At 45.6% G+C, this 49088-nt stretch carries 39 protein-coding genes (1 of these 39 only partly in view); 4 read left to right on the forward strand and 35 right to left on the reverse strand.

The features are described from left to right. From MHN31_RS18845 to MHN31_RS18885, 9 genes are all read right to left on the reverse strand, one after another. On the reverse strand, positions 1-217 hold the 5' end (the start) of the coding sequence (locus MHN31_RS18845; protein WP_239445054.1) for an AraC family transcriptional regulator. The gene continues 839 nt to the left of window position 1, outside the view; only the first 217 of its 1056 coding nucleotides appear in the window; its start codon is at positions 215-217; its stop codon lies off the left edge, out of view. 37 nt (positions 218-254) lie between these two features. Then, positions 255-797 (reverse strand): hypothetical protein, encoded by a 543-nt coding sequence (locus tag MHN31_RS18850; RefSeq protein ID WP_239445055.1) that lies wholly within the window; start codon positions 795-797, stop codon positions 255-257. Between the two features lie 107 nt (positions 798-904). Next, positions 905-4051 (reverse strand): lantibiotic dehydratase, encoded by a 3147-nt coding sequence (locus tag MHN31_RS18855; protein WP_239445056.1) that lies wholly within the window; start codon positions 4049-4051, stop codon positions 905-907. A gap of 10 nt (positions 4052-4061) precedes the next feature. Further along, positions 4062-5276 carry a lanthionine synthetase C family protein gene (locus MHN31_RS18860; RefSeq protein ID WP_239445057.1) on the reverse strand — a complete coding sequence of 405 codons (1215 nt, stop codon included), beginning with the start codon at positions 5274-5276 and terminating at the stop codon, positions 4062-4064. Positions 5277-5459: 183 nt separating this feature from the next. Beyond that, positions 5460-7604, reverse strand: a complete 2145-nt coding sequence (locus MHN31_RS18865; protein WP_194868564.1) for a peptidase domain-containing ABC transporter — start codon at positions 7602-7604, stop codon at positions 5460-5462. A 30-nt stretch (positions 7605-7634) separates the two neighbouring features. Next, positions 7635-8879 carry an HlyD family efflux transporter periplasmic adaptor subunit gene (locus MHN31_RS18870; RefSeq protein WP_138538116.1) on the reverse strand — a complete coding sequence of 415 codons (1245 nt, stop codon included), beginning with the start codon at positions 8877-8879 and terminating at the stop codon, positions 7635-7637. 156 nt (positions 8880-9035) lie between these two features. After that, entirely contained in the window at positions 9036-10397 is a 1362-nt protein-coding gene (gene glmU / locus MHN31_RS18875) for a bifunctional UDP-N-acetylglucosamine diphosphorylase/glucosamine-1-phosphate N-acetyltransferase GlmU (RefSeq protein ID WP_239445058.1), read from the reverse strand. 155 nt (positions 10398-10552) lie between these two features. Further along, complete coding sequence (locus tag MHN31_RS18880) at positions 10553-11857, reverse strand: ATP-binding protein (RefSeq protein ID WP_194868563.1); 1305 nt, start codon at positions 11855-11857, stop codon at positions 10553-10555. Continuing rightward, positions 11850-13211: a sigma-54 dependent transcriptional regulator gene (locus MHN31_RS18885; RefSeq protein ID WP_239445059.1), complete on the reverse strand. Its 1362-nt coding sequence runs from the start codon at positions 13209-13211 to the stop codon at positions 11850-11852. Before MHN31_RS18885 ends, MHN31_RS18880 begins: the two co-directional genes overlap by 8 nt. A 118-nt stretch (positions 13212-13329) precedes the next feature. On the opposite strand from MHN31_RS18885, the gene MHN31_RS18890 reads away from it, so the two are divergent. Beyond that, on the forward strand, positions 13330-13572 hold the full coding sequence (locus tag MHN31_RS18890; RefSeq protein ID WP_239445060.1) for a hypothetical protein: 243 nt from the start codon (positions 13330-13332) through the stop codon (positions 13570-13572). 1099 nt (positions 13573-14671) lie between these two features. Beyond that, positions 14672-15160, forward strand: a complete 489-nt coding sequence (locus MHN31_RS18895; protein WP_239445061.1) for a winged helix-turn-helix domain-containing protein — start codon at positions 14672-14674, stop codon at positions 15158-15160. Between the two features lie 60 nt (positions 15161-15220). Here MHN31_RS18895 and MHN31_RS18900 read toward each other — a convergent pair whose 3' ends face one another. The 22 genes from MHN31_RS18900 to mioC all read right to left on the reverse strand — a co-directional run bounded on the left by MHN31_RS18900 (position 15221) and on the right by mioC (position 41093). Continuing rightward, the gene (locus MHN31_RS18900) at positions 15221-17650 is read right to left on the reverse strand and encodes an ABC transporter permease (RefSeq protein WP_239445062.1); all 2430 of its coding nucleotides are present in this window, start codon (positions 17648-17650) and stop codon (positions 15221-15223) included. Continuing rightward, entirely contained in the window at positions 17647-18354 is a 708-nt protein-coding gene (locus MHN31_RS18905) for an ABC transporter ATP-binding protein (RefSeq protein ID WP_125561137.1), read from the reverse strand. Before MHN31_RS18905 ends, MHN31_RS18900 begins: the two co-directional genes overlap by 4 nt. A gap of 14 nt (positions 18355-18368) precedes the next feature. After that, entirely contained in the window at positions 18369-19619 is a 1251-nt protein-coding gene (locus tag MHN31_RS18910) for an efflux RND transporter periplasmic adaptor subunit (protein ID WP_125561139.1), read from the reverse strand. Positions 19620-20028: 409 nt separating this feature from the next. Beyond that, positions 20029-21957 (reverse strand): asparagine synthase (glutamine-hydrolyzing), encoded by a 1929-nt coding sequence (gene asnB, locus MHN31_RS18915; RefSeq protein WP_138538121.1) that lies wholly within the window; start codon positions 21955-21957, stop codon positions 20029-20031. Positions 21958-21967: 10 nt separating this feature from the next. Further along, on the reverse strand, positions 21968-23764 hold the full coding sequence (locus tag MHN31_RS18920) for an ABC transporter ATP-binding protein (RefSeq protein WP_125561143.1): 1797 nt from the start codon (positions 23762-23764) through the stop codon (positions 21968-21970). A gap of 70 nt (positions 23765-23834) precedes the next feature. Then, positions 23835-24677, reverse strand: coding sequence for a DUF692 domain-containing protein (locus MHN31_RS18925; RefSeq protein WP_125561145.1), 843 nt, complete (start codon positions 24675-24677; stop codon positions 23835-23837). A gap of 12 nt (positions 24678-24689) precedes the next feature. Further along, positions 24690-26834, reverse strand: a complete 2145-nt coding sequence (locus MHN31_RS18930) for a glycosyltransferase (protein WP_125561147.1) — start codon at positions 26832-26834, stop codon at positions 24690-24692. A gap of 104 nt (positions 26835-26938) precedes the next feature. Next, positions 26939-27181 (reverse strand): hypothetical protein, encoded by a 243-nt coding sequence (locus tag MHN31_RS18935; protein ID WP_138538123.1) that lies wholly within the window; start codon positions 27179-27181, stop codon positions 26939-26941. A 1654-nt stretch (positions 27182-28835) separates the two neighbouring features. After that, positions 28836-29252: a F0F1 ATP synthase subunit epsilon gene (locus MHN31_RS18940; RefSeq protein ID WP_125561149.1), complete on the reverse strand. Its 417-nt coding sequence runs from the start codon at positions 29250-29252 to the stop codon at positions 28836-28838. Between the two features lie 13 nt (positions 29253-29265). Beyond that, a complete protein-coding gene (gene atpD, locus MHN31_RS18945; RefSeq protein WP_010384876.1) occupies positions 29266-30651 on the reverse strand; it encodes a F0F1 ATP synthase subunit beta in 1386 nt (461 codons plus the stop codon). A gap of 32 nt (positions 30652-30683) precedes the next feature. Beyond that, the gene (gene atpG, locus MHN31_RS18950; RefSeq protein WP_010384875.1) at positions 30684-31544 is read right to left on the reverse strand and encodes a F0F1 ATP synthase subunit gamma; all 861 of its coding nucleotides are present in this window, start codon (positions 31542-31544) and stop codon (positions 30684-30686) included. Between the two features lie 52 nt (positions 31545-31596). After that, positions 31597-33138, reverse strand: a complete 1542-nt coding sequence (gene atpA, locus MHN31_RS18955) for a F0F1 ATP synthase subunit alpha (protein WP_010384874.1) — start codon at positions 33136-33138, stop codon at positions 31597-31599. 14 nt (positions 33139-33152) lie between these two features. Next, positions 33153-33686: a F0F1 ATP synthase subunit delta gene (gene atpH / locus MHN31_RS18960; protein WP_010384873.1), complete on the reverse strand. Its 534-nt coding sequence runs from the start codon at positions 33684-33686 to the stop codon at positions 33153-33155. 15 nt (positions 33687-33701) lie between these two features. Beyond that, complete coding sequence (gene atpF, locus MHN31_RS18965; protein ID WP_010384872.1) at positions 33702-34172, reverse strand: F0F1 ATP synthase subunit B; 471 nt, start codon at positions 34170-34172, stop codon at positions 33702-33704. 49 nt (positions 34173-34221) lie between these two features. Then, positions 34222-34455: a F0F1 ATP synthase subunit C gene (atpE, locus tag MHN31_RS18970; protein ID WP_008222392.1), complete on the reverse strand. Its 234-nt coding sequence runs from the start codon at positions 34453-34455 to the stop codon at positions 34222-34224. Positions 34456-34521: 66 nt separating this feature from the next. Then, entirely contained in the window at positions 34522-35379 is an 858-nt protein-coding gene (atpB, locus tag MHN31_RS18975) for a F0F1 ATP synthase subunit A (protein WP_010384870.1), read from the reverse strand. Between the two features lie 16 nt (positions 35380-35395). Beyond that, a complete protein-coding gene (locus tag MHN31_RS18980) occupies positions 35396-35776 on the reverse strand; it encodes an ATP synthase subunit I (RefSeq protein ID WP_010384869.1) in 381 nt (126 codons plus the stop codon). A 138-nt stretch (positions 35777-35914) separates the two neighbouring features. Then, complete coding sequence (locus MHN31_RS18985) at positions 35915-36868, reverse strand: ParB/RepB/Spo0J family partition protein (protein ID WP_125561153.1); 954 nt, start codon at positions 36866-36868, stop codon at positions 35915-35917. Between the two features lie 15 nt (positions 36869-36883). After that, the gene (locus MHN31_RS18990; protein ID WP_010384867.1) at positions 36884-37669 is read right to left on the reverse strand and encodes a ParA family protein; all 786 of its coding nucleotides are present in this window, start codon (positions 37667-37669) and stop codon (positions 36884-36886) included. A 14-nt stretch (positions 37670-37683) separates the two neighbouring features. Beyond that, positions 37684-38304, reverse strand: coding sequence for a 16S rRNA (guanine(527)-N(7))-methyltransferase RsmG (rsmG, locus tag MHN31_RS18995; RefSeq protein ID WP_125561155.1), 621 nt, complete (start codon positions 38302-38304; stop codon positions 37684-37686). Positions 38305-38320: 16 nt separating this feature from the next. Continuing rightward, entirely contained in the window at positions 38321-40210 is a 1890-nt protein-coding gene (gene mnmG, locus MHN31_RS19000) for a tRNA uridine-5-carboxymethylaminomethyl(34) synthesis enzyme MnmG (protein ID WP_239445063.1), read from the reverse strand. A 436-nt stretch (positions 40211-40646) separates the two neighbouring features. Next, positions 40647-41093, reverse strand: coding sequence for an FMN-binding protein MioC (gene mioC, locus MHN31_RS19005; RefSeq protein ID WP_125561159.1), 447 nt, complete (start codon positions 41091-41093; stop codon positions 40647-40649). A 630-nt stretch (positions 41094-41723) separates the two neighbouring features. Between mioC and MHN31_RS19010 the strand changes: the two genes are divergently transcribed. Beyond that, complete coding sequence (locus MHN31_RS19010; RefSeq protein ID WP_239445064.1) at positions 41724-43286, forward strand: serine hydrolase domain-containing protein; 1563 nt, start codon at positions 41724-41726, stop codon at positions 43284-43286. A gap of 43 nt (positions 43287-43329) precedes the next feature. Here MHN31_RS19010 and mnmE read toward each other — a convergent pair whose 3' ends face one another. Next, the gene (gene mnmE / locus MHN31_RS19015; RefSeq protein ID WP_125561163.1) at positions 43330-44694 is read right to left on the reverse strand and encodes a tRNA uridine-5-carboxymethylaminomethyl(34) synthesis GTPase MnmE; all 1365 of its coding nucleotides are present in this window, start codon (positions 44692-44694) and stop codon (positions 43330-43332) included. Between the two features lie 97 nt (positions 44695-44791). On the opposite strand from mnmE, the gene MHN31_RS19020 reads away from it, so the two are divergent. Next, complete coding sequence (locus tag MHN31_RS19020) at positions 44792-46942, forward strand: winged helix-turn-helix domain-containing protein (protein ID WP_239445065.1); 2151 nt, start codon at positions 44792-44794, stop codon at positions 46940-46942. On the opposite strand, the gene MHN31_RS19025 is transcribed toward MHN31_RS19020, so the two are convergent. From MHN31_RS19025 to MHN31_RS19035, 3 genes are read right to left on the reverse strand one after another with little or no spacing between them, the layout of a single operon-like run. Beyond that, entirely contained in the window at positions 46937-47698 is a 762-nt protein-coding gene (locus MHN31_RS19025) for a hypothetical protein (protein ID WP_239445066.1), read from the reverse strand. The genes MHN31_RS19020 and MHN31_RS19025 overlap by 6 nt on opposite strands. Then, positions 47695-48156, reverse strand: a complete 462-nt coding sequence (locus tag MHN31_RS19030; RefSeq protein ID WP_239445067.1) for a TlpA disulfide reductase family protein — start codon at positions 48154-48156, stop codon at positions 47695-47697. The genes MHN31_RS19025 and MHN31_RS19030 overlap by 4 nt, the downstream gene beginning before the upstream one ends. Before the next feature lie 27 nt (positions 48157-48183). Beyond that, positions 48184-48855, reverse strand: coding sequence for a cytochrome c biogenesis protein CcdA (locus MHN31_RS19035; RefSeq protein ID WP_239445068.1), 672 nt, complete (start codon positions 48853-48855; stop codon positions 48184-48186). Positions 48856-49088: the final 233 nt, after the last annotated feature.

Raw genomic sequence — 49088 nt, forward strand, 5'->3', positions numbered from 1 at the left:
TGGCCACAGTAAAAGCCGGGGTAATGACATACCCTGCCAACGAATAACCAGCACTTTCAAGCACGTTGGCAACACAGAGTAAGGCCTGAAATACAAAAAAGAGCACCAGGCAACGGCTTTTCGGGTTTTGCCACACGAGTATGGCGGCAAAGCACATTTGCCAGGCAAAGATCACCTGAAACAAAGTCAGCCCTGAAATACTAAGCGGGGTGAGCATGTTTAACTCTTTATTATTGTTATGATTTACTTCACAGTTATTTAAACTGTACTGTCTCGTTGCTGCGCACATAGGTACGCTGCTCCGGCTCAGTCCAGGTGCCCTGCTTGAGATACTGGGTGGATACCGTAAAGCGACCCTCTTTAAACCGACTAATGGATTTTACCTGAGTAATGCCGTCTTTGCTGCCGGTCACGTCCTCAACGGCCACAAACTCAGTAGGACTGAGTACGTCTATCGTCCCCTGCGTATAAAACCCGGCGGTGGTGAAATAGTAAAAAACCAGGGCGCTTTTACTCTTATCCCAGAAAATCAGAGACTCCCCACCATACATACCCGCATTAATAGAATGCAAAGTACGCACAGCCGTACCATTCAGCGCGCGCTCCCAGCGACTGATATCACGCATCGGCGGCTGGCCTGCCGGCACCGCGAAATCGGCCTGCCAGGTCCCAAGGAAAGGCTGAAAGACCGCCAGCTCTTGAGCGAGCAGCTTGGGGGGATCGTCTGCTGCCAGTCCAGATAGGCTGCACAAGCCCAGTGCCAGGGTATAGATCCAGTACTTTATGATACGCGTCATGAGGTCGTCCTTTGTTGTGATTTTACTAAAAAGTAGCCAATGGACCCTGAAAACACAAAAAGCGCCCCTAAAGTGGCCCTCAAGGTGCGCTTTTGTCTCTTAATTGCTTAATCGGCTTTTTTATCGGCAGAAAAGTACTTACGACGCAGCATATCGTGGATCACCAGCTCTTGCTCACGACCATAGGCCTTGAACATCCGGTTATTGTGCATATGCAGTAACGACCCCAGTAACGTATCTTTAGTGCAATTGAGCTTGCCTTCATCGATCATACGATTCAAGACCGTCACTACTGGCTCTGCTGCCAGCGCCCATTGCGACAAGATAGTAAACAACGCCTGTTGCGCTTCATCCGCTTGTGCCTCAACCTGCAAAGTCAGCAGCGCAAAATCTTTATCCAGTTGTGCTTCATAATCACGATATCGATTCCCCAGCTGCTTACGCAGTGCACTGGTTTCATTAAACTCTCTGCCAAAACCGTCGCGTAACTGGCTGATCAGCGCAAACCGACCCGCTTCATCGTATTCAAACAAATCCAGCAGTTTATGGGTGTGTGCCAACGCCATACGCCAGCGCACATCCTCACCGTACTCATCAATCAAGGCACAGGTTTTAGCGATCAGCTCACTGTCATACATAAACAGCGACTCTACCAACGCCATGGATTCAGGTCCGCCGTAACGCTCCACTTCGCGCTCGTAGGTCATCAGTTCGACTTTATGTAGCTCGCCGCTCTCAACTTTGGGATCCAGCAGGGCATTTAGTTTAGGCAACAGCTGACCGCATAACAGCCCAGGGTCACCATGGAAACGCAAACGCAGATGCCAGTCCGGATCGCCATAACGAATAAAGAACCACTTGTCGTAGAGGTCACCACTTTGCTCAATCATGGGTAACAATTCTTCCGTGAGCAATTGTTCAACCAGCGAATTACCCGAGTATATCTTCAGGCTTAACCACTCAGATCCCGCACTAAAGCGACGCTTTAACGGGGCTGCGGTAATGTTGCCTAATGGATCATCGCTGAAATGACGATGTGGTGGCGCATACTCGTTGGAAAAAGGAATGATGACTTCATTGCTGTAATGATTGCCTTGTGCATCGACCACTCTGGAGGGAAAATGCTGACTGATCACTTCTTTGAGCTCAACCCGACGATGGCCTTTTGTCTCAGCCAATAAAATCGCAAACATATCCGGGTTACGTAAATCCAGCTGTAACACATTGTCAGACATCGCAAAGCTGACCTGCGGATCAAGCTGATAAGTTGCCAGTAAGGCATCCAGCTTAGCACGATCGAACTGACCTTTTTTACTGATGGCTTCCAGTTCAGTTCTGTCGATCCGCCAGGTTTTTTCGCTCAGGATCAGGTTATCCAGCATCAGGCGTGGCACGAACGATGCCCGCTCCAGACTGGCTGGCAACTTAAACTGCGGTGGTCTGCCATCCTGATGTTGTAACATACACAGGAACTTATAAGCACTCAGGCTACGAGCAGAGTAGTTATGTGCGCTCGACAATCGAGGCACCACCTGTTTGTTAAGTCGTTTACTCCAGAGCTTGACTTGCTGCCCCTCTACCCAGACATATAGATCACTGAGAGGGATCTGATATTCATCATCCAGTGCACTGTCGGCCAGGAACACAATTTCATACTGGCGCAGGTGCGGACGCGCGATGACATTACCGGGACGCCCTTCCGGCATGTGCACGACTTCAGCAAAGATCACCCCGTCGCTGTGCGCCTGTTCGGCTGCCAGGTGTGCCACCACATTGTTTTTAAGGCCCTCATCCAGATGACAAAAACGGCCCAGCAAATTGGCCGCAGAAGGACCATAACAGCCGTTAAACTTGTTGACCGGATTGCCACGTTCATCCTGATACAGACTCACCATAATAGCGAATGAATACGGGAACTTAGCGACAGCTTCTTTGTTGGTGATTTTTTGCTTCAGTTCTTTGCCACGCAATACCACACAATCTTTACCGCGATTTTGAGGCTGACTCAGGGCATCTTCAACAATGCCATCCAGCACGCTGACTTCCGGCATAGTCTGCTGAGCAGAGCCGCCTCGGGCCAGATTTAGTCCAGCCACCAAAGGGGCCTCGTAACCGGTTTCAGTAGAGATGCCTATCCCGGACTCGTCGTCGAGGATTTTATCAAGCGGGACAAACTGACCTTCAAAACGGGCATTAAACTGGGTCATAAACTGACTCAACGAGTTGCCCTGCTCAGAAACACTCAGACCGGCGATCAGTTCCAGTTGTTTTTGCAAGCGCAAGACTTCCTGCTCTGCAAGCTGGCAGTCATTAAAACTCCGATATATATCACTCTGGAAGAGCTTATTTTCCTGTACCTTCACCGGCAGACTTTGCAGATGAGTCAGCAATTGCTTATAGGGCGCGATGTCCCCGGTTTTTTGTGCATCCAGCGTATCGATTTGTGCCAGTGCCGTGGCGAGCTTATCCGCCGTGTCGAGTTCTTTTATTGCGGTGATGGATTTTAATAGTGCGCGATCCGGTGATTCACCAGTCAGCGGCAGTGGGATATCAGCCAGTAACACGCCCTCATCAATCAGGTCCTGGATGTAGGCTTCCACTTCTTCCTGATCGGCTTCATCGTATTCGGCACAAAACTGCGCCACCAGGGCATTGAAGCTTTTGCCATCGCGTGCGACGTCCAGCACAAAACGGAAGTACTCGTCACTTTCAACCGCGCTCAGTCGATACTGCATGGTCTCTTCAGACAGGTAAGTTTCTATGTAGCGACACTGCTCAGCAATAAAATAGTGAGAAGAGTTCGGCTTATACGTCAGCGTATCTGAGCGTGAGGCATGCTTGATAAAGTGATCTTTCAGCGCAGTGAGATAAAACATGTCGAGCCGGGTTTTACGGCTGTCCTGCGTTAACTCAGCAACGTTCAGTTCGGTTTGCGGCGCAATGCTGCCCTGATGGATCCCGGAAAACAGGCCAAATGGGGTGGGCCGGGAGCACATGCGAACCATATATTTGATTAGCGCATGCGCCACTTTTTTTCCCTGCTTCGAGTCGGGTTTGGTACGCCACTGCTCAATCCGCTCAAGCAGAGACGGACTGGCCAGGTAAATGGCTTCTTCGACCCCGGGCGTGGCCAGCCAGGCTGCCAGCAGCACATTGGTGTCGGTATTGTCCTGCCCAAACTGTGCCAGTTGTTCCAGCCCCAGGCGAGGCGTACGAATTACAAAAAAATTATCACTTTTTAGTTGTTTAGACATCACTCACTCCCTATGCCATTAACAAACAATCAACCCAACCTGTGTCGTCATCAAACAAAGTGGTTAAAGCCAGGCCTATGCCGGCATATCCCATCAGAAAACCAAAATCTTCGTTGTATGCTTTATCTAAGCCGTTGTACGAATACAGAGATTCGACACCCCGCTCGGTGTATTGCCTAAGAGAATAATCAACCCAGTATTGCATTGCCTGAACGAAACGTGGGTGCGGCATGAGTTGATTCAGGATCTGGTAAATCACCGCCATACCATAAAAACCATGACAAAGGCCGGCGTCGGTAATATGACCGGACTGCTCATCGCGCCCGGCAGCATGTAAGCCGATTTCGAGAGCTCGCTCAACATAGCTCGGGCGATCCAGCTGCTGGCCAACCCGCGCCAGTGTCATGGCAATGGTCAGGTCACCATAACACCAACCCAGGCGTGAATGATGCTCGCCCCCTGCGCTGGAGCCAAAACACGAATGCGAGGTACAGTCTGTACTTTGCTGCTCTAACAGCCAATCACAGGCGCCCAGCAACAGGTTTGTCACTCGCTCTTTTAACGCCGGGATCTGCACCGCGGGCAACAGCGCCGCGATGATCCCGGGCACACCATGTGCCAGGCCGAGGTTATATTCGGGCTCGGTGGGCTCATCTTTATTAAAGCGATACACTGACTCTTGTGGTTGTGACCAGGTAATATGGCCATTATCAAACCGGGTGGCTGTGCTTTCTAACCCGCTGACAATCACATCATACAGGGCCGTTTGATCAGACTGCTTAGTACGACGGGAGGCATAGGGTGCAAACCCGGACAGTCCGAGTACCATTTCAATTTCACCCTGCCAAGGTTGATGATCCAGTGATTCACGAAATAGTTCGTCGACTTCTTCCAGCAGCTCTGGATCGTAATTTTCTGGATCGGCCTGATTCAAGTATTCCAGCAGCCAGGCTTGCCCCGCCAGACCATTACTCAACTCAAAACTCTGCTGATCCAACCCTTCCTGGAGCGCTTCCAGCTTCTCAGTAAACAGTGCTTCGTCGACCAGGTTTGCATCGTACTCATAGGCTTTATATAAAAACAGCAATTGACCAGCTAACCCACTCAGCAAGCCATGAGGTAAATTGGCGTCTCGTACGCTGGTACTGACTTTGTCTGTGATAATTGCAAGAAGGGTGTTGATGGTGTCGCGCTGCTGCGTCGACAGTGAAAATTGCTCAGCCATGTTCATCCTTAATCTATTCGTCTTTCGTTATTGTTATCGTGCCCGCGCCGATAAGCATGCACCCGTAATGCATGCTTACTCGTTTGTACCTGTGGAACCTTCTTTGACGTTAACCTAAAATATCCGCCTGCTCAACTGCAAGCACTCATAATTTTTACATATTGAAAACAATACCGCGGGGCGTTATTCACACACAGATTCTTCCTCCTGTGCATAGGGATCCGGTATATCTGGCTTCTTCAGCCTGACTTCCCGATCAGCTGACGCAATGGTTTCTTTACGATGCGCAATAATCACCCGGGTGATATCCAGGCGCGACACCGCTTCATTGATGTCTGACTCCAGGTTTGTATCCAGGTGACTGGTTGCTTCGTCCATAAACAGAATTTTGGGCTGTTTATACAAAGCACGCGCCAGAATAATACGCTGCTTCTGACCCCCTGACAGACTTGACCCCATGTCTCCAATCAGACTGTCGTAGTTCATTGGCATCTGGCTGATATCATCATGGATCGCGGCAAGTTGGGCACAATATACAACCCGTTCCATATCGATCGGTGTATCAAAAAAGGCGATGTTATCCGCCACAGAGCCAGACAGAAGTTCATCGTCCTGCATCACCGCCGCAATTTGCTGACGATACTGACGCGCACCGATCTGTTCCATAGGCACACCGTCAATCAGTATCTCACCACTTTTTGGCAGATTCAGGCCCAGCATAATTTTCAGCAAGGTCGATTTACCACAACCAGAAGGGCCGGTGATCGCCACGGACTCACCCGCTTCGATGGTCAGGTTAAGATCGTTCAGTACATTCGGGGTCGCATCGGAATAAGAAAAGCTGATATCACGTAACTCTATCTGACCCTTTACCTGATGCTGTTTGACTTGATCAGGTTGGAGGATCTCCTTGTCGGTCAATGCGATATCAGCAATACGGTCAAAGTGCAGCCCGACCATTTTAAATTCAATGAGCTTCTCAATCAGGTTCGCTGTTTTGTCCATAAACTGGCGCTTATACGACATAAACGCAAACAACATCCCGGTACTGAAACCGCCATCCAGCACTAAGTGCGCCGCCAGATACACCACCAGTATGTTCTCAATTCCAAACAGCGCCCGGTTGATGGCGTCGTAGCCAATCTGAAAGTTACCCAGACGAATGCTCTGGTTAATGGCATTGGCATAGCGGTTTTGCCACTGGCCTTCGCGTTTTACTTCTGAGCCAAACAGTTTGATCGTCTGAATGCCCCGCACGGTTTCCATGAAATTGGAGTTTTCTTCCGCACGCGCCATGATTTCTTGCTCACTGATATTGCGAAACGGTCGGTACATGGCAATGCGCACAATGGCATAGGCCACCACCGCTGCTAAGACCACAGCCGACAAAGTGGGGCTGTAAAAGAAGATCATGGCCAGTGTGATGATGGCCATCAGCCCGTCAATTATGGCTTCGATCACCCCAGTGGTGAGGATTTGCTTCACCTGCTGCAAGGAGCCAAAACGGGACACTACGTCACCCATATGGCGTTTTTCAAAATACGAAATCGGCAGCCGCACCAAATGATGGAAGAGGTTTGCACCGAGCTGAATATTCATCTGGTTACCAAAGTGCAGCAAGGTAAAACCCCGCAGCGCATTGGTGGCGATTTCAAATACCAGCACCAGGAAAAAACCGGTGGCCAAGACAGTTAATAAGTTCGTATCCCCGGTTAACACCACATCATCGATCACCAGCTGAATATAATATGGGGCAGCGAGGGTGAAAATTTGCAGTAAAATAGACAATAAAAAGATCAGCGTCAGTGACCGTTTCAGGCCGGTGATGCGGCTCCAGAAATCCGAAAACTGCAAACTCGGTTTCTTTTCTTTCTTTTCAAAACTCTTGGTCGGAGTCAATTCAAGTGCCACGCCGGTAAAATGCTTGGACGCCTCCGCCATAGTATACGTTTTCTCGCCCGACGCAGGGTCATGGATCACGATGCGTTTTTCGTTGGCCTTTTTCAGCACCACAAAGTGATTCATATCCCAGTGCAGGATACAGGGTGTTTGCAGTGCATCAAGATCTTCGAGTTCTATACGCAGCGGACGCGAACTCATTTCCAACTTTTCAGCAAAATGCATAATATCCAGTAAGGTTGCGCCCTCGATGGAAATACTGAACTTTTGCCTCAGTGAGGTGAGGTCGCTGTGATAGCCATGATACGCGGCCACCATAGCGAGACTGGCAAGGCCACATTCGGCGGCCTCAGATTGCAAAATGACAGGCAGTGACTTCCTTGACCAGAACTGTAACTGCTGTACCGGTGATTCGTCTTCAACGTGCATAAAAAGCCTTTTTATTCTTTTAGTTGCAGCCTACAGCTGTCCTTTAATACTAAACACGGGATCAAATAACCAACGCAATAAAGAGCGTTCTTCGACAATGATATCGGCATCGAGCATCATCCCGGCCCGCAGCGGCGTCTCCTTGCCATAAGCGGTGATCTGCTGCGCTTCCAGCGCCACCACAACCCGGTAGGCGGGTTGCTGTATCACACCTGGTGTGCTGGTTTCATCTGGCAGGATCACACTGTTACTGACTTGCTCAACGGTGCCGTTATAAATGCCAAACTTCTCATATGGAAAGGCGTGGTAACGCAGTTTGGTTTCCTGACCGAGGTTGATAAATCCAAATGACGATGTCGGCACATAAATGATCGCCTGCATCTGGCTGCCTTGCGGCAAAATACTCAGCAGGTTTTGCCCTGCATTGACACTCTTACCCACCTTACCCAGCAAGCCTGTGACCACTCCGGCTTTCGGTGCTCGCAGCTCTCCAAGACGTTGCTGTTCAACGGATGATAACTGGATCTGCAGATCTGCCTGTTGAGATTCCAGCTGGCTGAGACGCTCATTGTGCTGCAATGGCAGTTTTTCCAAATCAGTATCGTATTGCTGGATTTGCGATGCCAATGTCAGCCGCTCCGACTGAATGCTGGATGCCTGCTGTTGTAATGACAACAAAGTGTCTTTTTGTCGCTGTAATTCCAGTTCAGAAATATAACCGGTGCCTTTGAGTGTGCTGATCTGGCGCACCATCTGCTGATTCAACTGGAGTCGCTTTTCGAACGTACTCGCCTGGCTATCCAGTTCTTTCAAACGCGCTTCTGCAGTGGCTTTTTGTTGCCTGAGCTCAGTCAGTTCAAGCGCTTGTTGACGTTTTTGCTGCATGATCTGCTGCTGCAAGTTGCGCAACTGAAAATTATATTGATTGAGCAGTGCCTGATTAAGCTCCAGTGACTGAGTGCTGTGCTTCGCTGACGCAACCCGTAATAAGGGTTGATCCGCTTCCACATGGTCCCCTTCAGACACCAATACTTCAGCAATAATGCCGGTTTGTGGGGCAACCAGCTTAAGTACGCCGGTATTGGGCTCGATGACTCCAGAGACCCGCTCTTTGCGCGCATAACTGCCACTGGCAAGAAAGATGATGCTAATAACAACGACGATCAGGATAAGTAAAGCCAGTGTCTTGAACACGGGTGGTTGAACTAAACTTACAGCTCCTTCTAGCCGGTGTCTTTTACTCTCTAAGACTTCTTTTCTAAAGAGATTTTCCATAATTAACTAACACCCGATTGTTTAAGTTTTTTATTGTTAAATTTTAATTAACTCTCCGTAATGTACCACTTTGACCTGCAGAAAGGAAACTACGAAAGCACGTCGGAAAAATCCCCCACCCCAGAATCAAAAACGGGAGCCTCAGCCCCCGTTTTCTCAGCTTTTTTTAACTGGTCTTTGCCAGTTACCAATATTACGCTGCTTGCTTCTGGCTACCGCTAGTTCCTCATCGGCGACTTTTGCGGTGATCACCGAGCCTGCGCCGATTGTTGCTGTCTTGCCAATCTCAACCGGTGCGACCAGCGAAGAATTTGAGCCAATAAATGCACCGTCACCAATGAGGGTCTTTGACTTATTTACCCCATCATAGTTACAAGTGATGGTACCGGCACCGATATTCACTTTTTCTCCAATCTCTGCATCGCCCAGATAGGTTAAGTGGTTTGCTTTGGAGCCTTTACCAAGACGCGATTTTTTCATCTCAACAAAGTTGCCAATGTGCGAATCCGTTTCCATCACGGCGCCCGGACGTAGTCGCGCAAATGGCCCTAAAGTACACGAGTCGCCAACCTTTGCATCTTCGATCAGCGTGTTCGCTTTAATGACAACACCATTACCGATCTGACAGTTTTTTAGCACACAGTTGGGTCCGATAACGACATCATCACCGAGTTCAACCTGTCCTTCAAAAACAACATTCACATCAATCTGAACGTCCTGACCAGTTTTCACCTCACCACGCACATCAATACGGTTTGGATCTGCCAGGCTGGCACCATTTAACATCAGGATTTCAGCTTGCCCACTCTGATACGCACGCTCTAGTCCGGCAAGCTGCACACGGTTATTCGCCCCTTCCACTTCCATCGCATCATCAGGTTGTGCAGAGGTAATCTCAACGCCATCCTGATGCGCCATCGCCACGATATCAGTCAGGTAATATTCGCCTTGGGCATTGTTCTGTGACAACTGACCCAGCCACTTTTTCAGTAATTCACCATTGGCAGCCATAATACCGGTGTTGATCTCCTGAATTGCAAGTTGCTCTGGTGTTGCATCTTTTTGCTCAACGATCCCAACCAACTTACCATTTTCACGCAACATACGGCCATAACCCATTGGATTATCAAGGTTCACCGTCAACACAGCTAATCCCTTTGCTGGCGTCACTTCAAGTAGGCGTTGTAATGTAGACAGGCGTGTTAGCGGTACGTCGCCATATAAAATCAGCACAGTGTCATCGTCAGCAATATGTTCTTTTGCCACCGCAACCGCATGGCCAGTACCCAGTTGCTCTGCCTGATGTACCCAGTTTACTTCATTGTGGCTCAACGCCTGTTTTAACTGCTGCGCACCATGACCATACACCAGATTAGTCGTACTCGCGCCCAACGCAATCGCATTATCAATTACGTGTTGTACCATCGGCCGACCTGCGACAGGATGAAGTACTTTGGGTAACTTTGAACGCATGCGAGTACCTTTGCCCGCGGCTAATATTACTGTTGTCAGTGCCATTGAACAGAATCCTTAATTATTTATTACCACTTATCCGCCCCTGGGTACGGAGTTATACGATAGCAACTTTCTAATGCCTGCAATTGTAACCACCTTTTTGCTCTATTATAAGAACCAAAGCATCATAACTAGCAAATTGAAATGACTGTATGTGTCTAACTGGAGAGGTTCATGACTGTGCTTGGACGGTTCAAAGGTAATACGATCCTTGCAATAGCACCTTTTTCATTCTTTCTATTTTTGACATGTAGCTCTCCTTGCTGGCTTTCCACCAATGAGCGACATAGCTCTAAGCCCAGTCCCTGGCCATTTTCTTTTGTACTGTAAAATGGCGTTTGGATATTGTCGAGGTTTTGAATACCACACCCTCTATCTATCACTTCAATAAATACCTGGTTAGATTTCGTAAAACAATTTAGCACCACAGACTGACCCGGCTCACTTGCTTCAAATGCATTTTTGATTAGGTTGATAAGCGTTTGTTCGAGCAAGTCAGGATCTGACACAAATTCTATCGGATCACAGTGCAGCTCCAGCTTACCCTCAGGAAAAAGTAACTTAACTCGTTGGTATATGCTTTCAATGCTGGTTATCTGATAGTTCGGTTCAGGCCTTTTACTACAATGAACATATGCATTTATAAATGACAATAACCCAACCGCTCTATTGTGAATGATATGTAGGATCTTCTCACCTTCTGGCGTTAGCGCCTCATTGTCGATAAGAGATAGGCTCAACGATTGAATTGGTGTGAGAGAGTTACCAACCTCATGTTTAATCACACGGATCAGCTTTTGCCATGCTTCAGCCTGTGTCTTTCTGATGGTAGATTGTTGATCAATAAAGATTAATAGTTCGAGAGCCGTACCATCATGATAAAGCTTGCTATGTCGGATCTGCCAGCGTCGGTTGATATCCGCATCGACGAATTCCCATACACCCTCGACTTGGTGCAAGCCAAAACGGTCCGCGAGTTTCTTTTTCTGTAACTGCCATGCATAACCAGAAAAATTAGAAAATGCGCCATTTGCTCTAATTAGCTGGCTCTTGTCATTGAGTATGAGCATTGGCAGATCCAGCTCTTCCAGCAAATCGTAAATGATCAACTTACTCTGATCGTAGCGAGTATGCGCTAGATGAATCTCTTTGCTAAGTTCAGCCAGCTTGTCTTGAATATCAAGCCCGACGCCATTTTGAAATCGTTGCCTTACCCGACGACGATGATCACCATTAATGAGTGCGTCCAGGTGCCCATTAATGCCGATATAAAACCCCAGTAACCGATTGTACTGAGCCATCGCTAGATAACCAAATAAGATACTAAAAGGCAACGCCATAGCGATACTTAGCACCGCCTGAGAGGTCGTTAGCCAGACAATAGTCACGCAAGCGAGCGTAAGCAGAGTCCCCCAGCAGCCTAGTATCATTAAGACGATGCGTTCCAAAGACGTTTTAGCCATATTTTATTTGATACTTTTCCATTCTGCGATACAGAGCACTGGTACTTAGCCCCAAAATTTTAGCCGCTTCAGCCGTACAACCATCCGTTTTTTCTAGCGATTTGATAATTAGCGAAGATTCAGCTTCCGCCAAAGTTGTCAGCGGATGGTTCGAAGTCTGACTTGGCACAGGCGTTATATTCAGCACTTCTCTGTCAATAGTCTCCGACGAACAAAGCAATACGGCACGTTCCATCACATGACTCAGCTCTCGAACGTTGCCCGACCAACGATAGCCTTCCAAAGCACTGACAGCACTAGGTTTAATTTTAGGTGCTGGTCGGTTATATTTTTTACTATGCAAGTTTACAAAGTGTGTCGCCAATAAACTGATGTCTTCTCGTCGTTCTCTGAGCGGCGGCATCGTTACTTCAAATGTATTAATACGATAATACAAATCTTCACGAAATATTTTCTGTTCGATGAGGGTTCTCAACTCGGCGTTGGTTGCGCATATAAGACGAACATTTGCATGCTGCGTGGTGCTACTTCCTACCGCCTCATACTCCCCGCTTTCCAGCACACGTAGCAACTTACTTTGCTGCATCATTGACATATTTGCAATTTCATCAAGCAATAAGGTCCCTTCATGTGCAATTGAGAATCGACCTATGCGATCTGATTTCGCATCTGTAAACGCACCTTTAATATGCCCAAACATTTCGCTCTCAAATAAGTCATCCGGGATCGCGCCCATATTGACAGACACCAGGTTTTTATCACGCCTGGGTGACAGGTTATATATGTACTTTGCCAGAGAGCTTTTCCCAGTCCCATTCTCACCCAGGATGAGTACAGAGGCATCCGTTTCGCTGACCCGCTCTACTTGCTGCATCACTTTTTTCATTGCAGGGGAGTGCCAAAGTATTTCTGTACTAGACTGCTCGGCAAGCTGCTGAGCTAAACCTTGTTTTGACTTTTCCAAGTTTTGTAGTTTTATTTGTTGCTCTAAAATTTGAAAAAGGCGCTGGTTTTGCCAAGGCTTTTCAATAAAGTCTGCCGCTCCAAGTTTCATTGACTGAACAATTAATTCTGTATTCGACCACGCGGTCATCACGACAATAGCCCGGTCAGGGTTACGTTCACGTAACTTTTTGAGCAACGCTAGACCGTCACTACCTGAAGTTGTGTCAGACGTATAATTCATATCCATTAACACCAGGTCGGGATTACCATTACGATCTTCGAGCAAGCCCTGCTCTATCGTCTGCGCATAGCTGACTCGAAAACCTTTTTTGCTCAAAATGTATTCAAGTGAAAGGCAAATATCTAGTTTATCATCCAGTACTAAAATATGAGGAGGAGTAGACGGCATATAAAAATCCTTGTATTTCACAGAGCTTAAAAAGCTACTGATAAAAACAACATTATACTTACATTTTAACCCAACACTGTGCCCACTTAAAGATCATTCATACTATGCTAGATAGCTGATGAGTAAAAAACGCCATACCAGAAATCATTCCCGCCACGACCTCCAGACACGCAACCCAGTCGTTGCAATCACCACTGTGACAGCAGCGCAAACAACACATACAACTGAATTTAATAAAGAAACTGCTCAGTTAGTTGCAAAAATTGGGATTCAGGGTGCCGCCAGAGGTTTAAGTATTAATGAGTCGAAAATCAATAACAGGCGAAATAAACTCCAGCAAAAACAGCGCAACCCAGCCTGAGGCCGAAGCCGGCCCACAGGTAATATCGTTCATAGCGACCGTATCGGCACATATTGCTCAAGCGACATTCGAGAACTAAGAATAAAGAATTAGTTAAGGCATGACATAAACAGGAAAGGGGATTGTTGGCATAGAAGTAGACTAAGTCATACTCACTGTGGTGAGCTGATCTTTAATGGGATTGATCAAGTGTCTCTATGTTGATCTGTCGTTCGTCATTAGTCAGCATTTTCTAACAATCAGCGTCAGTAACCTACTAGGATCATGGTGTTTCATCATCAGTGTCCAGTCCTATAACTGAAATAGTGAGGGCTGAGAGTACGTGCTAAAAAATGGCCAGCAGTGAAATAAAAAGCAAAAATTTTCAAATGCTTAAGTAATACAGTATAGGAAATTATGTTGCAACTTACGGTGGAGTCATACCAATTTTCTCAATTAAGTGTTCTATTTTGAGGCGAGAAAATAGGGTCGATAACACCGCTCCCACGGCCTGCTATCGCTGAGGCACCTACATCCATATAGGCGAGGCTAAAGCTTGCGAACTTATACCTTAGGTAAAGGTTCTAAATGAGAAAACCTCAACGCCGTTAACATTAAATTTACCCACTTTCAATTGAACAGATATTAAGTGAAATAAGTATACGCTCCCTATACATATTTTCAGGCAAAAAACCGTGATACAGACCGAACAGATTTGAGGCAAGCGTTGCTATTAGTGCACTTAGACTGTCCCTTTTTGTTGTTCAATCAATTGCAGTCATTACTCTGAGGTCATTCGCTTAGATATGTTCAACTTCGAATTAAGTTCAGAGCATATTATATGAACTGGACGTACTCAGAAACCAGGAAATATTTAAGCGAAATTTATTATAGATTAACTATATAGGTGCTTTAAAAAAACAGCTGGTGTAAAATACCCTAAGCATAAGGAAATTGGTAGCCTGTCACCAGCAGCCTGTCGAGTTAAATGCGCAAACGACAGTTTAGAAATGCCTTACACCGGAGTTGAATTAAGGCTAAGTAAAAACTACAATAATTAGTAAAAATTACAATAATTAAATTAATTAAACAACCAAGGAAAACAGGGTTGGAAACTTCTATGTCAATAAAAAAAATAAATGATGTAACTTTCTTCGATTTAAGAAACGTACAAAAAAACCATATCGAAAGTGGCCCATTCGAAAGCGGAGTTTATGTAGTCAATGATATTATAGTTGACTTTAGCACCAACCAATTAACAGATCCTTACGGCAGGAAAACCAGACTCGAGCCTTTGATTATGGAATTACTGGCTTTTATGATAAAAAATACAGGTTCTTATCTTAGCTGCAATGATCTCATGCAGCATGTTTGGTCAGGTAAGATTGTTTCAGATAATACAATCAGAGTAGCAATGAAAAAACTTAGGGATGCAATGGGCGATAATCCAAAACTGCCTAAGTTTATAAAAACAACACCGAGTAAAGGCTATATACTAATTGCCCAGGTATCCAAAAAAGAGTTTAATCATAACAACATACTGCCAATTTCAAATAAACTGATAATGTCTAGAGTTGGCAAGCTTTTTTCAAACTTTTTCATTAGATAAATAACTCTTCAACTCTAGTTTTGGCTAGCTCTGATAAGTTCCATCAGAGCTAGCATTCTCTTAATCATCATTGCGCAATGAGTAAACTGGACTCCTATTCGCTACGCCATTCAGTGAAATTATTGATATCATGATGGACAGTAATAACGTCAGAGCAATTGCTGACAGAGAAGGAAACAAGTCTACATTAAAGTTTGTAAAATCCACTTTCCTTTTTGCCACTTCAAAAAGCAGCATTGCCATCACACTAATAACCACACCCCAAATTATTGCTTTACTGTTGTCTTTTAAGACGTCTTTAACGATATGCATAGGGTTAGCGCCAATCGCCATCCTAACTCCCAGTTCATACTGACGCATTTTAACGTTATAACTTAGAATGCCATAAAGGCCAATTGCAGCTAATAGTAAAGTTAAGATAGATAGTGAGATTGTAATTACAGCCGTAGCCACATCTCTCTTTAATATTCTATAGTGCAAATCTTCCATACTATAATATAGAAAAACTCTAAAATTATTATCATAATCACTAACTAGGTTTTGCAAAGACTGTTTATTTAATGGGGCTTCTCCTTGCCTTTTTACAACAAAGCTAAGTTTTTCTACCTCAGATGGCAGGTATAGCATTTCGTCAAAGGCTCTGCCAGAGGGGTTATTAACATCTTCGACAACTGAAATGATTTTGTAAGTCACTCCGCTATACATGAGAGGCTGATTTATTGCGGAAAACTCATCCCCATATAATGCCTTTGCCAAAGTCTGGCTTACCATAACCACTTTACTATTATTTCTGACTTCCATCTCTGTAAATTGACGACCTGTAATTGTTTTTTGTGAGAAAACCTTCTGAAGATCGTTGTCAGAAATTAATACATTTGTTCGGATATAATCATTCGGTCTATCGGGGTGTAGTACTGAACGTGTCATACGAGGAGATAAAGGAGTAGCACTTATAATTGAAACAGCCTCAACTTCAGGCATAGCTTCAATCAAGTTCTTTAACTCTTTTCCTTGCTGACTCATTGAAAGTTCGCTTAAGTCTTTATTACCAGTACTCACAGTAATATAATAAGTGTCTTCCGTATCAATACCTAATGACTGTGTAATTTTAGTCGATGCCTCAAACATCAAAGAGAAATTAGTTGAAAGTAGTATAATTGCTAACGTAATTTGGCTTGCGGCTAGCACAACACGTAGTCCCGACGAAATTTGCAGACCCGAACCTTTCCCGCTTGATTGCAACATACCATTTAACCCTCGGTAGTTGACAGCAAGGGAAGCTGTACCTGCGAAAATAAAAGAAAGTATGATGCCGCATATGAGCATAAATACGATAGATGGCAGATCCAGGCTCATTTCATCTAATCTAGGCAGCTGCCCTGCTGCATTTTGTTGCAACAAGTAAATACCACATAGAGCAATGGCTATTGACAATAATAAAGCACCAAATGTTAAACACATCGACTCTGCTAACATTGCCCGAAAAATATGCTGCTTTTGAGCCCCCAGCGCGGCTTGAATGGCCAGTTGACGACGCTTCTCAACAATTCGTGACAAAAATAGATTCGTCGCGTTCGCTACCGCTATAAGTAATAAAGCTAACACCCCGGCAAAAAATAGCGCACTTGTTGTTTCACTATCTCCAATGATAGCTTCTTCAAAAGTTAATAGCCTTGCTTGCAAACTAACGCCTTTCCAATATTCAGAGCCTTGAGTGTTTCTTCTGAAACCAGCATCAGAGAGACTAGTAAGTTCATGCTGCGCTTGTTGTAATTCTAGGGATGCCTTTACTTTTCCAACAAACTGGATATGTGGTAAAAAGTCATCCCAGCTAGTGCGCAGTTCCGCGTGAATGGAATTGTAGTCCCAGGGTAAGTAAACAAGACTTTCTGACTTAAACTCAGTTAACTGCGGCTGTTGAAAATCTGCGGAAAGTACGCCTACCACAACAAATTGAATATCCTCCACCGCAACCGTTTTCCCTAAAACATCAGGTTCACGATTAAAAATTGTCTGCCATGCTTTATCGGTGAGAATGACCGACGGTTTATATTGATTAAGCCCTTCAGACTCATTAAACGCACGACCCAATTGCATTGACGCCGTCGTGATTTCGAAGTAATCCGGCGTAACATAGCTAGCATTGACCCGGGGCATACTACTAATACTGGTTATTTGCGTTATATCACTTGAGATCAGCGCCTTTTCATCAAAGGCCTTACTTTTTCTGTACCACTCCAACAGGCTTGGGTAACTTTGAAAGCCTTCTCCACTTGATTCATAGCTTTTAATTCGTACGTGGTTTGCAACCACTAAACGCTCATGATCGTTATAAACAAGCGGTTTAACAAATATTAGGTAGTTTAAATTAAAAGCAGTTATTAATGCGCCCAGCGTGATCCCTAACGTCAGAATAATCGTGAAACAAAATGCTGGAACTTTTAGTAGACTGAAAAAGCTTAATTTTAGTTCGTGCAAGAAGTAGTTCACACAGCCTCCATCACATTTTGTTTTTGCTCTACAATTTCACCATCCAATAGATGCAGTTGACGGTGGGCCATATCTGCGTATCGAGCATCGTGAGTTACCATGCAAATAGTGACGCCTTCTTTATTTAATTGCTCAAGCATCTCCATCACAATATCACCATTTTTGCTGTCCAAGTTTCCTGTTGGCTCATCCACCAAGAGAATTGCAGGCTCAGCAATCAAAGCTCGGGCAATAGCCACCCTTTGTTGTTGACCACCAGATAGTTGATTCGGTTTATGGTCAACCCTATGACCTAGATCGACCCTGGTAAGGCACTTTATTGCGCGCTCACGTGCCTCATTAAGAGGTACTGGTGGGTTTTGGTATTTAAGTGGTAGTGCAACATTATCAATTACACTTAGCTCATCGATTAAGTTAAACTGCTGAAATACAAAACCTATTTTTCTATTTCGAATTGTTGCTGCATCAGTAAGCGTTAAGTTACTGACATCTTCGCCTTCAATCAGATATTGCCCACTTGATGGAGGAGCCAGCAACCCTAGTAGTGATAGCAGTGTAGATTTACCGCAGCCTGAAGGCCCAGAAATAGAGATATAATCACCTTCATATATGTCAAAGCTAATATCTCTCAAGGCATGCGTTTCCATCTCTCCTGTATAAAATACCTTTGAGATTTTTTTTATTTCTATTTTTAATTTTTTCATTTTTTGGCGGCTCTTTATTGTTTGATTACGATAGATTCCGCACTTGCGAGCGCAGAAGTGTCAGAAATAATGTATGTCTCACCAATATTTACATTTGAGAGTATTTGAATGTATTGGCCACTTTCTACACCAAAGGTGACTTCTTTCGCTGAGGCTTGATTTAGCCCTTCTGCAACCAGGTATAACTTTGCTACAGAATTTGGCTGAATATTTGCGGGTCGTTTTATGAAGAATGTATCAGGTATCGATTCTATTTCGATGGTGCCATCAATACTGAGCTCAGGGCGAATATTGCTAGGCAGCTCCCCCTCCATTTTTATTTCTACACTCACGGTACCTTCAGTAACCACTGGGTCAATTCGCGCTACATTGCCCTCAATGATCTCTTTGCGAGTGTTGATCTTTGCCTTTTGTCCTAGTTTGATCATATCAGCTTGGGTTTGAGGAACCTTGATAATTCCCACTAGGTTTTCAGTGCCAGAGATAAGCGCTAGTTGTGCACCTGATGAAACGGTTTGGCCTAACGTAACAAAAGATTGTTGAAGCACACCGCTCATACCCGCTTTGATTGTAAGGCGGTCTAGTTTATCTTTAGCAATCCGTAAGTTGCTTTCCGCTTGTTTAATGATCTCTTTTTGCATATTTATAGACTCAGTATGAATTAGCTTCAACTGTTCAATTTGATCTCTATAAATCGCAAGTACTTTGCTCATTTGCTGAGTCTTAATATCACTTTCAGCAAAATTTAATTTAGATACGATGCCTTTCGTTGAGAGATCGGATTGGGCCTGAAAGTTCAAATTCGATATCTCATAACTAGCTTCCAGCTCAGCGTACTTCACTTTCTCTGTCATAATTTCTCGTTTTTGCGACAGTTCAATTTGTTTTAAAGTGGCATATTCCTTTGTGAGCTCTTGACTTGCTATCAAGACATTTTCTTCTATTTCTGGATTGCTTAATTTTAGAATGACACTATCTGGCTGCACACTCGCGCCAGGCTTAAGCAGCACTTCCTCGACCGTCGCTTGAGAGCGGGACGTGATGAGTTTTTGATCGTTTGATTTAAACTCTCCGTACCCATCAACACTCACTATAAACTCCCCTTGCTGTACGTTCGAAAATAGACTTTCTTTGCGGAGAACTTCGACGCGGTCATCAGTTGTAATAAGTAACCAGCATAGTGCTAAGATCACGAAGAAAACCATCGCGATAGCCCGCTTATATGCTACGTTCTTCTTTTTTGAACTACTTTTGATTACATCCATTTTTAACTTCTCATGCTATTTACAGAAAAACTCACCTAACAAAGCACAATTTGTGCCAAAATATAAACTGCTGTTTTCATTTGGTTTTTTCGGTTCTTCTCATTGGTTTTTGCGATTTTAAGCTACAAAATCGAAATGCTTTGTGATTTTGAAGCGTCTGTATATATCTGAAGGTTCAACAGGTAACTCCAGAGTCAGGACGGAGCATTGCGTGGTATGACAAACGTCAACGAATCGGAGTAGCTAGAGTAGGCAGGGGCGTTCACCATGTTACTTTGAAACAGCTGAGTTTTTGCGAAAGTCAAACACTGGTAACAACATCATCTTGCCAGTCAACTTAATGAAGGTTACGAAGCCTCATAACCTTCATTAATACTCAAAGAATAAGCCTGTTTAACTCAACAAACGACTAAGCGATGAGAGCGGCCTTACGCTTAAAGCCAACCTCTTCTGCAGGCTTAGTCGCTGTAATGTTATTCGAATGCACAGAGCGCTGTTGAGCACTGTAGCTTTCAGTCAAATGAACCAACCGGGCCATTTTCATCACAATGCTGAAATGCGCAGGGTTTGATGATTTGCCACTGGCTAACTGGTCGACAATAGATAAGGCTTCTTTATGATCCCAAATGTTTGAGTTACGGGACTCAATGGAATCCAGTTTATCTCTTGCCCAAGCAAGTGTGTTGGGATTGTAGAAGTAGCTTTTCATATCAATGAATCCAATCTTGCTTTTTTTCAATCGCACACTGTCTGGCAATTTCCCAGCCATAGCATGACGCAACAAGCGCTTAGTAAATCCATGTTTTAGTTTGCTTTCTGACGGCAGTGAGAATAAAAATGTAACCAGTCGCCAATCCAAAAATGGCGTTCTGGCTTCTACACCATGCGCCATTGAAGCATAGTCAAATGAACGCAATATATTTTGTAAAAAACCATAATGCACATCGTGATATAGCATGGTATTTAAGTGATCAAAGTGCTCAGGATAGTGCTCTTGGTCATTTGTATAACTCTGCGGCTGATACTTGGCCGAAAAGCGCCCCTTAAATGCATCCGCAAAGAGCCTTTTAGAGTGCCCCCAGCCTTCCCAAGGTTTCAGAGAGTCAATATTTAAGCTGATACTGCGACCCAGCATAGTCAAATCAAAGATCTTGGCTAAATTAGGCATCCCGGCAAATGCATCATGCATTGCGGGCGTAAAGTGATAGCCATACCCTGCCATTAACTCATCCATTCCATGACCATCCAATGACACCACTCGAGATTGTTGCCGCATGCTCTTATAGAGTAAATACGGCCCCTCTGATGCAGCCTCGATATCTTCGTAGCAGCTAGTGAGGCTCTCTAACATATCGACATCCTGATATAAATTAGAGTGTACTTCTGTTAACTCAGCACCAGCTTTTTGGCAGACTTCCCGGGCTAGGTGCGTTTCATCTAACCAACCTTGTTTTCCAATAACGAACCCACTTAAAGGCTCTTTATCATCCCCAAGAACATCCCTGGCTGTTAGCATGATACTGCTTGAGTCCATTCCACCACTTATCGGAATACCATATTTGGTATCTGTACTTAAGCGCAGACGCACAGAATCTTCCATGAGTTCTTGTAATTTCGCCACTTGTTCTTCAAAAGTACTTGGTGGTTGAGGCAAGTGCAGTAACGTATTCCACCAGCGTTTCATGCTTATTTCGCCTGTACTTTCCACTTCTAAATAGTGTCCTGCCGGTATCCGTTGTACCTTACTCAGTATCGTTTTTCTTAACTCTCCTGATTGACCTAAAAACTGACGTTTTATCAGGTCAGTATTGTGCTGTAAATCCGCACCTGGCAGTAACGCAAACGCTTTTAATTCAGACGCAAAAGCAAACTGATTATCATCCTTGTAATACACGCAAGATTTGATAGCAAATCGGTCAATACAAATGCGTAACTTGCCTTCAAAGCTATCCCAAAGTGCCATAGCCCACATGCCATTGAATCGAGTAAAACACTCAACGCCCCAATGGGCATAGGCATACAACGCAACCTCAGTATCTGAGTCAGAGAAGAAGTGAAAACCAGCTTGCTGCAACTCAGTTCGGAGCTCTCGATAGTTATAGATTTCTCCATTGAAACTGATTGCGTAGCGGTCTTGTAAAGTCATTGGTTGAGCACCATTTTGACTTAAATCGTGGATTGATAACCGACGATGACCTAACCCTAGATTATGTTTTCCATCGATGAAAATATCTCCACTGTCGGGCCCTCTGTGCTCTAACGCATCGTTAAACTTCGTTAAACTTACAGGGTCGACAGGCTGTCCATCAAAGCGCCAAATACCAGTAATACCACACATCAGCTTCTCCTTACACTTCTTCGGCTAATTCTTGTTTTATATTAAAAATTTTCCTAAATTCAGGGCTGCTTTTTATGAGGTAATCTAAGCTACCTTCTTTAACAACCTTACCTTGGTCAATCATAAATATTCTATTAGCCTTACTAATGGTCTCTAGGCTGTGAGTTATTATTATCACCGTATTACTTTCTGATATTTCGTCTATTGATTTGAGAATTTCATGCTCAGACTCAACGTCTAAGTTAGACGTCACTTCATCAAGAATAAAAATTGGTGAATTTTTCAAAAATAAACGTGCAACGGATAGTCGCTGTCTTTGACCAGAGCTCAGTTGATAGCCGTCCTGCCCGATAAGCGTGTCGACACCTTGTGGTAACTTACTGATAAAAGAAGTGCAATTGGCTTTCTCTAATGCATGATAAACGGCTTCATCAGTTGCGTTTGGGTAAACCATCCGAACATTTTCAAAGATAGAGGCGTTAAAGAAAAATGCATTCGCGACGGCAGTATTAACATATTCACTAATTTGATCTGCTGATGCATCATTAACTTTTAAATCTCCAATTCTTATTTCACCTTGTTGCACTGGAAGCATCCCAGATAACAGCAATGCCAGAGTCGATTTGCCTGCCCCATTCCCTCCGACAAAAGCAACCCTCTCTCCTTTTGCAATAGACATAGATAAACCTTTTAACACCGGCTTCTTCTCGCTCTCGGTGTAGCAAAAGCTAACGTTATCCAAACAAATATAATCTGTATTCGAGCGGCTGGGTGCTTCCGTCTTATCACTCGCTTGGTGATTCGGAAGTCGGCTTTCCGGGGCCATATCAAGAATTTTGTAAAGTCGTCTTAAACTAACGACGCCGCTAGATATATCCAGAACGGTATGTGAAAGAAAACCTATAGGCTGATACAGACGCTGAGTGAATACAGTGAAAGCGACTAAGGTACCTATTGTTAGTTCTTCCTGTATCAAATGCTTACCAGCGAAGTAGTATACGAAAACAATGCCCAGTCCAGATAACGCAGAGAAGGAAACTCGATTCGCCTGAAATAACATAGCGATTGTGACTCGTGTTTTACGGATGCCAGTTGCAATCGTAGAGAACTTTTGAAATTGATTGTCTCCAATGCCATTTAACCTTGAAAACATAAAGCCATTGACTGAAAAGTCTTCCGCAATTTTGGAGTTCAATTGATCGCCAAAGTTAAATGAGTCTTTTGATTTTTCATTAATTGCTTTAGTAACGAAGTAAAGAATCAAAAAATATACCGGCACTGTTACGATTGAAATTAGCGTGAGCTGCCAGTTCATATAAAGCATAAAAGATGCGGCAAGAATCAAGGTAATGACATTGGTGATAATAGATGGAATGGTTCGAGCTAACGCTACCTGAATATTTATCAAGTCAGTGTTAAACCTAGAGAGTAACTCTCCCCTTTCAACTTTTGAGAAAAAAGACAGAGGTAGTCGCTGTATGTGTTGATACATGTGACACCTAATATCAAAACAAAAACCTGAGCCAAATCGACTAATAAAAAGCTCTTCAGCTAATCCAGACAATGTTGACAGCACCAGGATACCAATAGAAATCAATATTAAGTTTGTTAGCTCCTGGAGATCTTTATTTGGGATAGCTGAATCAATAATCTCCTTATAAATAAGAGGAGGTGAAAGGTTAAGTAAGACAGATAATGCCACAAAAAATATAGCCATCATCACGGAATATTTATACGGGTAAAGGAAGGTGCTGAGTCGCTTGAACAAAGACAAGTTACTTTCTTGTTGATTTTGGGCTGCTTTCATGGGATCTGCTTGCTGAATTAAGTTTCATTAGGACAAGCAATGACTGCTTGTCCTACGGTGTGCTTGTGAATTATTTTGAAGAAGTATTGCTTAGGAGCTTCTTTCCTTTCTTAACTTCAGCTAGTAATTCATCAAAATCAGGGTAATTATCATCTCTCTCAACTAATGCGCCTTTAATAGGCATTAATGGAATGAGTTCTTCAAACAGTTGCCATACTTGATTAGGTATAGATTCAGAATGAGAGTCAATAAGTTTACCGTTGTGCCAAACCCCACCAGCAAGGTGCGCCTGAACGACAGCATCAAGTGGTAGTTGTTTAGCTCGCTCAATCGCATCGAAGCCAAAATTTACGCTATTAGTGTAAAGATTCGTCACATCGAGCAACATGCCACAGCCCGTTTTATCAACAAGCTGGTGCAAGAAATCTTCTTCACTCATTGTCGAACCCGGAATTTCCAATGTCTTAGTAATGTTTTCGATGACAAACGGAATTCCCAGAGTATCTTGAACCATATTTATATTATCGACGGTATATTTTAGCGTGACGTCATTGTATTGAATCGGTGATAAGTGACCTAAATCAATACCTGGGCACTCCGTTGTTGCCAAGTGGTCGCTGTAATAAGGCGCATTCAAGATATCTACAACATCTTTAACATTAGATAAAAACGTTTTTGATACTTTGCGTGCAGACCCCACCGATAAAGAAACACCATGAGGAATAATGGTGAATTTCTCTGCCATTTCCGTTAATGCGTCGATAGACCGTGGAGAAGTACCAATATACTTTTCAGTAATAATTTCCAAAAAGTCAATTTCATCTTCATTTGCTAAAATATCATTATGGATCTGGTATCTATAACCTAAGCCAGCGCCTAAAAAAGGTAGCAAGTCTATTGATTTACTGATCATGAATGACCCCTTTTATTGCGATATGAGCAGCAACTCATTAGAGTGGAAGAATTCCAACGCTTGCTTAAGATCTTCACTACAACCACTGATACCAGTCTGAGTCTCAAAATGATCCAATAATTGTGCAAATGTAAGCTCACCTTTGATCATGCTTATTAGCGAGCCGGCAGCTGGATTAAGAGACAATAGTTTCGCTTTAGGAGAAGTTGGTACAAAATACATGACCATAGCCGTTTCTTTCTCTTCGACGTTTGCAGGGATCTCGTCCTCATCAAGCAATTCGATCAGTTGTGCTAAGTCATAGTCAAGTTTCAACAACGTCGCTGAGTCAACAAGCTTTATTTTGGTGTCATTCTCAATTGTCGTGCTTGCGTTTTTGGTGTTGATGTATTCAAAATCATCTTGATTTGTCGTGGTTAGATTCAACTGATTTCGAATATTTTCGAAACGGATCAACTCAGCGGTATAATTTGGAATATCGTCTTGCGAACCGTTAATGCTGTCCTCTAAGAACTGACCAAATTTAGATACAAACGCAAGTTTACTTTCCCCTGGATATGCAGGGTTGACGTTATAGAAACGGTCAAACAGCTTAAATAGTGCAGGCTCGCCAAGCACCTTTAATGTATATTCATAGCTTGCTGTGTTTCGCTTGAAGTTTTTCATCTTCAGGCTTGATGCATACTGTTCCAGAGCTTTTTTCTCAATATTTCTGATTGCCTGCTTTTCTTCATCCGTTAGCTGATATAAAGCCTCAGTAACATCTGGTGCAACATCATTTAGTTTTCGAAATACGTCATCTGTGTACAAGCGATTGACGAAAGATTGTAATTCCAGTGCGCTCATCTCTAATTCTCTTCTTTTTATATTTTCAAATGCTTCGGTAAACTTATCGCTAATCGATTCTGCTATCTCATCAAAAGAGGGATAAAAATCCTTTGCGACTTCATAGCAATTTGCACCAATTTGTTTAGCTTTATCAGGAAAATCGAGTACAAAACTGATCTTTTCAGCCAGTGCATCTGTGTCTTGAGGATCTACCACAAGTAAGTTCTCGCCCGGCTCAAGCTTGTCCTTCACACGCTGCTTTTCATAAATTTCATCAGATACAATCAGACATTTACCACAACGCATAACTTCAACAGCAACGCCTGGCATATGGATAGGGATTGCGAAATCACGTTCTAAGAAACAAACCGCATCGCATAAATTGATAAATTCTGGCACTTGCCAATGCGGCATGAATGGTAACCAAATGGTATTTTCTTCAATGCCAGCTTCTTTTACTTTATTGACAAACTCTTTTAGCTGGTGCGCATGACCATTAGTGAGGGCTAAGAAGTTGAACTTTTTACCGCGTTTCTTTAACTTGCCCAAAGACTCGATGAGATCGTAACTGCCTTTGCTAATACCGACCTTACCGTAGATACCGATACTACTGGCTTCACTATCATAGTTTTCATAACCAAACTGTTCTCTAAGCATTGAATATATCGGCTTGCTCAATGCATCTTTTGTACTGATTAGATACTGTTCTAAATCAAGCGCTTTGCGCTCTGGATTGTAGATGAATTCAGGGCAGGTTGGCGGTGCAAAAGGCATGACATTGTATGGATCTACACCTGCATGATAAAAACGACGAGTCGTGGAGCCACTGGAAAAAATAAATCCTGCTTTACTGAACATCTCATGGTAAAGGGTGTTGTGCTCTGGGTTTTTAAGCAGTCGGCCTACATCACTACCAGCATGCTTCAAGCCAAACGGAACACCAGTCGCTTGTGACGTGACATAAGCTGCAACGCCGTATGGTTCAAAATAGTGACCTAGGATAAAGTCACACTCATATTTACGGACAACGTCAATAGCTATATTAGAAAGCTTTGATACGAAAGGGTTAGCATAAGGAATATATTGGTACTTAGCTTTTTCATTTGTGTAATGGATATGCAGATTGTTCTTTACATCAGCAAATGGAGTACCTGACATATCATCAGGAATACGTCCTAATGTTATTCTAAACTCTTCTTCAGTTTCAGTCCCGTTGCTGATCAGATGCACCTGATGGCCTTGCTTAGCCAATGCATAGCATAGCCAGAAGTTTAACTGCGCCACTCCCCCTTGAATTGGAGAGACTTTTCCTATTATACAAATGTTCATTACAATGCCTTTTAGTACTTTGCTTTATTATTGATTTTTATTTCTGCACTCGGTGTAGTTGAAACTTTAAAAGAGGCGTACAACGCCTCTTTAGCTGTTAGCAATTACATTTGTGCCATGTAGTAACAGCCTGAACAACCAGTACAACCGCCACAGTGGCCGCCTTCTGGAGATACATCACCGTTTTTGCTAGTAGCTTGAGCTGCTTCAAAAATGCTGTTTGAAAAAGACATAATTTCTTCCTTTTTGTTTAATGGTTTTTTATTGAGTTTGACAAGTAGGGCAACCAGTACAGCGGTAACCTTCACACAAATCACCGGGGTGACTTGTAGAGAGCGATGCTGCATGAACGTCATGTTGAAAAGACATAACTTATCCTCTACTCAGTGTGTTTTTTTAATTAAAACTCAGCCTGAGCTTCACAAGCGCGACAGCCTTTACAGCCAGCAATATCTACATCACCAACGCTTTGGCTAACTTCTGAAATTACAAATAGTGAATTAATCATCATTTATTCCTTTTTTATTAAATAGTTCAATGGAACGTGTTGCTTACAACCCTAATTGGCCGTACTCATACCTTACACTGTCTCGAAAGCTACAAATAAAGTGCGTTCCTTATTCGGTGAGTGGTGCATGTGATATTCACATAAGCGCCAAGCCACCATTCATTTTTATATGGCTGTGCGTAACGCACTGCCTTGTGTGACAAAAAATAGTGTGAATTTACTCATTGACCAGTGCAGCTCAGTGCACTCAAATCAATTCCAGATTCGACCTATCGTTTGACAGGGTGAACTTACAAGATTAAGTGAGTGAACCAAAAGTGAATAAACGTTAACAACCATTAGCAACAACACAAACAAAATGGTAAGTGAATGATATTAAAGCTTTTTAAAATAAAAAAGAGATAAAAGAAGAACAAAAAAAGCAACAGAATAGTGACATTTTAAAACACTAAAAACGCATGGTTAAAAATAGTGCAACCTAAACTTATAAAAACCAACAAGCAGGGGCGATTTGATCTGTCCATTATTTCTGGACACCTGCCTGAATTAAGTACAACCTTCACTTTGGTTTCTTACCTATGACGTATTAAATATGGTTACTTCTTGAAAGCTTGCCTGACAGGTCTTTATCGTTTTTGGCAAACGCAGCAATACAATACGACATGAGAAGTCTTTAACGCCGTTGGCGCCATTTTTACTCCTTCAAATTGAACAGGTATTAAGTGAAATTGGTATAAAGCAAAGTGTGAGCATAGTTGTGATACAGAAGCATTTATAAATGTGGCACAGATAACGTCATATTTGCTCCGTCAAATTGAACAAGCAATAGGTGGTAGTATAGATGGCAACCTCAATTCACACAGCTGACGGTTGCTCCCTGACGAGAAGCCACAAGTCTTTTTCAGCTGTGGCCATATGATTCGATGGTAAGCATAACATTAGCGTCAAAGCACCGTGAAATGGCCGTGACCATACCAAACAAAAGCCCGATAATCGCCTCTATACCAGAGAATCTCGTTGCAGTTGGTTTAGGCTCTGCCCATTTCATCGCGACAGATTGCCATAAGTTTGAATAAACAATTAATTGGTGTGATTAGGGAGTGCGGATCCGACTAACAGAGACTCATTTATAAAGTGTGAATATGGATATCATCACAATACAAGCATCTAAGCCAGCCTACATGGTGAAATACGGACTTGTAATACCAATTTGCTTAATTAAGTGATCTATTTTGAGGCGAGAAAATAGGGTCGATAACAAGGCAAAAATTTTGCTATTTAGTTGTTCTAAATAAGAAATTTTTCGGGAAAGAAATAGCCATGGCTGCTCAAGGCATGCAGCACAGCCTGTAAGAATGTTGCTGATAAATGTTAGAGAACCAAAATGCCTTCACCTGGCATCTAAAAAAATAAACCCCACTTAAAAAGTGGGGTTTATTATCAGTCTGAAACCCACGTAGAGTGTGGGTTTTTTAAACCAGATAGGTGGCTGCTTATTTGCGCAGCTGGCGTAGAAGACGTAGCTGAGCAAGAGCTTCTTCAAGCTGCATTGCAGCTTGCTGGTAATCCAGCTCACCTGCAGTGCCTGAAGCCAATTGCGCTTCCGCTTCACGTTTAGCTTCTTCAGCAGCTTGCTCGTCAATTTCTTCCGCACGGATCGCAACGTCAGCAAGGACAGTTACGGTCTTAGGTTGAACTTCCAGCGTACCACCTGCAACATAGATAAACTCTTCAGTGTTATCTTCTGTTACTAAACGTACCATACCAGGTTTTAGGCCAGTCAGTAGTGGTGCGTGACCCGGGTGAATACCCAGCTCACCTTCACTACCTGTCACTTGGATCGCAGTCACGTCGCCAGAGTACAAACTCTTTTCAGCGCTCACTACGTCAAGGCGTACTGTCATTGCCATAACAACCCCCTAATTACATGTTTTTGGCTTTTTCGATCGCTTCGTCGATTGAGCCAACCATGTAGAAAGCCTGCTCTGGCATGTCATCGTATTCACCGTTTAAGATGCCTTTGAAGCCAGAAATAGTGTCTTTCAGTGAAACGTATTTACCAGGTGCACCTGTGAATACCTCAGCAACGAAGAACGGCTGAGACAGGAAACGCTGGATTTTACGTGCACGAGATACAACTTGCTTATCTTCGTCAGATAGCTCGTCCATACCTAGAATTGCGATGATGTCTTTCAGCTCTTTATAACGCTGAAGTACAGTCTGAACGCCACGTGCAGTCTCGTAGTGCTCGTTACCGATTACTAGCGGGTCAAGCTGACGAGATGTTGAATCTAGTGGGTCTACCGCAGGGTAGATACCTAGAGACGCGATATCACGTGAAAGTACAACAGTTGCATCAAGGTGCGCGAACGTCGTTGCTGGTGACGGGTCAGTCAAGTCATCCGCAGGTACGTATACGGCCTGGATTGACGTGATTGAACCAGTCTTAGTCGATGCGATACGCTCCTGTAGTACACCCATCTCTTCTGCAAGAGTTGGCTGATAACCTACCGCTGAAGGCATACGACCTAGTAGTGCAGATACCTCAGTACCCGCCAGCGTGTAACGGTAGATGTTATCTACGAAGAACAGTACGTCACGACCTTCGTCACGGAACTTCTCTGCCATAGTCAGACCAGTCAGAGCAACACGCAGACGGTTACCCGGTGGCTCGTTCATCTGACCGTATACTAGCGATACTTTGTCTAGTACGTTTGAGTCGTTCATCTCATGGTAGAAGTCATTACCCTCACGAGTACGCTCACCAACACCGGCGAATACAGAGTAACCGCTGTGCTCGATTGCGATGTTACGGATAAGTTCCATCATGTTTACGGTTTTACCTACACCAGCACCACCGAACAGACCAACTTTACCACCCTTCGCGAACGGACATACAAGGTCGATTACCTTGATACCTGTTTCAAGTAGCTCAACTGAGCTGCTTTGCTCTTCGTATGAAGGTGCAGCGCGGTGGATTGACCAACGCTCTTCTTCACCGATTGGGCCGGCTTCATCAATTGCGTCACCCAGTACGTTCATGATACGACCAAGTGTTGCTGTACCAACTGGAACCTTGATTGGCTCAGCTGTACCTTCTACTGAAGTACCACGGCGCAGACCGTCAGTACTACCAAGTGCGATACCACGTACCACACCGCCACCTAGCTGCTGTTGCACTTCTAGTGTCAAACCAGCCAGGTCGCCTTCTGTAACTTTTAGTGCGTCATATACGGCTGGCACGTTGTCTTGTGGGAACTCGATGTCCACAACGGCGCCGATAATTTGGACGACCTTACCTAAACTCATGTCTATTCCTCTCGTTAAACTTTGCCGAAGCGTTACACGGCAGCTGAACCAGATACAATCTCACTGATCTCTTGTGTGATTGCAGCCTGACGCGCCTTGTTGTATACCAGCTGTAACTCATCAATCAGGCCACCTGCGTTATCTGTTGCGGCTTTCATCGCAACCATACGGGCAGCTTGCTCAGAGGCAGCATTCTCAACTACACCTTGGTAAACCTGAGACTCAATAAAGCGCACTAGTAGTGTCTCTAGAATCGCCTCTGGGTTTGGCTCATATAAGTAATCCCAAGCGTGAGCTGATACTTCTTCTTCAGCTTTTGGCAAAGGTAATAACTGATCGATAACAGGCTCTTGCTTCATTGTGTTCACAAAGTTGTTGTACACAACGAATAAGCGATCAATTTTGCCTTCTTCGTATGCTTTTAGCATCACTTTAACAGGACCAATTACGTCCTGAACGGAAGGCGCATCTCCTAACCCGGCTTTTTTGGCTTCTAGCTCACCGCCAAAACGCTTAAAGAAACCGGCAGCTTTGCCGCCAAGGGTTGCAAATGTTGCATCAACACCCTTTTCTTTCCACGCTTTAACGTCTTTCGCTACATACTTAAACTCGTTTGAGTTCAAGCCGCCACAAAGACCACGGTCAGTAGAGATAACGATGTAACCTACTCGCTTCACCTCACGCTCAATTAAGAACGGGTGTTGGAAGTCAAGGTTAGCCTGAGCAATACGACCGATCACTTTGCGTAAGTTTTCAGCGTATGGGCGGCTGGACGCGACGCGTTCCTGTGCCTTCTTCATTTTAGAAGCGGCAACCATCTCCATTGCGCTGGTGATCTTCTGAGTATTCTTGATACTCCCGATCTTGCTTTTTATCTCTTTTCCGCTGGCCATGACTCTTTCTCCGAATCTGGGTGAGTAGTTAACTACTCACCTTCATAACACATTACCAAGTTTGCGTAGACTTGAACTTCTCTAGAAGTTCTTTCAGCTGCGCTTCGATCTCGGCGTTGTAGTTACCAGTTTCATTGATTTGAGTCATTAGCGCTGCGTATTCGCTTTTCGCGAATGCGATTAGGCTTGCTTCAAAATCAAGTACTTTGTTGATTTCGATGTCTTGCAGGTAGCCTTTCTCAACAGCGAATAGAGACAGAGACATGTCAGCAACAGACATTGGTGCGTACTGTTTCTGCTTCATTAGCTCTGTTACGCGCTCACCGTGCTCAAGCTGGGCACGTGTTGCATCGTCAAGGTCAGAAGCGAACTGAGAGAACGCCGCTAGTTCACGGTACTGAGCTAGCGCTAGACGGATACCACCACCTAGTTTCTTAACGATTTTAGTTTGCGCTGCACCACCTACACGAGATACCGAGATACCAGCGTTAACAGCTGGACGGATACCTGCGTTGAACAAGTCAGTCTCTAGGAAGATCTGACCGTCGGTGATTGAGATAACGTTGGTAGGTACGAATGCAGAAACGTCACCACCTTGAGTTTCAATGATTGGCAATGCCGTCAATGAACCTGTTTGACCTTTCACTTCACCGTTGGTGAACTTCTCAACGTAATCAGCGTTAACACGTGATGCACGCTCTAGAAGACGTGAGTGAAGGTAGAATACGTCACCTGGGTATGCTTCACGGCCCGGTGGACGCTTAAGTAGTAGTGAGATCTGACGGTAAGCAACAGCTTGCTTAGACAGGTCATCATATACGATTAGCGCGTCTTCACCACGGTCACGGAAGTATTCACCCATAGTACAACCAGAGAACGGTGCCAGGAATTGTAGTGCAGCAGACTCAGATGCTGATGCAACAACAACAATGGTGTTCTCAAGAGCGCCATGCTCTTCTAGTTTACGTACTACGTTAGCAATGGTCGAAGCTTTCTGACCAACCGCAACGTACACACACTTAACGCCTGTGTCTTTTTGGTTGATGATAGCATCGATAGCCAGTGCTGTTTTACCAGTCTGACGGTCACCGATCACTAGCTCACGCTGACCACGACCAACTGGGATCATAGAGTCGATAGACTTATAACCAGTTTGTACTGGCTCGTCTACTGATTGACGCTCGATTACGCCCGGTGCGATTTTTTCAACTGGCTCAAAACCATCGTTGTCTACCGCGCCTTTACCGTCAATCGGCTCACCTAGTGTGTTTACAACACGACCTAGCAGACCACGGCCTACTGGTACTTCAAGGATACGACCTGTTGATTTAACTTTTACGCCTTCTTTAAGGTCTGCGTATGGACCCATTACTACCGCACCTACTGAGTCGCGCTCAAGGTTCAATGCGATAGCATAACGGTTGCCAGGAAGCTCGATCATCTCACCCTGCATACAGTCAGCAAGACCGTGGATGCGGATGATACCGTCGGTAACAGATACGATAGTACCTTCGTTACGCGCTTCACTTACAACTTCAAACTGCTCAATGCGTTGCTTGATCAGTGCAGAAATTTCTGTGGAATTAAGTTGCATGCTCTTTTTCCCAATTACGATTGTAGCGTCGTCACAAGACGATCTAACTTGCCGCGAATAGAGCCGTCAATGACGGTATCGCCAGCTTTAATGACCAGACCACTTACGATGGTTTCGTCGATGCTACAATTCAGCTTAACTTTGCGTGCGAAACGTTTCTCAAGTGCCGCGACCAATTTTGCTTGCTCTTCTTCGGCAAGCGCTGCTGCTGAAACGACGTTAACGTCGATTTCTTTGTCATAGTCTGCTTTAAGTTCAGCAAACAAATCTGCAACAGCTGGAATGGCGGCTAAACGCTCATTTTCGGCCATCAGCTTGATAAGATTTTGGCCTTGTTCGTCGAGTTGCTCAGCGCATAGCTTGATGAATACATCAGACTGCTCTGCTTCGGTAGCAATGCCACCCAGTAGCAGCTGAACCTGTTCATCGCGGGCCACTTGGCCTGCGAAGAACAGCATTTCATTCCAAGCTTCAACTGTGCCTTTCTCAACGGCAAGTTCAAAAGCCGCTTTAGCGTATGGGCGAGCGATAGTAGTCAATTCAGACATGCTCATACCCTCTACTTAAAGCTCAGCGACAAGTTTTTCAACGATGTCACTGTGTGCGGCTTGATCGATTTCACGCTCTAAAATCTTCTCTGCACCAACCACAGCCAGAGTCGCTACTTGTTGACGTAGCTCTTCTTTCACGCGGTTGCGCTCAGATTCGATCTCAGAGTGTCCCTGAGCAATGATTTTCTCACGCTCTTGCTGACCACGAGTTGTCTCTTCGTCAACAATCAGCGTTGCACGCTTTTTAGCTTGTTCAATGATTTCGCTAGCTTGAGTTTTCGCTTCTTTCAGTTCTTCAGCAGCTTTTTCGCGCGCTTGCTCAAGATCTTTTTCAGCTTTGTCAGAGGCAGCTAATCCATCTTCGATTTTCTTCTGGCGAGCTTCAATCGCACCATTTAGTGGTGGCCATACGAACTTCATACAGAACCATACGAAGACCACAAATGCGATTAATTCACCTATTAGAGTGGCGTTTAAGTTCACGACCGCTCCTCCTTACTTGACAGTTGTTCGTTTCAGGTATTTTGCAATATTAAAGAGCGAACAACATGTACATAGCGATACCTACACCGATCATTGCAACGGCATCGATAAGACCAGCTAGGATGAACATTTTAACTTGTAGTTGAGGCGCAAGCTCAGGCTGACGAGCACATGCTTCTAGGAACTTACCACCCATGTTACCGAAGCCTAGTGCAGTACCGATTGCACCAAAACCGATTAGTAGAGCAACAGCGATAAGTTTAATAGCAACTGCGATTTCCATTTTTATCTCCAAAGTTTCAATAGTAAATTAAAGTTAAAGTTTAAAAAATTCTTTTATTTCAGCTAATTAGTGGCTTTTTGTGCTAGCCATGCTGAGGTAAACGATAGTCAGCATCATAAATACGAATGCTTGCAATACGATTACCATGATGTGGAACACAGCCCATACAAAGTGCAGTGGAAGCTGCATCAGGCCGATTGCACCGATCAGGATGAAGATCATCTCACCTGCATACAAGTTACCGAACAAACGCAGTGCCAGCGAGAAAGGCTTAGCAACCAATGCGATTGTTTCAAGTAGCAAGTTACATGGGATAAGAATTGCCATCACTAATTTGTTCTTAGAGCTGAACGGGTGAAGCGTAAGCTCAGCAATGAAGCCGCCCAGACCTTTGATACGAATTGAATACCCGATCATCAGAATAAATACGCCCAGTGCCAGTGCAGCAGTCATATTCACGTCTGTGGTCGGTACAATCTTCATGTAAACATCATGTGGGTCCATACCAAATGCTTGCTCACCAACGAAGCCGGCGAAAGCAGGTAGGAAATCAACTGGAACCAAATCCATCAAGTTCATTAAGAACACCCAGACAAAGATAGTCAGGGCCAAAGGCGCGATCAGTTTGCTATTGCCATGGTAAGTGTCTCGCACGTTATCACCAACGAGCTCAACAACCATTTCAATAAAGCACTGGAATTTACCAGGAACGCCTGTGGTGGATTTTTTAGCGGCACTTCGGAAGATCCATAAGAATATAAGACCTAAACCGATGGACCATGCGAGGGTATCTATATGCCATGTCCAGAAACCACTGTCCGCACATGCTTTATTGAAGGCCAGACCGGCATCGGTCGAACACATCTTGGCATTGGTCAAGTGGTGCTGAATATGGCTCGATAGAGTCACTTCTTCTGCAGCCATTGTTTTATCCTAAAAGTTAATGATTAAAAAAAATCAGAACCAACCATTGTGTCAGCATTACCAGCATGTAGGTGCCAAAAAACGGCAACATAACCACTGAAAAATGCTTAAAAATGAGCGCAAAAAGCACAACAGTTAGCAAAAATTTTAATCCGTTTCCTCGTTTCAATGAGGAATACACTTGATTTGCCTTACTGGCACCCATAAATCGGAATGCATAAGCGGCAAATACAAAATTAGGGAGTACCAGCACCGCACCGCCAGCCAACGCCGACAAGCCTGCTTCCACTCCCCAACCAATAAAAACTATTACTGCAGCAATGATAGCTACGAGACCCTGATACAAAACACCTTTTAATGCGGCACGCCGATATGGGCTTGCTAACGAATGAGTCACTTATAATTAACCTTAATGACGCTAAATTTTATCAGGGCTAGAAAACTGGCGAAATTATACTTATTTCTGCTCAATTTGCAACTTGACGAGACGAAATGTAACGCTTTTCGAGCGCCCATTTCGCCTTAAAAGGTAAGATTACGAGGGTTGTTGAAAATCGGGCTGGATACGCCCCAAAATTCCATCTAATTCATCTAAATTTGCATAAGAAATCACCAGCTTACCTTTGCCTTTTTGGTTATAATTTATCTCCACTTTGGCCCCCAGGTTCTCTGCTAGCTGTTGCTCAAGCAGTTTAACGTCCGGATCTTTCTCTTTTGCTGGTTTTTTCTCCACGGGCTCTAACATAGCACGCACCAGTTTCTCGGTTTCACGGACCGTTAGTCCTTTAGCGACCGCGGTTCTGGCCGCTTCCGATTGCTGCTCACCGGTCAGTGCAAGTAGACAACGGGCATGACCCATTTCAATATCACCATGTTCCAACAAGATTTTTACATCATCGTTGAGATTATTGAGACGAAGTAAATTGGTCACTGTGGTACGTGACTTGCCTACGGCGTCAGCAACTTGCTGATGGGTTAGTTCAAACTCGTTCAGTAATCGGTCGAGTGCAACGGCTTCTTCCATGGCGTTTAGATCTTCACGCTGAATGTTCTCAATCAGCGCAATGGCCACTGCGGCTTCATCAGCAACATCTTTGATGATACAGGGCACCACATCCAGCTCAGCAAGCTGCGCAGCGCGCCAGCGTCGTTCACCAGCAATGATTTCGAATTGGTTTTCAGCGATCGGGCGCACCACTATCGGTTGTAATACACCTTGTGCCCGGATCGAACTGGCAAGCTCTTCCAGCGCCTGTTCAGACATGTCCTTGCGCGGCTGATATTTACCACGTTGCAAATACTCAATGGGCAACCGTTGTAATTCCTGATCGGTCACCTCATGGTTTTGCGTCGTCTGCTCGGGTTCAACGGCACGCTCGGTGCCCTGGGTTTGTGTGACTTCAGGCTGAGCAGGTTGAGGCGCAGCAGGTTTTGCTGAACTCAACAGGGCATCCAGACCTCGACCCAAACCGCGTTTTTTCACCGACATTATTTTTTCTTCCTCTTAGGCAACAGCTGCTGCTTGTTTTTCCTGACGGCGGAGCATTTCTCCGGCCAATGCCAAATAGGCTTTGGCACCACTGGATGCTCTGTCATAGTACATCGCTGGCGCACCAAAACTCGGCGCTTCTGCCAGACGCACATTGCGTGGGATCACCGTGCGGTATACTTTTTCACCAAAGTGCTGTTTCAGCTGTTCAGATACATCATTCGCCAGGCGGTTACGTGGATCGTACATAGTACGTAAGATCCCCTCAATCTGTAAATGGGGATTGACCAGCTTAGAAAGCTGCGTGATGGTATCCATCAGCGCTGTGAGTCCTTCCAGTGCATAATACTCACACTGCATAGGCACCATAACAGAGTCAGCCGCCGCCATTGCGTTGACCGTCAGCATATTCAAAGAAGGCGGACAATCAATAAAAATAAAATCGTACTGGTCCAGCACCGATTCCAGTGCATTACGCAAACGCACTTCGCGGGCGAACAATTCCATCAATTTAACTTCTGCCGCGGTCACATCACCGTTAGCAGCAATTAGATGGTATTCGCCGGACGTTTCTTTGCTGATCACGTCCTGAATGGGGGTCTCTTCGATCAAAAGATCGTAAATGGTTGCTACTTCACCATATTTGTCAACACCGCTGCCCATGGTCGCATTGCCTTGTGGATCCAGGTCAATCAGCAGGACCTTACGCTTGGTCGCAGCCATGGAAGCTGCCAGGTTAACTGCAGTGGTGGTTTTTCCCACACCGCCTTTTTGGTTTGCGATCGCAATGACTCTAGCCACTATGTCCTCGAATACTAGTCTTTTTTCAGAATGATTAAATGACGTTCACCATCCAGCTCGGGGACCTGTAAACTAATATCACGTTCCAGAGTCACACCGGCAGGCAGGCTATCCAGTTCCTGCTGCGGAAACTGACCTTTTAACGCCAGAAAGCGGCTTTCGTCATCGACCAGATGTCCACACCACTGAACCATATCCTGCAAAGAGGCAAATGCACGGCTCAGTACACCGTCTAATTTAACACTTGGTTGATATTCTTCAACACGAGACTGAACGGGTGTGACGTTTTCCAGTCCAAGCGCATGTTTTACCTGGGTTAAAAAACGTACACGCTTACCAAGGCTGTCGAGCAAAACAAAATGCGTATCGGGCAGGGCGATGGCCAGTACAATCCCAGGTAATCCGGGTCCGGTACCCACGTCGATGTAATTTTTGCCGCTCAGGTGAGGCGCAACGACTAACGAGTCCATGATGTGTTTAACCATCATTTCTTGTGGATCGCGCACTGAGGTCAGGTTGTAGGCTTTGTTCCATTTATCGAGCAGCCCGACATAATCGACGAGCTGCTGCTTCTGTTGTTCAGTTAGCGTGATGTCCGTACGGGCTAACAGGGCTGTAAGTTGTTCTAATAACACAGTCTTCCGTTTGTTGTTACGCTGACTTGCGTAACAACCCTTGCTTCTTCAGATACACTAATAATAGCGAAATAGCAGCAGGGGTGATACCAGAAATGCGAGACGCCTGGCCGATTGTTTGTGGTCTGGCTTCTGACAGCTTAGCCACCACCTCGTTTGACAGACCGCTGACCTGAGCGTAATCGAACTCAGCCGGTAATAGCGTTTCTTCGTGACGCAGTTGTTTGTTGATCTCATCCTGCTGACGCGCAATATACCCGGCGTACTTAGTCTGTATCTCAACTTGCTCCAGCGCCTGAATATTGTCCTGTTCGCTGGCCAACCCTTCAATCTGCATCAGTGTGTTATAACTGACTTCCGGGCGACGGATCAGATCTTCCAAACTGGCTTCACGGGTCAATGGCGACTTCAGCAATTCATTCACCTGCGCCAGTGCAGGATGATCTTTGTGGATCCAGGTGTTACGCAGTCGCTGCGTTTCCTGCTCCATGACTTCCAGCTTATTGTTGTAAGCTGCCCAGCGTTCATCATCCACTAAACCCAGTTTACGGCCTTGTTCTGTTAGACGCAGGTCGGCGTTGTCTTCACGTAACAGCAAACGGTATTCAGCACGGCTGGTGAACATGCGATACGGTTCTTTGGTCCCTAAGGTTGCAAGGTCATCGATCAAGACTCCGGTATAGGCCTGATCGCGACGCGGTGTCCAGGCATCCTGACCCTTAACTTGCAAGGCCGCATTCATACCGGCGATTAAGCCTTGTGCGCCGGCTTCTTCATATCCGGTGGTACCATTGATTTGGCCAGCAAAGAACAGACCATTAATGAATTTGGTTTCCAAAGATTGCTTCAGGTCACGCGGATCAAAGAAATCATACTCGATGGCGTAACCAGGACGACAAATATGCGCATTTTCAAAACCCTGAATTGAACGCACGATCTCCAGCTGAATATCAAACGGCAAGCTGGTGGAGATCCCGTTTGGATACAGTTCGTAAGAAGTCAGCCCTTCCGGTTCAACAAAGATCTGATGTTTCTCTTTATCAGCAAAACGAACGATCTTATCTTCAATAGAAGGACAATAACGAGGCCCAATTCCTTCGATCACACCGGCATACATAGGTGAGCGATGCAGGTTTTCACGGATCACGTCATGGGTTTTCTCATTGGTATACGTGATGTAGCAAGGGATCTGTTGTGGATGATCCGATGTTTTACCCATAAATGAGAATACCGGCGTTGGCGTATCACCTGGTTGTGCTTGCATCACAGAAAAATCAACAGTGCGTGCATCGATACGAGGTGGTGTGCCTGTTTTTAGCCGATCAACACGGAAGGGCAGTTCACGTAAACGCTGTGCCAATGCAATTGAAGGCGGATCGCCTGCACGGCCACCTTTAAAGTTTTCCAAACCAATGTGGATCTGGCCACCAAGGAAAGTACCGACTGTTAATACTACCGTTTCGGCACTGAAGCGCAGTCCCATTTGGGTAACAACCCCTTTCACCTGATCCTGCTCAACGATCAGATCATCACACGATTGCTGAAAGATCTTCAGGTTTTCTTGGTTTTGCAAAATATCCTGGATCGCCGCTTTATACAGTGTGCGATCTGCCTGAGCACGAGTCGCTCTTACAGCAGGACCTTTAGATGAGTTCAGTGTACGAAACTGGATCCCGCCTTTGTCGATCGCTTTGGCCATTGCGCCACCTAACGCATCGATCTCTTTTACCAGATGACCTTTTCCGATCCCGCCGATTGCTGGGTTACAGGACATCTGTCCCAGGGTGTCCATATTGTGTGTTAACAATAAGGTATTCATGCCCATACGTGCTGCAGCTAATGCTGCCTCAGTACCTGCATGACCACCACCAACAACGATAACGTCAAAATGCTCGTGATAAATCATTTACGGGATCCTACTTAAAAACAACCAGCAAATTTCGAAAGGGTGCGTATTCTACCCAGAAAAACGCAGAAGTGAAACGTTTAAATTTTAATCAGGGTCAAAAGGATCACTTAAATATATATAAGGATCTTTTTAAAGATCTTTATTAGATCTTACTATTAGATCAGCCCGGATCTGTGAATAACGATGTATTCCTTATTTGATCCAAAGAGTTAGTTCAGATCATATGGTGTGAATTAGATCGGATCATCACGATGAAAAGCTTTGATCAAAGTGGCTATTTATTCACAGCCCAAGATCCAATGAAAACTATCCAATGGATAAGTATGCTTAGATCCGCAGTTAGATCAAAGGTTATCCACAATGCGATCTAAGAAAGAGTCATTTTGTGAATAACTTCTGTGTAAAAGATCTCATCACTGATCCGCATATCGGATTAACTGGCCTGATCCAATTGCTGTTTTAATGTGGGCAACCAGGCGATGGCCGCATCTTCCGGCAGTGCTTCATCTTGTACATCGATCTTTAATACCGGTAAAAGCTGCTGTGCGCCTTTATCTGACAGTAGCTGCGCACAGTTACTGGCGGCCAGATTAAAGGTGTCATAACTTGAGTCGCCAATACCCACTACGGCAAATTGCACATGGCTCAGATCTTCATGATCAGTCAGTTGCTCTATAAAAGGCAGCAGGTTGTCCGGATAGTCGCCGGCACCATAAGTAGATGTGACCACCAGCCACAAAGAATGCTGACAGGCACTCAGGTCCGGTTGTTCATGCAGTTGCGTGTTGAATTCACTGGCATCAAGCTGCTCGGCAAGCTGTTCTGCAACGTACTCTGCGGAGCCCATTTGGCTACCTATGATGATCTCAATATTGCGCATGCGGCGTTAGATCCTGATTACTGACTCTGGGCGTATTCGCGACATCTTAATGACCTTCACAGAGAAGTAAAGCCTTGATCTGAGTTTGGGATAAAAAAATCTAGCGCAATTAGTAATCAAATTACACAGTTTTGAAATTAATGCATATAAATCAGTGGTTTAATAAAATATTCCAAATGCTAACCCGGTGTGCTTGTTGTGGATAAACCGCGAATATCCTGATGCTTTTTGGGGTTATCAGGCCCTACAGAAATGCCTGTAAAGGGTCAAAAGCCGAGCAATTTTTAGCTTGTGGATAGATTCTGGTGCATAAGGCGATCTGATCGTCTTTTCATGACAAGAAAGAGGATCTATAAAGTTTGATCTATATAATGAAATAATCTAAAAAATGTCGATCTTTTTCACATAGTTGACAGGATCGGGTGTTTGCCGTTGCTGTTTATGTTGTACAGCCACCTCTAAATGATGGTGTGATGTGAGTAATTTTGCTCGCCATAGCACTGTTTGCGACACCGATGTTCCTTTATGAAATACAAATATTGACAGAAATGCGCGGTTTTTCATCAATTACTCACAGTTTGCAGTGTGATCTGAGCATAATCTAGGCGCAGTTTTCAAAGGAGCAAACGGATGAAATCACTCAACTTGGGCGCTGCGCTGATCTGTATCGGTGTGCTGAGCGCATGTGTTAGCCGCAATGAACGGCCGACCATTACCATTGAACAACCTGAATTGACGGCAATCGCGATGACTCAGGTGACGCTGGCAGCCAGGGTCACTGATAAGGATGATAACCTGAAATCAATCGCCTGGCGTCAGGTCTCAGGGCCGGATGATGCTGTGCTACATGTATCGGGTGATCAGGCACAAAGTATCGATGTACGCCTTCCCACAGCCGCCGGCGAATATACTTTTGAGATCACTGCCACGGATGAGCTTGATGTCTATCAGAGCAAACGTTTCACTGTGATCGTAAAGTCGCTGCAAGAAACCGTCTTTGTGCAACTTGATGATTTGTTATTGCAGGTTTATGAAGCGGATAAAGCCTTGATCCCTGGCATCCAGGCCCTGATAGATTTCAATCAGGGCGGGGTTGTGTGGCGAGGTGCTGTTGGCTATCGGGATGCACAGCAGACTCAGGTGTTAAAAACAGATACGCCGTTTCGCATTGCCAGTATTTCTAAGTTATTAAGTGCAGCAGTGACCTTTTCCATGATTGACGAAGGACTATTTACGCTGGATACGCCGATCACAGCGTTGATCTCGCCAGAGGATATGCCCTTGGGTTATAGCATCGAGGACTTGCATGTTGCTCAGGGCGTGAAACGTGGGGGATCACTTACGATCCGGCAACTATTAGATCAAAGTACCGGGATCCGTGATTTTATTTCCTATTTGCATGACCCGTTAGCGCCTGACACGCGTTCATTTATTGCGGCACTGCAAGGCGGTGAAGATGATATTCCGGCGCTATGGCGCTCTGATTTGCTTATTGCCGATCTGCTAGAGCGTGGTTTAACACAAAACCTGGAGGCTATGCCGGGAGAAAAACACCTGTATGGCAACAGTAATACCGATTTACTCGCCTGGGCACTGGAAAAGCACACCAAAAAGCGCTTTGAGCAGCTGTTATATGAGCGTGTGTTGCAGACGCTCGGTATGGACAACACTTATATGGATCGGCATGAACCGATGCGTGGTTCAGAGCAGATAGCGCACCACTACTTTTATATTCCTGAACATGAGGAGATCCCCTCTGAACTGAGTGGTAATCACAATGTGGTTGCACTTGAGGTGAATACCTCTTTTGCCTGGGCTGGCGGCGGGATGGTCTCCACACTGGATGATCTCAATGTGTTCATGACGGCTCTTCATCAGGGGCATTTGGTTGAGGATCCTCAGTTACAAAAGGAAATTGCCGAGCACTGGCTGAGCGAAGTGCCTGAAGAGGGCGTTCAGGAACATTATGGCCTGGCGCAGGAGCGGTTTGATTTTGAGGGCTATTCCACAACCGGACATTCTGGGTTCTGGGGCACTAACGCAACATTTGTTGAGCCGCTGGCGATCCGTATGGTCACGGCAAGCCATCAGGTATCTGCGGAGAGTTTTTATGAATTTGAGCAAGCTGCCATTGCGTTATTTCACGAACTGGGCATAAAAGGCGTGGCGCCGCTCACTAAAGATACTCAGTGACGGAAGAGTAAGACGCACCTAAGCGGTGCGTCTTAGTATTGTATTACTTACCAATACAGAAAGAGCTGAAGATCTTACCCAGCAAGTCGTCGGAGGTGAATTCACCGGTGATTTCATTAAGGTATTGTTGTGTGAGTCGCAGTTCTTCAGCCAGGATCTCGCCGGCAATGTGCATTTCCAGCTGAGTCTGGCCAATCTCCAGATGTTCTGCGGCACGTTCCAGCGCGTCGAGGTGACGGCGACGTGCCATAAAGCCACCTTCGGTTGCACCGGTAAAGCCGATACAGGCCTTGAGATGTTCACGCAACAGATCAATCCCTGTGCTGTCTTTGGCACTGAGGCGGATCAGGGCATGACCATGATCGTGACTGGTACCGGTCTGTTCACCACTGAGGTCAACTTTATTGCGGATCACGGTGATGTCCATGCCGGCAGGCAGTTGTTCAATAAACTCTGGCCAGATCCGGGCAGGATCGGTTTCATTGGTTTCGGTACCGTCAACCATAAATAGCACGTGATCTGCGGCGCGGATCTCATCCCAGGCACGCTCAATACCGATTTGTTCCACTTTATCCGGACTGTCGCGCAGGCCTGCTGTGTCAATGATGTGCAGCGGCATGCCATCAATATGGATATGTTCTCTCAGTACATCCCGGGTGGTGCCGGCAATATCGGTGACAATAGCAGCTTCACGGCCTGCCAGCGCATTGAGCAGTGATGATTTACCTGCATTTGGCCGACCCGCGATCACCACTTTCATGCCTTCACGCATAATGCTGCCTTGCTTGGCCTGTTGGCGCACCACACTGAGCTGCGCGATGATGGCGTTCAGGTCGCCAGCCACTTTGCCATCAGAGAGAAAGTCGATTTCTTCATCCGGAAAGTCAATGGCCGCTTCCACATACATGCGTAAATGGATCACTTGTTCCACCAGCGCATTGATGTGTTTTGAAAAGTCACCTTGCAGTGAGTGCAGGGCACTTTTCGCCGCTTGCTCGCTGGTTGCATTGATCAGATCGGCAATGGCTTCGGCCTGAGTCAGATCCAGCTTATCATTCATAAATGCGCGTTCAGAGAATTCACCGGGTTTGGCGAGTCGCACGCCTTCGACCTGGCTGATCTCTTTAAGCAGCATGTCCAGCACCACCGGACCACCATGGCCCTGAAGCTCAAGCACATCTTCGCCGGTAAAGGAGTTTGGGCCTTTAAAGAACAGCGCAATGCCCTGATCCAGTTGCTCTCCCTGAAGTGTCTGGAATGGCAGGTATTCCGCATAGCGGGTTTTTGGGCATTTTCCGAGTATTTTGTGCGCGACCTGCTCAGCCAGAGTACCTGAAATTCGAATTATGCCGACGCCGCCCCGACCCGGTGCGGTTGCCTGTGCAGCGATGGTGTCTTGTGCGATCATTATGACCCTTGAAAGCAAACTCTAATTATCGCTAAGTGTACAGCAAACGTGCGCTGTGAGGTATAGTAGAGGCGGTTCAGATATAAGGATATCCACTGTGGTTGCTTTCGCTCAGTTTCATTTTGATGCAGATAAACAGATATTAAGCCATGCGCAACAAGTTGTGCCATTACGACCTAAAGTTGCTCAATTACTGCGGTTTTTATTGGCCCGTCCACAGCAAGTGATCGCGCGTGAGACGTTGCTGGATGCTTTATGGCAACATGGTGAATATCGTGATGCAGCGTTGACGCAAAGTATGGCAGAGCTGCGCCAGGCACTGGGAGATGATGCACAACAGCCGAGGTTTATCCGCACCGTACCGCAGCAGGGCTATCAATGGATCTGCCCACTTACTCAAGTGAATCGCAATAAGCGCTGCATAATATGGGCGACTTTTTTGAGTATCGCGCTGTTGATTATCGGGGGAGTCATTGGTTATGTCAGTCAATCTGCGCCTGAGCCTGTTATGGCGCAGGAGGCGCGACCTGCTTTGACCATTTTGCCGCTGAACAATGATACCGAAGTGGCCGCCAATGCGTGGTGGGGGTATGCATTGCATGCAGCACTGGTGGCACGCTTGCAATCTGACTATCAGCTAGTCCCGCCGGCCCAGCAGGCAGAAGTGAATAGTAACAAACAGGTAGCGCTCACCTTGTCCCGTCAGCAACAGCGTTATGTACTGACCATCAGCTCCACGGGGCAACAGCATAAGATAGTGGTTGAGCAGCTTGATATGGCGTTTGACAGCGTGGCAGATCAGGTCATTGCTGCACTGAACTTATTGCCTGATGGGCACGCCAGCCAGACCCGTCGGAGTGAGACAGCATCCCAGGACTATTACCGTGGCTTGCAGGCCCTGGACGAACAAGGCAGCAGACTGGCAAAGTCATATTTTGAGGCTGCCTTGACCCAACATCCTCAGCATCTGGCTGCGCAGCTCGAATTGGCCCGCATTACCTGGCAACAGGGAGAGCTGGCACAGGCCAGCGCAGTGTTTACCAGCATGGACGTGAGTAACGCGGCGCCTGCAATCAAGGTGCGCTATTATCTGTATCAGGCAGAGCTCAGCAAGGCGCAGGGTCATTACGCTCAGGCACTGACAGATGTGCAGTTGGGGCTGGATCTTGCGCAGCGTCATCAACTATTGGAGCAACTGGCTACGGCGTATCAGTTGCAGGCCGATCTGCTGTGGTTGGATCAACAGTGGGATGCACACAGTAAGGCCCTGAACTCGGCATATGCCCTAATTGGCAGCCGCGCACTGGCTTATCAGGATGCGCAGCGTGCGTTTTACCTGGCTAACCCGCCTGTTGCCGGGCCTGAAGAAAAGCGCTTACTGGATCTTCAAAGCAGCCGAGAAGTGTTACACAATACAATCACCTACTATCGCCAGTCGCCGCAGCGTTTGCTGCTGGCACGCGCTTTGTTTGCTTATGGCCAGAATTATCTGGTGCCAGTTGTTGAAAGTGAACCCAGTTTACTGGAAGCGCTGGAGATTGCATCCAATCTGGGCGAAGACTATCTAAGAAAGCAAATACTTACTTACCTTGGCTTCTATTATATTCAGCTTCACCGAGGGGATGAAGCCCTTACGTATCTGGCGCAGGTTGAGCCGGATCCCCTGTGGCTCCCTCAGTATGAATTGCACTGGTTACTGCGTGGCATGGCCATCATGGATGGTGCGCTCACTCACAGTGACGCGCCGGGGTTGGCCAGTGCCATAGAGACATTTGAGCAACTGTTGGCCTGGGATAAAGTCTCTGTAATGACCGCAGCACATGCTCAGTTGATGCTGGGTTGGAGTCTGATAAGACAAGGTGAGCTGGAACAGGCTGAAGCACATGTCATGCAAGCACGGGCAGTGTATCAGCGGCTGAACCTGGCAGATACGCTGAGTTATACCCGTTATACTCAGATGTATATCCGTTTATTGCGCGGTGACGCCGAGGCTGCACTGGCCGTGATAGTCGATCCGCATAATGCCAGTCACCTGGAGCTGTTGTATGGCGCGGCGGCGGCCTGGTTCGTTCAGGACAACACTTTGTCATATCAGTTGAGCGAGCTGCTTGCTGCGCGGGAGCACAGTGATGCTCTGATCGCGCAGCTGAGTCAGATCAGGGCAGGATCAGAGCATACCTTCCAGTTAGTCAGTACAATCCTGGATAAGCCTTATAGCGTTTATTGTCAGAGCAACTGGGCACTATAAGGGAAAAGACGGTACCCGGTTAGCCCGGTAAATCACTTTACCTTGTTTGTTTTGCACCACCCAGTAGGGCAACTCGGTCACCGCAAAGTAGCGAAACAGCTGATTGTGGCTGTCGAAGAGTATTTCATGATTTACTTTGAAGCGCTGTTGGTAGGCGATGACCTGAGCTTGATCGACATAAAATGGTTTGATCACGCTCACTACCGGGTAGTTAATCTGCTCTGACAGGTGGTTATTTTGTGCGATCCTGCGTTCACAATCCGGTATATGCTGAAATGGACACAGGCTGTCACTGAAGAACAATACCCGAAAATCAGCATCGGGTGCAGTGGGATCAAAGCGCTGTCCGGACAAGCTATGGAGTGCTTCTTCTCGTGGGGAAGTATCAATGAGGGCTGTTGCTGGCAGTGTGCCCAGTGCCTCCCGTTGTTGCACTTGATCCTGTTCAACCACCAGCCGATAAGGGGTCTGCCTGACGCCATAGCGGATCGCCAGTTGATTGTGGGTGTCGATTTGTAGCGTGGCATAGCCTGGAAACAGGGCGGTAAACTGCTCCACACTGGCTTGATCTATGTTGATGTCCGGGTGAATGAAGCGGCGCTCTATACCCGACTGTTGAGGGGGGAAGGCGGTTTGCTGCATATATTCATCCCAGATGGTAATAAAAATATATTCAATGGATGAAGCGGCTGTCCGCTGACTGAGTATGAGCATAGTCAGACTCAGCAATAGGGTGATCGGGTTTAGCAATTTCATGGTTTTACTCCTGACTGTGTTGCCAGGTGTTGTTTAAGCTCATCGGTCAGCAGGGCGCTGCGATAAATTTCTGTGCCATTGGCATCGAGTAAAATGTGCTGAGGCGTACCTGTGACCTGATACTGATGTGTGATGTCACCTGTGGCATCGAACACCACAGGAAACGGGTAGTCATGGCGCTTTATATAGGTTTTGATACCCTGAATGGTCTGGTTAAAGCCGACATTCACAGCGATGACCTGATAGCGGCCCTGACTTTGTTCATAGGCTTGTTGAAGGTGGGGCATTTCTTCAACGCAGTAAGCGCACCAGGTAGCCCAGAACTTCAGATAAGTCATCTTCCCTTTACTTGATATCGCCTGCCCTTGCAACGTATCAGCCTGTAAAGGGGGATAAGATTTGGCGGTGGCCGTGACTGAGAGTGCCAGCAGCATGATGCCTGTGAGGATTTTCGTCATGATGGTCTCCATAATGGTTTCCTTGCGTTATAGCCAGCTTTTGCCAGCCTGAATAAGAAAATATTGCGCCATGAGCAGCAGAAGTAGTGCGCTGGCAGTGGGGACATGCGTGAGCCAGGCGCCCGTGCGGGGCAAACGAGCCAGAAACTGACTGCTCAATCCGGCCAGCAGCAACAGGCTGCTCATGCCCAGGGCGAAACTAAATAGCAGTAGAGCACCAAATAGCAGGTGTCCGCTGGTGGCAACAAACAGCATTAAGCCCCCGAGCACCGGAGAGGTACACGGCGCTGCGACCAGTGCACTGGTCATGCCCATCAGCAATGGACCCTGTGTACCTCGAAATCCCAGGCCAGAAAAGTGCGGAAAAGTCAGCCACCCTTTATTCACCAGTGCCAGATAAATGAGCACATTGGCAAAGCCAATCTGTATCCAGGGGTTGGATGCAACCACACCAAACAAGCTGCCACTCCAGGCTGCGATGCCACCCAGTAGTGCGTAGATTGCGGCAAAGCCGAGACAATACTGAAGCGGTGCCAGTGTTTGGGTGCGATATCGGGTGAGGGTGGCCAGCGTAATGGGCAATAGTGGATAGACACAGGGTGTAAAGCTGGTTAGTACACCACTAAACAAAGCCAGAGGCAGCAGCCACCAGCTGAGGTGTGCGGTGTGTAATGCGTCCAACAGAGAGAGGTCAAACATAGTGTGCTCGTTAAGTTGTAAAGAGTGAGCACAGCATGCAATGCAAGCGCCGATCCCCCTATCAAAGTGACCTAAAATTATCCTCAAAATTTATCAACATCTTGATTCTAATGATTAAGCTGAAAGAACTTAGTTGTGAGACTGTGAGACTGTGAGACTGTGAGACTGTGAGACTGTGAGACTGTGAGACTGTGAGACTGTGAGACTGTGAGACTGTGAGACTGTGAGACTGT

It is taken from the genome of Pseudoalteromonas sp. McH1-42 (assembly GCF_022347845.1).
Lineage (GTDB): Bacteria > Pseudomonadota > Gammaproteobacteria > Enterobacterales > Alteromonadaceae > Pseudoalteromonas > Pseudoalteromonas rubra_D.

What these genes read in the sequence shown, in the direction of transcription:
- atpH (WP_010384873.1), bottom strand. Translation starts at nt 33,686, where the DNA reads ATGTCTGAATTGACTACTATCGCTCGCCCATACGCTAAAGCGGCTTTT.
- mnmG (WP_239445063.1), bottom strand. Translation starts at nt 40,210, where the DNA reads ATGATTTATCACGAGCATTTTGACGTTATCGTTGTTGGTGGTGGTCAT.
- MHN31_RS19035 (WP_239445068.1), bottom strand. Translation starts at nt 48,855, where the DNA reads ATGTTTGACCTCTCTCTGTTGGACGCATTACACACCGCACACCTCAGC.
- MHN31_RS19010 (WP_239445064.1), top strand. Translation starts at nt 41,724, where the DNA reads ATGAAATCACTCAACTTGGGCGCTGCGCTGATCTGTATCGGTGTGCTG.
- MHN31_RS18940 (WP_125561149.1), bottom strand. Translation starts at nt 29,252, where the DNA reads ATGGCAATGACAGTACGCCTTGACGTAGTGAGCGCTGAAAAGAGTTTG.
- MHN31_RS18865 (WP_194868564.1), bottom strand. Translation starts at nt 7,604, where the DNA reads ATGCACGTTGAAGACGAATCACCGGTACAGCAGTTACAGTTCTGGTCA.
- asnB (WP_138538121.1), bottom strand. Translation starts at nt 21,957, where the DNA reads ATGTGTGGTATTACTGGTATTTGGCGCTTTGATGGACAGCCTGTCGAC.
- MHN31_RS18920 (WP_125561143.1), bottom strand. Translation starts at nt 23,764, where the DNA reads ATGAAAGCAGCCCAAAATCAACAAGAAAGTAACTTGTCTTTGTTCAAG.
- MHN31_RS19030 (WP_239445067.1), bottom strand. Translation starts at nt 48,156, where the DNA reads ATGACGAAAATCCTCACAGGCATCATGCTGCTGGCACTCTCAGTCACG.
- MHN31_RS18930 (WP_125561147.1), bottom strand. Translation starts at nt 26,834, where the DNA reads ATGAACATTTGTATAATAGGAAAAGTCTCTCCAATTCAAGGGGGAGTG.
- MHN31_RS19025 (WP_239445066.1), bottom strand. Translation starts at nt 47,698, where the DNA reads ATGAAATTGCTAAACCCGATCACCCTATTGCTGAGTCTGACTATGCTC.
- MHN31_RS18885 (WP_239445059.1), bottom strand. Translation starts at nt 13,211, where the DNA reads ATGCCGTCTACTCCTCCTCATATTTTAGTACTGGATGATAAACTAGAT.
- MHN31_RS18925 (WP_125561145.1), bottom strand. Translation starts at nt 24,677, where the DNA reads ATGATCAGTAAATCAATAGACTTGCTACCTTTTTTAGGCGCTGGCTTA.
- mnmE (WP_125561163.1), bottom strand. Translation starts at nt 44,694, where the DNA reads ATGATCGCACAAGACACCATCGCTGCACAGGCAACCGCACCGGGTCGG.
- atpA (WP_010384874.1), bottom strand. Translation starts at nt 33,138, where the DNA reads ATGCAACTTAATTCCACAGAAATTTCTGCACTGATCAAGCAACGCATT.
- MHN31_RS18985 (WP_125561153.1), bottom strand. Translation starts at nt 36,868, where the DNA reads ATGTCGGTGAAAAAACGCGGTTTGGGTCGAGGTCTGGATGCCCTGTTG.
- MHN31_RS18910 (WP_125561139.1), bottom strand. Translation starts at nt 19,619, where the DNA reads ATGGATGTAATCAAAAGTAGTTCAAAAAAGAAGAACGTAGCATATAAG.
- atpB (WP_010384870.1), bottom strand. Translation starts at nt 35,379, where the DNA reads ATGGCTGCAGAAGAAGTGACTCTATCGAGCCATATTCAGCACCACTTG.
- MHN31_RS18935 (WP_138538123.1), bottom strand. Translation starts at nt 27,181, where the DNA reads ATGCAGCATCGCTCTCTACAAGTCACCCCGGTGATTTGTGTGAAGGTT.
- MHN31_RS18880 (WP_194868563.1), bottom strand. Translation starts at nt 11,857, where the DNA reads ATGGCTAAAACGTCTTTGGAACGCATCGTCTTAATGATACTAGGCTGC.
- atpD (WP_010384876.1), bottom strand. Translation starts at nt 30,651, where the DNA reads ATGAGTTTAGGTAAGGTCGTCCAAATTATCGGCGCCGTTGTGGACATC.
- MHN31_RS18895 (WP_239445061.1), top strand. Translation starts at nt 14,672, where the DNA reads ATGTCAATAAAAAAAATAAATGATGTAACTTTCTTCGATTTAAGAAAC.
- atpE (WP_008222392.1), bottom strand. Translation starts at nt 34,455, where the DNA reads ATGGAAATCGCAGTTGCTATTAAACTTATCGCTGTTGCTCTACTAATC.
- atpG (WP_010384875.1), bottom strand. Translation starts at nt 31,544, where the DNA reads ATGGCCAGCGGAAAAGAGATAAAAAGCAAGATCGGGAGTATCAAGAAT.
- MHN31_RS18860 (WP_239445057.1), bottom strand. Translation starts at nt 5,276, where the DNA reads ATGGCTGAGCAATTTTCACTGTCGACGCAGCAGCGCGACACCATCAAC.
- MHN31_RS18855 (WP_239445056.1), bottom strand. Translation starts at nt 4,051, where the DNA reads ATGTCTAAACAACTAAAAAGTGATAATTTTTTTGTAATTCGTACGCCT.
- MHN31_RS18850 (WP_239445055.1), bottom strand. Translation starts at nt 797, where the DNA reads ATGACGCGTATCATAAAGTACTGGATCTATACCCTGGCACTGGGCTTG.
- MHN31_RS18870 (WP_138538116.1), bottom strand. Translation starts at nt 8,879, where the DNA reads ATGGAAAATCTCTTTAGAAAAGAAGTCTTAGAGAGTAAAAGACACCGG.
- MHN31_RS18890 (WP_239445060.1), top strand. Translation starts at nt 13,330, where the DNA reads ATGAGTAAAAAACGCCATACCAGAAATCATTCCCGCCACGACCTCCAG.
- glmU (WP_239445058.1), bottom strand. Translation starts at nt 10,397, where the DNA reads ATGGCACTGACAACAGTAATATTAGCCGCGGGCAAAGGTACTCGCATG.
- MHN31_RS18905 (WP_125561137.1), bottom strand. Translation starts at nt 18,354, where the DNA reads ATGAAAAAATTAAAAATAGAAATAAAAAAAATCTCAAAGGTATTTTAT.
- mioC (WP_125561159.1), bottom strand. Translation starts at nt 41,093, where the DNA reads ATGCGCAATATTGAGATCATCATAGGTAGCCAAATGGGCTCCGCAGAG.